This is a genomic window from Dorea longicatena (assembly GCF_025150085.1).
Lineage (GTDB): Bacteria > Bacillota > Clostridia > Lachnospirales > Lachnospiraceae > Dorea_A > Dorea_A longicatena.
In genome coordinates, this window is record NZ_CP102280.1 from 1,122,672 (window position 1) to 1,180,342 (window position 57,671).

The window sequence follows — 57,671 nt, forward strand, 5'->3', positions numbered from 1 at the left end:
GTGCGATGGGAAATATCGCGGCGGCATGTGTAGGGTGCTGTCCGGTGAACGGAAGTATATCCAGAACATCTATGAATGAGCAGTATGAAGGAAAGACACAGGCAGTGTCTGTTGTGGCAGCAATTACAATGGCCCTGGTTCTTCTTGGCGCAACCGGGTTTATCGGCTATCTGCCGGTTCCGGTCCTTACAGCCATTGTAATTTCTGCACTGATGAATGTAGTAGAACTGCATCTGGCAGTACGCCTGTTCAGAGTGAGCCGTAATGAATTTTATATCTTTGTGGCGGCATGTGTAAGCGTGCTGGTTTTTGGAACTATCTATGGTGTGGTAATCGGACTTTTGCTGTCCTTTGTGGCGGTAGTGCTTCGAGCGACAAATCCACCGAGATCATTACGGGGAATGATTCCTGGAAAAGAAGCCTATTATGATCTGAAGAGAAACCGCAATGCATATCCGATCCGGCATACAGTGATATACCGTTTCAGCGAGAATCTGTTCTTTGCAAATATAAAAGTCTTCCAGACAGATATTGAGAACAGTATTAAGGAAGATACTAAGGTTGTGATCGTAGATGCGGCAGCAATCAACAGCATTGATATTACGGCGGCAGATCGCCTGGAGATGATGGCAGAGAATTTTGAAAGGAAAGGAATAAAGTTCTACATTACAGAACATTCCGAAAATGTGAATGAACAGATGAGAAAACTTGGGATCGGGCATCTGATTGAAGAAGGAAAGGTTAGAAGAACGATTCTTGCAGCGCTACAGGATGCCGGCATTCCGTCAATGGGAACAACCGCCGGTGCAGATAAAGCGCGGGACCCTTTGGTCTGGATGCCTTGGCAGCTGGAGATACCGGCGGCTGTTCATGCGGTACATGAGGCGATGGTTCCGGCAGAAGAGGAAAATACGCTGGAAGAATTTGCCTGGGCATTTGGAGATGATGCGGTTGAAGAAATGGAGAAGAAAGTACACCAGGTCATGGAACAGATTCACAAACTTCCGGATCTGGAAAGACTTGCAGACGTAGGGTTCGAAGAGAAACTCAAAAACTGGCATTCGCTGGGCGTTTTGGATGAAGATGAGATTTTAAGACGAATGGAAATGCATTTGGATGAACTTCCGGAGAATTTAAGAGGAGACAGAAAAGTGATCCTTCAGTTGATTGAAAAGAGAAGACGAAAGATCGAACAACAGCTGTTATTACATCATCCGGAAATTGTAGAACATTTGAAGAAGAGCCGGGAAAGACTGGAAAAGCGCCTGGAAAAACAGAATCCGGAGGCAGCCAGAAAACTGCATGAGTGGGAAGTGCAGATCAGGGAGAAGGAAGAGGAGTAACGGTAGAAAAAGTAATCACTGATTGAAAAATGTGTTGACATAAATGATTTACAGTGGTACAGTGATAGTGTTGTAAAAGATAATTAAATAGATAGACATAGAGAATTTGCCAATGGCAACTTTTCTTGCATACTTTGGGATATAGAAAGCGAAGAGGCTTACAGGATAGTGAGTCACTTCGCTTTTTTGCTCCCATGCATTCGCAAGGAGCTGTCGATGGCAGGTTCTGGGTATGTTATAGATATGAAAAATGACAAAATGTGATCTTTTACAGGATAGTATCAGATATATGGAAGAAGGGATGAGACAATGTCACATTTGGTAATTACAATTGGATGCGAATATGGAGCAAAGGGAAATCAGATTGGAAGGAAAATAGCAGAAGACCTGGGATTTCAGTTTTATGACAGAAATATAGTAGATGCAATTATTCATGAAGTTGGAATCCCCGGAGAAATCATGGAAAAGGTCGAAGAAGGCGTAACAATTGTTGGAAAAGGTGCAGAAGGAGAGGAACGAGGAGAGTTTTCACAATACGCAGATCTTACAAAACGTGCGATTCATGTACAGAAAACGATTATCCGCAAGTTGTCGGACAGAGAATCCTGTGTGATTATCGGTCGTTCCGCAGATTATATTCTAAAAGAACATAAGCCGATTTTAAGAGTCTTTATCTATTCGCCGGATGAAGTAAGGATAAAAAATGTAATGGAAAGTCATAAGGTTTCAGAGAAAGAAGCAAAACAGATTATTCTTGAAACGGATAAAAGGTACCATAAGCGTCACATGGCATTAACCGGAAGTAACCGAGGAGACCGACATAACAGAGATATCTTAATTGACAGTAGTCTGCTGGGAGTAGATGGAACAGCCCGATTAATTGAGACACTTGCAAAACAAGTAGAAAAACAGTAAGGAGTTGATTATATGAATAAGAAAAAATCAGATTTTGACAAGGTATTCAGTGCCTGGGACATTCTTGTGATTGCATTTGGTGCAATGATCGGATGGGGCTGGGTTGTATCGACCGGAGGATGGATTGAAAAAGGTGGTGTCGTTGGCGCGGCACTTGGATTTGCAATCGGTGGTGTTATGATATTTTTCGTAGGTCTTACTTATGCAGAGCTTACGGCGGCTATGCCACAGTGTGGAGGGGAACATGTCTTCAGTCACAGGGCAATGGGTCCGGTTGGTTCATTCGTGTGTACATGGGCGATCATTCTTGGATATGTCGGTGTTACATGTTTTGAAGCATGTGCATTTCCAACGATCATTACATATCTGTGTCCTGGATTCTTAAAGGGATACCTTTATACAGTAGCAGGGTTTGATATCTATGCATCCTGGCTGATCGTTGCGATCGTAGTAGCATTTCTGATCATGGTCATTAATATTATGGGAGCGAAGACAGCTGCGATCTTACAGACAATCTTAACGGTAATTATAGGTGGCGCAGGAATCCTGCTGATCATTGCATCTGTACTCAACGGAACAGTTGATAATCTGGACGGTCAGATATTTGCCGGAACAACCGGAGTATCGAATGTAAAAGCTGTTCTTGGTGTAGCAGTGCTTTCGCCATTTTATTTCATCGGATTTGACGTAATTCCGCAGGCATCGGAAGAAATCAATGTTCCACCGAAAAAGATCGGAAAAATGCTGATTCTTTCGGTCATCCTCGCCGTTATATTTTATTCGTTCGTTATTCTGGCTGTAGGTATGGTTCTGGATTCCGGAGCAATTGCAGCATCACAGAAAGGAACCGGACTTGTAACAGCAGATGCGATGGCTGTGGCATTCCGTACATCTGTTATGGCAAAGGTAATTATTGTTGGAGGAATGTGTGGAATTATTACATCATGGAATTCGTTTATGATCGGAGGATCACGTGCAATGTATTCCATGGCAGAGTCTTATATGATACCAAAAATGTTTTCAAAACTGCATCCAAAACATAAGACACCGATCAATGCACTGATACTGATCGGAGTGCTTACGATGCTGGCTCCATTTGCAGGAAGAGTTATGATGGTTTGGATCTGTGATGCAGGAAACTTTGGCTGCTGTATGGCCTACTGCATGGTATCTTTATCATTTTTAATCCTGAGAAAAAAAGAACCGGATATGCCAAGACCGTATAAAGTAAAGCATTACAAATTTGTAGGAACTATGGCGGTTCTGATGTCTGGATTCATGGTGTGTATGTACTGCATTCCGGGATCCGGCGGTAACTTAATCCTCCCTGAATGGGGAATGGTTGTGGCATGGAGTCTGCTTGGAGTAGTATTCTATGCAATTTGTAAGAGTAAATATAAAGAGGACTTTGGAAGTCTTGTAGAGCTTATTTCCGATGAAGATTCTGCTACGCTTATGCCGGAGGCAGATGAGGAAAAATTGGATGAGGTAATTGATCATGCGATAGATGTAGTACTTGGTGTTTAATTCATCACTTTGGATACCCGAATCTACATAAAAAGCAATCAGATCTTTCTGTGCAACTCCAGCCATGACTGCGAATGCACAGAAAGACCTGGTTGCTTTTTATTCTGTGTGTATCGAATGCGTAAGATATGACGAATGAAACGGAGGACGTAACCGTGAGTACTTACCATAAACAGAATATAACAGTTGATAACAGTTCTGCACTGTTATATACTGTTAACAACGGAGGAATAACGTTATGAACATAATCATCAACCACTCATCCATGCAGCCCATCTATGAACAGATCATGGGACAGATTAAAGAAAGAATCATGCATGGGGAATTGAAGGAAGATACAGCACTTCCTTCTGTACGTACATTTGCATATGATAATCTCTATGCGGGTGATGGAGAAGAGAGAATTTTAACACGTGTGCGCTTTTGAGCATAATAGAAGGTAGAATTATAATGTAGAAAAAGTCTCGGAGAATCATAAGTAAATAATTCTCCGAGGCTTTTTTTGTATTTATATTTATATTGGAAAGGGTTACCCTTTATGGGAAATATTTTAAAGATAGTTTAATCTTTCAAGGGTATTTAATACCATGTGGCGTCCGGCATCTGTTCCGTCGATGATACGTCTTGCGCGGACAGAGTCACCGATGTTCAGAACTTCAACATCTTCGCCAACGAACGCTTCCTGAATGTCATTCCAGATTGGAGCGTTTGCTCTCATTCCGAGGCATACGAAACCATAGTCAAACGGAAGTTCTTCTTCTTTTCCGTCGTATTTTACGAGGAAGGAATGAGCATTTACCTTCTGAAGAGATGTGTTGGTCATCTGTCTGACATGATGTTTTTCCATGCATTCTTTCATGCTTGATGTAGAAGAGGCATCCAGGCCGTTTCCAATGATTGGCATCATTTCGATGATGGTTGTTTCAGCACCGCGTGGAGCAAAAAATTCAACAACGTCAAGTCCTACAGCACCACCACCGACAACTACGACTTTCTTGCCTGTCATGTCTTCCGGATAGTTCTTTAAGTTGGCAATCATATCCTTGATAGAATAAACGCTGGCATCTTTCTTTCCAAGGTTGTCATGCAGTCCTTCAATCGGTGGAAGAAGCGGTACAGAACCGGTTGAGTTTACAACAAGGTCAGGTTTGTATTTTTTGATCTCAGCAACAGTTGCATCGACTCCCGTTTTGATTGTCAGATTAGAAAGTTTTGATGCACGGTGTTTCAGGTAGGTTGGGAAATCAGCAAGTCTCTTCTTTGCAGGAATCTTTGAAATCTCAACAGACAGACCACCAACTTCTTTTCCTTTCTCTAATAATGTAACGTTGCATCCGACTTCTGCAGCAGTGCATGCGGCCTCAAGTCCTGCAGTTCCGGCACCGACAACTACAACGTTGCATGGTTTGTTTACTTTCTGTTTCTTATAAGCTTCTCCGTTGATCAGATCCGGGTTGATTGTACAACGAAGTGGTTTGTTACCGCCGATACGGTTACCAACACATCCTACATTACAAGAGATACATTTGCGGATATCACATACATCGCCATACTGTGCTTTATTACACCAGTCCGGGTCAGCAATCAGGCCACGTCCTATACCGATCAGGTCAGCGTCGCCTCTTGCAAGGATATCATCGGCAATCTTAGGATCTCGGATATTTCCGATAGCGATCGTTGGCTTTCCAAATTTATCGCGAACGGCCTTTGCCATGTATGAACGCCATCCGTCTTCCAGATAGTTGGCATCGATCTGATACTGGATAGAAGCATTCAGTCCTGCTGAAGTATCGTAGATATCAACTTCATCATTCAGATATTCGAGATATTCCAGACAATCTTCTACCGTATTACCGCCTTCGACAAGCTCATCTACACTAAGACGTAAAGAAATAGGAACTCTAGGTCCGACAGCTTTACGAACTTCGTCAATTATCATACGGCAGAAACGGGCACGGTTTTTGGCAGAGCCTCCAAATTCATCTGTACGGTCATTGGTGGTAGGAGATAAGAACTGGCTGATCAGGTAAGAGTGTCCGGCGTGGATCTCTACAACATCGAATCCGGCATTGACAGCTCTCTTTGCAGCTGTTCCATAATCTTTTGCAATACTTTCAATCTCTTCTTTAGAAAGTCCGCGAGGAATCTCTCCACCGGCTTTGGATGGAAAACGAGAAGCGGATACCGGCTGCATGCCGATTCTTGAACTCATTGCAGAAGCACCGGCATGGTTAATCTGAATTCCCATCAAAGCCCCCTGTCTGTGACAGGCTTCCGTTAATGTAAAAAGGCGTGGAATGTAGCAGTCCTTGTCAAGACGAAGCTGTGTAGTTCCGTTCGATCCTTCCGGATATTTTACACAGACGTTCTCAACCATGATAAGCCCTGTGCCGCCACGTGCACGCAGCTCATAATATTTGATATGTTCATCGCTCAGTTCCCCATCATGTCCGGCGAAGTCACTTCCCATAGGCATCATTACAACACGGTTTTTAAGTGTCATACCTCTGACTGTCAGAGGGCTGAATACGTGTGGAAAATTGTTTTTCATAGTTTATTATCCTCCATTAAAATCTGATTGTATTTGAGTTACTTCTCTCTATACCTCGATTATATGATTTTGTTAAATAAAAGACAAATTCATGTTTCTGCAAAAGTTGATAGATTTTGTCTATGGATTCTAACCATAAAAGTAAAAAATATACAAAAGTATTGAATGAATATGCAGGAATATGTAGGATAAACTTGCGTGAAAGAAAATTTATTGCTATAATACGTGAGTATATTAGACGAAAGTTTTATTTTTTCATAGGAGAGTACAGGACATGAATGATTTGGAGATGTACAGAGAGCAATTAGCTTTATGCGATGATAAGATTATTGACGCATTGGTAGAACGTAATTCTATTATTGAAAAGATCATGGCATATAAAGAAGAATATGGTATGCCAATCTTACAGCCACAGCAGGAAGAAAAGCAGAAGAAACGTCTGGAGGAAAAGCTGTCAGATAACAGATATAAAGAAGAAATCTTTGATGTATTTGGCTGCATTTTACGCAACAGTAAGAGAATCCAGGCAAGAAAACTCTTTGATTATAATATTGTACTGATCGGATTTATGGGAGCAGGTAAGACAACTATCTCTGATTACTTAAGCACGATGTTCGATATGGATATTGTAGAGATGGATCAGGTGATTGCAGAACGTGAAGAGATGAGTATTTCGGATATCTTTGCTACATATGGCGAAGAGTACTTCCGTGATCTGGAGACAAATCTTCTGATTGAGATGCAGTCACATAAGAATGCAGTTATCTCATGTGGTGGTGGCGCAGCCTTAAGAGAGAGAAATGTGGCAGAGATGAAGAAGAACGGAAGAGTGGTTCTTCTTACCGCTACACCGGAGACCATTTACGAACGTGTCAAAGACAGTAATGACAGACCGGTATTAAATGGAAGAAAGAATGTCAAAGGCATTTCAGAACTTATGGAACAGCGTCGTGAGAAATATGAAGCGGCAGCAGATATCGTAATCAATACAGATGATAAGACAGTCCTTCAGATTTGTGAGGAACTGGTTCAGCGTCTGCAGGAGTCAGAAGAATAGTATGTTTGATAAATTTTTCCCGGATCGCTATGTGGCATCTACATATGTGATTGATTTTGAAGGATTATATAAAGAAGGTGTACGTGGACTGATCTTTGATATTGATAATACATTAGTTCCGCACGGGGCACCGGCAGATGAAAGGGCCAGAGCTTTGTTCAAAAGACTGAAGTCGATTGGCTTTCGGTGTTGTCTGATCTCCAATAATCAGAAACCGAGAGTGGAGATGTTCAACAAAGATATCCAGGTGGATTATGTCTATAATGCGCATAAACCATCCATCAGAAATTATTTAAAGGCGATGGAGATCATGGGCACGGACAGAGACAGTACGGTATTTATCGGAGACCAGCTTTTTACCGATGTGTGGGGAGCAAAACGTGCCGGGATCCCGAATATTCTGGTAAAACCGATACATCCGAAGGAGGAAATCCAGATTGTTTTAAAACGCTATCTGGAAAAAATCGTGCTGCATTTTTATAAGAAAAGTTTACAGTGCGAAAAAAAGGTTGAAAAATAATATCATGTATTATAGAATAATATGAGATGAAATTACGTAAGCGTGTATACGCGATTTAAGGAGGATAAGGTAATGGCTAAAGTTTCAGCAGGAGACATCCGTAATGGTGTAACAATCGAAGTTGACGGAAAAGTATGTCAGGTTATCGATTTCATGCATGTAAAACCTGGTAAAGGTGCAGCATTCGTGCGTGTTAAAATGAAAAATATTATTGACGGTGGTGTGGTAGAGACAACATTCCGTCCAACAGAGACATTTGAACAGGCTCATATCGAGAGAAAGAAAATGCAGTATCTGTATAACGATGGTGAGTTCTACAACTACATGGACAATGAGACATTTGAACAGATCATGATCAGCGCAGAGGATGCAGCAGATTCTATGAAATTTGTAAAAGAGAATGAAGAAGTAACAATCAGCTTCTATCAGGGAAATGCGTTCGCGATCGATCCACCGCTCAGCGTAGAATTAGTTGTAACAGAGACAGAGCCAGGTGTAAAAGGTAACACAGCTACAGGTGCTACAAAACCGGCTATCGTTGAGACTGGCGCTAAGGTTAACGTTCCACTGTTCGTTGATCAGGGCGAGACAATCAAGATTGATACCCGTACAGGAGCATATCTTTCAAGAGCATAAAATTTGTTTTATGATTTTTATAAAAAGCCTTGCATTTTTTGCAGGGCTTTTTTATAATCTAAATACCATAATATTTCTTAAATAATTCTATTTATTTCGGGCGGTTGAATCACCGCATATTTCAGACAACAGTTTTTGAATATTGCTGGATAGGAAGGAGTTCTATGACATATTATCAGTTTATCCACGCAGTAGAAGAAAAAATAAAGAAAGAGGTGAAAGAAGAAAGAAAAATAAGCGTTCATACGAATATAAAAAATAATGGTGTGAAACGGACAGGAATTATGATTTCTGAGAATGGTATTAATATATCACCGACAATATATCTGGAAGAATATTTTCAACAATTCAAAAGAGGCTATCCACTGGAATTGATAGTGAAAGATATCTTATCGTTGTATGAAAAAATACGTTTCCAGAATTCCTGGAAAGAAGGTGAAAAAGTAAAAAGTTATGATTTCGTGAAAGGAAGAATCATATATCGTCTGGTTAACCGGGAACGGAATCGGAAGCTTCTTGAGGATGTCCCGTATAAGGAATATCTTGATCTTGCCATCGTGTATTATGTGCTGCTGGAGATGGATGAATATGGAATGGCCTCTATGCTGGTGAGAAGAGAACATCTTAAGATGTGGAAGGTATCGGAGGAGGATATTTATTATCGGGCATGCAAGAATACACAGAAATTATTACCATATGATTTTTCGACAATGCGTTCTGTGATCATGGAACTTCTGGAAATTGGAAGAGAAATAGAAGAACAGACGGGGAAAATGTATATTCTAAGTAATGTTATGAGAAGTTACGGAGCATGTGCGATGATGTATCCGGATCTGCTTAGAAAAATTGGCGAAGAATTGGAAGAAAACTATTATATACTTCCAAGCAGCGTACATGAGACGATCATCGTGGCAGAAAGCGAAGCTCCTGGGAAGGAAGAATTGTGTGAGATGATTGAAGAGATCAATGAGACGCAGGTAGAAGAGGAAGAAGTGCTTTCGAACAGAGCATATTATTATGAATGCGATACGGGAAAACTGCTCTTTTAAGTAAGAAAAGTAGAAAAAGTGAAGGAAATGCGAGAAAAGTCGAAAGCATTTCCTTTACTTTAGTTCAAAGATGTGTTAATATGACTAAGGCAATTTCATATGGTAATTGTATACGCACCCGTAGCTCAGGGGATAGAGCACCGCCCTCCGGAGGCGGGAGCGGCGGTTCGAATCCGCCCGGGTGTGTACTTTTTTTACTATTTTCTATCGCCATGTGTTCATAATGAACTGTCGGTGGCGGGTCTTGTATGGAGGGAGTCTTATGAAAGTAAAGATTCATGAGGTCCTGACAAGGAAGAACAGATATAAAAGACTGGTATTTATTCTGGTGTTGTTTTCGCTTGTTCTACTTGTAGGAATTCTCGGATTCGGACTCACTAAAGAGAAAGAAAAGAAAGTACAGAAGACAGAACAATTCGTCAGTTCACAGAAAGTAGTTCTGGTAAACGGTGGTTGCGAAAATATGCAGACGAATCCACTGAAAGAAGAGACGGATGAACAGATGATAAAGGCAGTAAAAGATTACTATACAGAAAAGAAGGCCGATACGGAATTTGTGGAGATGTATGATCATTTTAAAATCTATACAAAATCCGGAAAGTACAAAGATACATATGTGGCGTTCGTCAGATATGATATGAAGATCAAAGATATATATACAGAGGTTCCCGGACTTGGAACATTGTATGTCAAAAAGGATTCTCAGGGAAATTACCAGATAACTCAGCAAGTAAAGAAAAAAGAAATCCGGGAATATATTAACCGGATCGCAGAACATGAAGACGTACAGGCTCTGATGAATCAGACGCAGGAGTCTTATCAGAAAGCAGTTGGTTCAGACGCACTTTTGAAGGAGGCGCTGGATGAGCTGAAGGATGCATATGAGAATTCCATAGGAAATTAGAAAACTCTGGAAATATCAGATATCATAAAAGGATGAATGGAGGAGATACAAAGTGAAGAAAATCATTGATTATATTGCAGAAGAACTTGCGGATGCATTTGAAAAAGCAGGTTATGACAGAGCTTACGGAAAAGTAACATTATCAAATCGTCCGGATCTTTGTGAATACCAGTGTAACGGTGCAATGGCGGGAGCAAAAGCTTATAAAAAGGCACCGTTCATGATCGCAGAGGATGTAGTTGCCCTGTTAAAGGACAGCGCATGTATGGAAGAGGTAGAGGTTGTAAAGCCGGGATTTATCAATATCAGACTGAAAAAAGCATTTGTTGCAGATTATCTGAACCAGATGGAAGAAGCAGAAGATCTTGGTATTCAGAAGGCAGAGAACCCTGAGATGATCGTTGTGGATTACGGCGGACCGAATGTGGCAAAACCACTGCATGTAGGACATCTGCGTTCTGCAATTATCGGGGAAAGCGTTAAACGAATTGCGAGAAAAATGGGACATGAGGTTCTTGGAGATATCCATCTTGGCGACTGGGGATATCAGATGGGACTGATCATCACAGAGTTAAAAGAAAGAAAACCAGAGCTGCCATATTTTGATGAATCTTTTGAAGGAGAATATCCAAAAGAAGCACCGTTTACTATCAGCGAGTTGGAAGAGATCTATCCAACAGCAAGTGGTAAGGCGAAAGAAGATGATGCTTACAGAGAGAATGCATTACATGCAACATATCTGTTACAGAATGGACATAGAGGATATCGTGCAATCTGGAATCATATTATCAATGTATCTGTATCTGATCTGAAAAGAAATTATGCAAATCTAAATGTAAGTTTTGATCTCTGGAAGGGAGAGTCTGATGCACAGGCATATATTCCTGACATGATCGATAAGTTGAAAAAAGACGGATTTGCGCATGAAGATCAGGGGGCTCTGGTTATTGATGTGCAGGAGGAGACTGACACAAAAGAGATCCCTCCATGTATGATTCAGAAATCAGATGGAGCTTCACTGTATGGGACAACCGATCTTGCTACACTGGTACAGCGTGTCGAAGATTATCATCCGGATAAGGTTATCTATGTTGTTGATAAACGTCAGGAACTTCATTTTACACAGGTATTCCGTTCTGCGAAAAAGACAGGAATCGTTCCGGCAGAGACTGAATTGAAATTCCTTGGATTTGGCACTATGAATGGAAAAGATGGTAAGCCGTTTAAGACAAGAGAAGGCGGAGTTATGCGCCTGGAGACACTGATTTCGGAAACTGCGGAGAAGATGTATAAGAAAATTTCTGAAAATCATGCGATTGAAGAAGAAGAAGCAAGAAAGACAGCTAATATGATTGGAGTAGCTGCACTTAAATACGGAGATCTTTCAAATCAGGCATCAAAAGATTATGTTTTTGATGTGGACAGATTTATTTCATTTGAAGGTAATACAGGTCCGTATATTCTCTATACGATCGTTCGTATTAAATCAATCCTGCATAAATATCAGGCACAGGGAAACAGCCTGGATGGATTAAAGGTACAGGAAGCACATGCGGACTGCGAGAAAGCACTGATGCTTGAAGCAGCTAAATATAACGATGTGATCGCAAATGCGTTCCAGGACCTTGCACCGCATAAGATCTGTGCATATATTTATGATCTTGCAAATGCATTTAACCGTTTCTACCATGAGACAAAGATTCTGGGTGAAGAAAACGCTGAGAAACAGAAGAGTTATATTGCACTTCTGAAAGTAACAAAAGATGTACTGGAAGGATGTATTGACGTACTTGGATTTGAAGCACCGGAAAGGATGTAAGTAGGATGACAGAGAAATTATTTTATGAGGACAGTCACAGAACCGAATTTACAGCAAAAGTAATTTCCTGTGAAGAAGCAAAGGATGGCTACCGTGTGGTACTGGACCAGACGGTATTCTTCCCGGAAGGCGGCGGTCAGTATGCAGATACAGGAGTTCTGGGAACCGTGAACGTTACAGATGTGCATGAAAAAGACGATGTGATCTATCATTATACGACTGCACCATTGGAAGTGGGAAGTATTGTGACCGGAAAGATCAACTGGGAAGAACGTTTTGAAAAGATGCAGCAGCATACCGGAGAGCATATTGTATCCGGTATCGTGCATGAAAGATTTGGATATAACAATGTCGGTTTTCATCTGGGGGCCGATTACTGTACAATGGATTTTGATGGTACGATCAGTAAAGAACAGTTGAAAGAGATTGAGGCAGCGGCAAATGAGGCAGTATATCAGGATCTTGAAATCGAGATTCTTTATCCGTCGAAGGATGAGCTGAAAGATATGGATTATCGCAGCAAGATCGAGATTGAGGGTCAGGTACGTATTGTAAAGATCCCAGGTTATGATGTGTGTGCATGCTGTGCGCCACATGTGAAGACGACCGGTGAGATCGGAGCTGTCAAGCTGGTAAGCATGGCCAATTATAAAGGCGGTGAGCGTATCACAATGCTCTGCGGAAGACGTGCAATGCGGGATTATGAGAAAAAAGATGCCATGACAAAAGAAATCTCGGCACTGTTATGTGCAAAAGAATATGAAGTGGCAGATGCGGTTGGTAAGCTTAAAGATGAGCAGACACGTATGAAGAGCCAGATCGCAGAATTACAGCAGAAACTCCTGGAATTTCGTGTGGCAGAGATTCCGGTAGAAGAGAAGATTGTGACTGTATTCGACAGCGCATTGTCCGGTAATCTTCCAAGAGAAATGATGAACAGGCTGCTTGATAAAGGCGCAGTGATCTGTGCGGTATTTGCCGGAACAGATACGGACGGTTATCGATATGTAATCGGAAGCAGGAGTGAGGATGTACGCCCGATCAGCAAAGCATTAAACGTCGCGTTTGAAGGACGTGGTGGTGGAAAGCCGGAGATGGTTCAGGGATCTGTGAAGGGAACCGGTAAGGCTATGAAGGAATTGCTTATGCAGTATAAGTAATCGTGTGAATCATAAAGAAACTACCAGACAATAAAATCCGCAGTGTAGTATGTAACACAAATTTGTTTGCAGGAACATAAAAAGATATTTATGTTACATACTACACTGCGGATTCTGCTTTATAAATTGTCATGCACTCGTAAGAAACGGCTCAGACTATGCGCACTATTTTCTATGACTTTGAATGATCAGACGGACGGTTCGATAAAGAAATGGCTTGTACTTTTCGATAGATACAGGTTCTTCAAACAGTATAGAATTGTATCCGGTGGAACCAGCCAATTCCAGAATAGTGAATAGCATAATGTCAATATCCTGATATTCGTGTTCATCGGCTTCTACCAGCTCCAGGTATCGTTCATAGAAGATTTTGTCACCTTCGTCTTCGGCCCAGAAAGCAGATTTTAATGCACCCATTACAAGATTTTTTGAAATAAAGTTCAGCAAAGGCTTATTATTTACTAAAATATTAATGATGTCATCAATGATAAAAATCAGCTGGTCTTCAAGTCCGGTGATGCCGGAGTGCTCCAGAGCAATTGCCGCATGATCAAATAATTCTTTGGTTTTGTGAGCGATCAGCTTATTTTTGATATCATACTTATCTTTAAAATACAGATAGAAAGTTCCTTTCGCTACACCTGCTTTTTCAACAATGTCAGAAATGGCGGTTGAATTGATCCCTTTGGTGGTAAATAATTCATATGCAGTGCGAAAGAGTGCTTCCTTTTTCTTTTTTTTATTTTCCTCGACTCTTCCCATGAGTAATCAGACTTCCTTTTATAACTTTTTGTACAAATTGCTTAGAGTAGTTTTGTACAGATACTGAAATAAATATCTCAACATAATAAGTATAGCAAATCAGAAATAAGAAGTCAAATAAAATTGACTGTTGGTCATATTTTCTTCGTATTGCCTTTTTAATAGAATACCGATATAATAGAAATGTTAAATACGTATGAAAAAGGAGATTATACATGGAGGCATATACAAGTTTTGCCGAGGTTTATGATACATTTATGGATAATGTGCCGTATGAAGAATGGGCGGATTATCTGGAAGACAGATTAAAAGAATACGGAGTAAAAGACGGACTGGTTCTGGAACTGGGATGCGGGACCGGAAGTATGACAGAACTCCTGGCTGAAAAAGGGTATGATATGATCGGAGTAGATAATTCCGAAGATATGCTGGAGATTGCCATGGAGAAAAGGATTGAGAGTGGCCATGATATCCTTTATCTGTTGCAGAATATGCAGGAGTTTGAACTGTACGGAACTGTGAGAGCAATAGTCAGTGTCTGTGATTGTGTCAATTATGTGACAGAAAAGAATGAACTGCAGGAAGTATTCCGTCTGGTCAATAATTATCTGGATCCGCAAGGTATTTTTATTTTTGATTTTAATACAGAATATAAGTACAGAGAAGTGCTGGGAAATCAGGTAATCGCGGAAGACAGGGATGAATGCAGTTTTATCTGGGAAAATTATTACAATCATACATCAATGATCAATGAATATGAACTGACTTTATTTGTACGTGAGGATGAAGAGGCGTCTCTGTACAGAAAATATCAGGAGAGCCATTTCCAAAAGGCATATACATTGCGGGAAATGCGCGGATTGTTAGAAAAAGCAGGACTGAAATTCGTTGCAGCATATGATGCGTATACGAAGAAAGCACCGATGTATACAAGCGAACGGATTACAGTGATCGCAAGAGAATATGGAAAATAGACAGAAATAATAAAGAAGGGAATACACACATGAAAGATTATATTGTAAGAGCAACAGCAGCGGAAGGGCAGGTAAGAGCCTTTGCTGCGACAACAAAAGAACTGGTAGAAACGGCCAGAGAACATCATAATACCAGCCCGGTTGCGACAGCGGCACTGGGAAGATTACTGACAGCAGGAGCGATGATGGGAAGCATGATGAAAAATGAGACAGATATGCTGACACTGCAGGTAAGAGGAGACGGACCGCTCGGTGGTATCACCGTTACCGCAGACAGTAAAGGTGATGTTAAAGGATATGTTAATAATCCGGATGTTATGCTGCCGCCAAAGAATGGAAAGCTTGATGTGGGAGGTGCTGTTGGAATCGGTCTTTTACAGGTTATAAAAGATATGGGATTAAAGGAACCATATTCCGGACAGACAATTCTTGTATCCAGTGAGATAGCAGAAGATCTGACGTATTATTTTGCCAATTCAGAACAGGTACCATCTTCGGTAGGCCTTGGTGTACTGATGGAAAAAGATAATACGGTAGAATGTGCCGGTGGCTTTATCATTCAGATGATGCCATTTGCCAAAGAAGAGACGATCAGTCAGATTGAAGAAAATTTAAAAAACATAACATCAGTAACAGATCATCTGAAAAAAGGAGAAACACCGGAGCAGATCCTGGAGATTCTGCTGGGAAATCTGGGCCTGGAAATTACAGACACTATGCCGACAAAATTCTATTGTAACTGTTCAAAAGAACGTGTAGAAAAAGCCGTGATCAGTGTTGGAAAGAAAGAAATCCAGGATATGATCGATGAAGGGAAGGATATCGAAGTAAAATGTCATTTCTGTAATACCGCATACAAATATACGGTAGATGAACTGAAAGATATCTTAAAACGTTGTAAACGATAAGGAGAAAGAGTCATGAAAGACGGATTTGTAAAAGCAGCGGCTGCGACTCCGGATATCAGAGTGGCAGATGTTGCTTATAATACAGAAAATATCTGTAAAATGATCGACGAGACAGTTGCAAACGGAGCAAAAGTCATTGTATTTCCGGAGTTGTGTGTGACGGGATATACCTGTAGTGATCTTTTTATGCAGGATATATTACTGAAAGAGGCAAAAGAAGCTTTATTTAAGATTGCAGATTATACAAAAGAAAAGGATGCACTCATATTTATAGGTGTCCCGCTTGCTGTAGACGGAGAACTTTATAATGTTGCGGCTGCGTTAAATCGTGGAAATATTCTGGGACTTACGACAAAGACATTTCTTCCGAATTATGGGGAATTTTATGAGATGCGTCAATTCCGTCCGGGACCGGATATGGCAAGGTGGATTACATTAGATGGAAAGAAAATTCCATTCGGGCCACAGCTCCTATTTGTGGCAGAACAGATGGAGGAACTGGTCGTTTCGGCAGAGATCTGTGAAGATGTGTGGTCTCCGATCCCGCCAAGTACACTTGCAGCAAGAGAAGGTGCTACAGTAATCGTTAACTGTTCGGCAAGCGATGAGACAATCGGTAAGGCGGCTTATCGCGAGAGCCTGATCGAAGGGCAGTCGGCAAGATTGATCTGTGGATACATTTATGCCAATGCCGGAGAAGGAGAGTCTACGACAGATCTGGTATTTGGAGGACATAATATTATTGCAGAGAATGGAACGACACTTGCATCCAGCAATCGTTTCTCAAATGAAGTGATCTATACAGAGATAGATGTAAAACGTTTATTAAGTGAGCGCCGCAAGAATACAACATTCCAGACGGAAAAAGAGAGGACACTGATCCGTATTCCGTTTGAGATCCATGTAGAGGAAACAGAGCTTACAAGAAGATTTGCATCCAGACCATTTGTGCCAAGTGTGATGGCAGAGAGAAACTTGCGTTGTGAAGAAATTCTGACGATTCAGGCTATGGGGCTGAAAAAACGTCTGGCACATGCACATGCCAAAAGTGCAGTCGTTGGTATTTCGGGAGGTCTGGATTCTACGCTGGCACTGTTGGTGTCAGCAAAAGCATTTGACGCATTAGGAATGGATCGTAGTGGAATTGTAGCTGTGACGATGCCTTGTTTTGGAACTACGGACAGAACTTATCAGAATGCATGCAAGATGTCAGTAAAGCTCGGAGCAACACTGCGGGAAATCCCGGTAGGGGCAGCGGTCGAACAGCATTTTAAAGATATCGGGCATGATCCGGAGGATCATAGTGTAACCTATGAAAATTCTCAGGCAAGAGAGAGAACTCAGGTATTGATGGATGTAGCAAATCAGACAGGAGGAATCGTGATCGGAACAGGAGATATGTCCGAACTTGCACTTGGATGGGCAACTTATAACGGAGACCATATGTCTATGTATGGAGTGAATGCATCTGTTCCGAAGACGCTGGTACGTCACCTTGTACATTATTATGCAGATACCTGTGAAGATCAGGAGTTGAAAGAAGTACTGTACGATGTGCTGGATACACCGGTCAGCCCGGAACTCCTTCCGCCAAAAGACGGTGAGATTGCGCAGAAGACAGAAGATCTGGTCGGCCCTTATGAATTACATGATTTCTTCTTATATTATCTGTTGAGATTCAGCTATGAACCAAGTAAGATCTACCGTATCGCACGTTATGCATTTGAGGGTGAATATGATGATGCAACCATCTACAAATGGTTATACACATTCTGCAGAAGATTCTTTATCCAGCAGTTCAAACGCTCCTGTCTGCCGGATGGCCCGAAGGTTGGAACCGTGGCATTATCTCCTAGAGGAGACTGGAGAATGCCGAGTGATGCTTGCTCGGAAGTGTGGCTGCGGGATTTGGAGAAGGTGAATCCGGAAGTGTATAGAAGCACCGGAAAATCAAGGCTTATATTATAATTTTCCGATTATACGTAAAGGTTATAAAAAATAGCCGTTCTAGTGAACGTGGAGTGTGTTTAGAAACAGTTAGAGCGTCAAAATAACCGTTAAAGGAATGTAGTGAACTTGTTTGAGTCCCCAAGGGACGAGTTGTGAACGTAATTCCTTTGTTTTTAGGTTATTTTGGCGCTCTTACTGTTTCTTAGTGTACGGAACCTGAACAAGAACAACTATATACTGTGTTCTTCAAGGACCGAGAGGCCAACTCTGTTAATCGATTAAATAGAAACTAATCTAATTTCAACCCTTTGAATAAATCCCCAAGACTTGTACCGATCTCTTCAGCCTTCGGGATCTCTACATGGATTTCTTCTTCCTCTTTTTTCTCTTCTTCGAGAGCTTTCATACTCAGGCTGATCTTGCCATCTTTTATTCCGATGATCTTTACAGTTACTTCGTCTCCGACATTTAATACATCAGCAGGTGATTTGATTCGTTTTAAGCTGATCTGGGAAATGTGTACCAGACCGGAGAGACCGTCGCCGAGATCTACAAATGCTCCGTAATTCTGAAGGCTTTCTACAGTGCCTGTTACGATGCTTCCAACTTTGACAGCGGCAATCTTAGCTTCTCTTTCCTTTCTTGCTTTTTCCTGGAGAATCTCGCGTGCAGAGAGTACGAGACGGTTATTTGCTTCATCTACATCGATGACTTTGACTTCAATATCTTTTAACAGGTAAGTTTCAAGATCTTCGATATAGGAGAGAGATAATCTGGATGCCGGGATGAATCCACGCAAACCTTCAACCATGGCAATGGCGCCGCCATTTACAATCCCTTCTACTTTTACAGGAAGGACAGTACCTTTTTCCATGTAAGATTTTACTACATTCCATGGATTTGCATCGTCAAAATGTTCCTCAAGATCAGCCATTGTAACAGGTGTTCCTTCGTTCTGTGTTTCTTCGTGTAATAATTCTTCGCTCATAGTATTAAGTTCCCTTCTTATTATTAAGAACATAATTGAAAATGTTCTTTTATACTGTCTTAAGTATAGCATAGAAGTATAATATTGTTCAAAGAAAAATACGAAATACATAGAAATAAAGGTTGACGAATTCTTAAAAAGATGGCAAGCTTAATACTTAAGAGATGATATAAAAAGGGATGTGAAAGAGAAAATATGGCTAAGAAAGCAGGAAAAATATACGTTGTAGGACATAAGAATCCCGATACGGATTCCATCTGTTCAGCAATTGCCTATGCAAATTTAAAAAGAGAAATAACCGGTAATGATTATATTGCAAAAAGAGCCGGTCAGATAAATGAAGAGACACACTATGTATTACAGAAATTTGGAGTGAAGGTTCCAAATCTTCTGGAGAATGTCAAATTACAGGTAAAAGATATGGATATCCACCAGATAGATGGTGTAGGACCGAATGTATCTTTGAAAGATACATGGACAAAGATGAAGGAGAATAACATCAAGACACTTCCGATTTTAAGAGATGAAGAGCTCCTGGGTGTTATTTCAACCGGAGACATTGCGACATCTTATATGGATGTATATGATAATATGATCCTTTCCAAAGCAAGAACGCAGTATCGTAACATCATGAATACACTGGATGGAGAGATGGTAACCGGTAACGAACATGGATATTTTACAAAAGGAAAAGTAGCAATCGGTGCATCAAGTCCGGAGCTTATGCAGGAATTTATAGAAAAAGATGATCTGGTGATCCTTGGAAATCGTGTAGAATCACAGATGTGTGCACTTGATATTGATGTAAGCTGTATGGTAGTCTGCCAGAATGCGGAAGTATCCGAAGAAGTGATCAAACGTGCAGATGAGCAGAGTACGGTAATTATCAGTACACCGCACGATACATTTACGGCAGCCAGACTGATCAACCAGAGCGTTCCGGTCAAGCGCTTTATGACGAAGACACCACTTACTTGTTTCCATATGAGTGATTATGTGGAAGATATTAAGGAAGTTATGGCAAAGAAGAAATACCGTGATTTCCCGATTATCGACCGGCATGGGAAGTTTAAGGGATTCGTATCAAGACGTCGTTTCTTAAATGTAAGTAAAAAGAAAGTGATCTTGGTGGATCATAACGAGAAGAATCAGGCAGTAGACGGTATCGAGGAAGCTGAGATCGTGGAGATCATTGATCATCACAGACTGGGAAATATCGAGACGATGGGACCTGTATTTTTCAGAAACCAGCCGGTAGGATGTACGGCAACGATCGTATATCAGATGTATAAAGAAAACGACGTAGAGATCACACCAACGATTGCAGGACTTCTGTGTTCGGCAATCATTTCCGATACACTGTTGTTCCGCTCGCCGACCTGCACATCGCTGGATGAAAAAGTTGCAAAGAAACTTGGAAAGATTGCAGGAATCAATCTGGAAGAACAGGCACAGGCAATGTTCAAGGCAGGAAGCAGTCTTGCAGGAAAGACGGCAGAAGATATCTGTTTCCAGGATTTCAAGCAGTTTACAGTAAATGATATGGTATTTGGCGTGGGACAGCTGAATTCGATGAGTAAAGAAGAACTGCAGGAAGTGAAAGAGATGCTGACTCCATATCTGCCGGAAGTACTGGAGAAAAATGGAGTACAGATGGTATTCTTTATGCTGACGGATATTCTGGATGAATCGACAGAACTATTGTGCTGCGGCGCAAAAGCGAAAGAGTATATCATTGATGCATTCGATCTGAAAGAAGACAGCGAAAAGATGATCTTAAAGGGAGTTGTATCCAGAAAGAAACAGCTGATACCGACTCTGGTAAGTGAATTACAGCAGTAGAAAAAAGCGGGGGAAAAAGACATGGCAAAGCAGATCTGGAAACCGGGAAATATGCTGTATCCGCTCCCGGCCGTGATGGTAAGTACCGCAGATAAATCCGGTAAATCGAACATCATAACGGTTGCGTGGACCGGAACGGTATGTACGAATCCGGCAATGCTGTACATATCCGTAAGACCGGAGCGATATTCGTACGATCTTCTGAAAGACAGCGGAGAGTTCGTAGTAAATTTGACAACTGAAAAGTTAAAAAAGGCAACAGACTGGTGCGGAGTACGCTCCGGTCGTGATGTTGATAAATGGAAAGAGATGCATCTGACAGCCGGCAGAGCATCAAAGCTTGACTATGCACCGATCATAGAAGAATGTCCGGTGAACATTGAGTGTAAAGTAACCGAGATCAAAGAACTCGGCTCACATCATATGTTTCTGGCTAAAGTAGAGGCTGTTCAGGTAGGAGAAGAATATCTGGATGAAAAGGGAAGATTACAGCTTGGAAAAGCCGGACTTCTGGCGTATTCTCATGGAGAATATCTGACATTGGGAGATTCACTTGGAACATTTGGATGGAGCGTCAGAAAAGCTTCTGTATCGAGAAAGAATAAGAAGAATGCAGAAAAGAAGCCTGTATCGAAAAAGAATAAGAAGAGTACAGGAAAGAAAGCGGTACCGGGAAAACGTAAGAAATAATATAGAAAAATATAAGGTAAAGCAAGGCGTCAGAATTCTGGCGCCTTTTGTATACCAAAGTATGCAAGAGGAAAATGTCAATGGCAGCTTTTTCGTATTGCAGTAAGGCAGAAAAAGAACCCGGGTATGGAATTCCCTGCCCCTGCATATAGTAAAATGAAATAATGCTATGCGGGTGTGACATGAAATCAAATATCGATTGCAAATCAGATATAACATACAAACGACGGACCAGGATGAAAATGGCGGGAATTTTGCTGATTTATATATTAGGCATCTATTTCCTTCTGACAAAGATGGTGCAGTTGGAAGATGAGGCTGTTGTGGGAGTGAAAAAAACTCATAAGGAATTGTCAGAAAATACCCATTCAAGTAATGAAAAGGCCATTCAGTATGTAGCATCGAATATGATAAAAGAGGCCCCTAAGATTGCAATCACATTTGACGACGGACCAAGCCCGGCATGGACACCGAAACTACTGGATGGATTAAAAGAGCGGAATGTAAAAGCAACATTTTTCCTGATCGGGGAAAATGCAGAAAATACGCCGGAACTTGTAAAGAGAGAATCGGAAGAAGGGCATCTGGTCGGCAATCATACGTATCACCATGTAGAAATCACACGTGTACCGGATGAGACGGCAAAAGAAGAAATTCTGATGACAAATGAAGTGATTACCGGGATCACAGGAGAAGAAGTCTCTTATATGCGACCACCGTTCGGAGCCTGGCAGAAGAAGCTGGAGTGGGAACTGGATGTTATGCCTGTGATGTGGACGATAGATCCTCTGGACTGGACAACGAATAATGAAGATGAAATTGTCAATAAAGTAGTGACGCAGGCAAAGGAAAATGATATCATTTTATTGCACGACTGTTATGAGTCCAGTGTGAATGCGGCACTGCGTATTGTAGATATCCTGCAGAAGGAAGGATTTGAATTTGTAACGGTTGATGAACTCATTATGAATTAGATTCAAAACGCAGAATTTAAGAATCAGATCTGATGAATGAAAATTTACATAGATAAATGGAGATGAAAGAATGGATTTATTTGATTATATGCGGGAGCAGAACATGGAAAAAGAGGCACCGCTTGCATCCAGACTGCGCCCGACCACATTAGAGGAAGTAGTCGGACAGCAGCACATTATCGGAAAGGACAAATTACTTTACAGGGCGATCAAGGCTGACAAATTAAGTTCGGTTATTTTCTACGGTCCTCCGGGAACAGGAAAGACCACACTCGCCAAAGTCATTGCCAATACGACCAGTGCGGAATTTACCCAGATCAACGCAACGACTGCGGGTAAAAAGGACATGGAAGAAGTGATAAACAAAGCAAAAGAGATGCAGGGAATGTACCGGAAGAAGACAATCCTGTTCGTGGATGAGATCCATAGATTCAATAAGGGACAGCAGGATTATCTGCTGCCGTTTGTAGAAGACGGTACGATCATTCTGATCGGCGCAACGACAGAGAATCCGTATTTTGAAGTGAATGGGGCGTTGCTTTCCAGATCGAGCATCTTTGAATTACAGCCGCTTGCCAAAGAAGACATCAAGACACTGATCACAAGGGCAGTCTATGATACGGTAAAAGGTATGGGAAGTTACCAGGCAGTGATCGATGAAGATGCACTGGAATTTCTTGCAGACATTTCCGGAGGAGATGCCAGAAGTGCATTGAATGCAGTCGAACTTGGAATCCTGACAACAGAACGAAGTGCAGACGGAAAGATTCGCATCACACTGGATGTTGCATCCGAATGCATTCAGAAACGTGTAGTCAAATACGATAAGACCGGGGATAATCATTATGATACGATCTCTGCATTTATCAAAAGTATGCGTGGCTCCGATCCAGATGCGGCAGTGTATTATCTTGCGAAAATGTTATACGCAGGAGAAGATATCAAGTTCATAGCCAGACGTATCATGATCTGCGCATCGGAAGATGTCGGAAATGCAGATCCGATGGCACTTACGGTTGCCGTATCTGCTTCCCAGGCAGTCGAACGAATCGGTATGCCGGAAGCACAGATCATTCTTTCTCAGGCAGTCACGTATGTAGCAACTGCACCAAAGAGTAATGCCGCATGCAATGCAATCTTTGATGCAATGGCAAGCGTGAAACGCACAAAGACAACGGTTCCGTCACACCTGCAGGATGCCCACTATAAAGGAGCCCAGAAACTGGGACACGGCATCGGATATAAATATGCACATAATTATCCGCACCATTATGTAGAACAACAGTATCTCCCGGACGAGATCGTCGGAGAAAAATTCTATGTACCAAGCGAGAATGGGCATGAGAAGGAGATTAAAGAGTGGATGAGGTATATCCGGGAAGATCAGTGAGTTGCTGTTTAATGCAGTATCGTGGTTTACCCCCGGTCCATGAGAAAGACTTGGTATTCTGCTACGGGCTAAGATTCTACGATGAAGAAGTTATAAGGGCGTCAGAATTTTCTAAAAGCACCCGGAATAGGAGTCAAACTCGCCATACGGCTCAAACAGTGACTCCTATTCCGGGTAACGACCGCTTCATGCATTAAATATCCTTTATAGTTCCATCAATCCCAATCGTCACCACCTGCCAAGGAATAAACTTCCCGCTTGCTTTTAACGCTTCTGTAGCGGCATGCTCCAGTCCTCCGCAGCAAGGAACTTCCATACGGACGATAGTAAGACTTTTGAAATCATTATGCTTGATGATCTCGGTTAATTTCTCCGTATAATCAACTGCATCCAGTTTCGGACATCCAATCAGTACAACGTGATTCTTAATGAATTGGTTGTGGAAGTTGCCATATGCATATGCCGTACAGTCGGCTGCAATCAGCAGATTTGCGTTCTGGAAATATGGTGCGCTCAGCGGAGCAAGCTTGATCTGGACCGGCCACTGACGAAGCTGACTTTCCATGGAGTAAGCGGTCGGTGTACTTCCTGACATATTATTAGAAGCACTTGCATCATTATTATGAGTGTGTTCAACCGAACGAGCCATAGAACCCGGACATCCACCATGAGGAGCAGTGTGTTGAATTTCACGAGCCATAGAACCCGGACATCCACCATGATGTGGAGCTGGTGCATCATTATCGTGAGCATGTGCTTTTTTTGCATCAAGGTGTTTCTTAAGTGCTTCCGGTCCTTTGGCGGCAAGATGTGCTTTTACTGCATCATCATCATAAGCATCCGCTTCACGTTCTTCAAATGTGATTGCATTTGTCGGACAGGCCGGCAGACAGTCACCAAGGCCATCGCAAAAATCATCGCGCATTAATCGGGCTTTTCCATCAACCATCTGAATGGCACCTTCGTGACAGGCGTTGGCACATGCACCGCATCCGTTACATTTTTCTTCATTTATATGGATTATTTTTCTGATCATAATGATTCTCCTTTTCTTAAAAATAGAAATATGTTTAAAATGGTATCAGTTGTTTTGCAGGTATTAGTGTACTATAAAGAAGAAAAAGAATGTTGTTGGAATAACAACAAAAATAAAAATAATTACAATACCGCAATTAAGATGTCCGTAATGTATCTGAAATAATGGATGTTAAGTATGGAAAAATGACAGAAGAATGTGTTAAAATTTTTCACAGAGCTGATATTTCTGCAAGCAAAATACAAAAATCAGAAACAGAAGCATTATAATTTGAAAAATATAATATAGGAAAAGAGGAAGATATATGGCACAGATTTATGCATCGAAAACAAATGAAATTCAGAAGTATGAGACAGAGCATGAGAATGAAGTACGTCATCTGGCCGGGGAATGTATGGTCCTTTTGGAGAATGACGGTGTATTACCATTTTCAGATAAGATAAAAAAGATTGCATTATATGGAACGGGAGCCAGACATACGGTGAAAGGAGGAACAGGATCCGGAGATGTCAATGTAAGAAAAACAGTTTCAATCGCACGGGGATTAGAAGAAGCCGGATTTGAGATCGTGACAGAAGACTGGCTTGACAGATACGACCGGGATCTGGAAGAGGCGCAGAAAACATATTTGAAAAAGTTAAAAGATATGTCAGATGAGACGGGAGAGCCATCGGTAATCCTTGGGTTCAAACATCCGTTTCAGGAACCGGAGCAGCCAATTGTCGAAGAGACAGATATCAAAGAGGCAGATGCGGCCATTTATGTGCTTGCAAGAAATTCCGGAGAGGGAAAAGACCGGCGGGCAGAAAAAGGAGATTATTATCTGAGTGACAGAGAATTGCAGAACATCCGGTTTATGACGGAAAATTATTCGAATTGTGTTGTATTATTGAATACAGGAGGCGTGATAGATCTGACAGAATTGCGGAAGATTTCCGGAGTGCAGGCAATCCTTCTGACCGGACAGACTGGAAATATGGGTGGCCATGCAGTGGCGGATGTCTTGATGGCTAAAACAGTTCCGTCAGGAAAATTAACAGATACATGGGCAAGATCTTATGATGACTATCCGTCATCGAGAACTTTCAGTTACCGCGATGACAATCTGGATGATGAATACTATAGTGACGGGATTTATGTCGGATATCGTTATTTTGATACATTTGGAATCATGCCGTTGTATTGCTTTGGGTATGGAAAAGGATACACGGATTTCTCATTGGTGACCAAAGAAGTGACCGCAGATGAAAAGCTGGTAAAGGTAGAAGTGGAAGTGACGAATATCGGTAAGGTATATCCGGGAAGAGAAGTCGTACAAGTTTATTATTCGGCACCGGATGGAGTTATGGAAAAACCAACACAGGAGCTTGCAGGATTTGCCAAGACAAAGCTTCTCATGCCGGGAGAAAAAGAAGTGGTAACAGTTACATTTGCGACAGAAGATATGGCATCTTATGACAGTTATGATGCAGCATGGGTTATGGAGGAAGGCGAGTATACGATTCGTGTGGGGAACAGTTCACGTACAACGGAAGTAGCCGCGATCATAGATCTGGATGAAACAGTTCAGACGGTTCTTTTAAAGAATGTGATGAAGGATAAGGAATTTGTAAAAGAGATTCACCATATGGTCCCAATCTTTGACCTGGAACTGGATGACACACCATTTATGCGCCCGATATTGATCTATGCGGAAAACTTTAAGAAAAAGATCATGGAATATGAAGTGATACGTACTACGCTGGAAGATAAAAGACCAGACGAGATATTAACACTGGAGGATGTGAAGAAGGGGGCAGCATCACTCGAAGAATTGGTTGCACAGCTTACGGTAGAAGAGATGGCTGATCTTTGTGTCGGAACCGAACGACTGGAAGAAGGCGGCAATGTAATCGGGTCATCTTCTGCATGTGTGCCGGGAGCAGCAGGGGATACGACGTCGGCACTGATCGAGAAGCGGAAAATCCCGAATCTGATCCTTGCAGATGGACCGGCAGGATTACGGTTACAGACACATTTTAAAACGGATAAAGAAGGCAATAAATTACCGGGTGGGGAACAGTTCGGAATGGAAATTGCACCGTTTGCGAAAGAGCAGCCGGAAGGAGCGCAGGATTATTACCAGTACTGTACGGCAATCCCGATTGCGACGACACTTGCGCAGTCATGGGATGTGGATCTTATCAAGAGAATGGGTGAGATTGTCGGAGAAGAGATGGAACAGTTTCATATTCACCTGTGGCTGGCACCGGGCATGAATATTCACAGAAATCCATTGTGTGGAAGAAACTTTGAATATTATTCGGAAGATCCACTGCTTACCGGACTGTGTGCGGCAGCCGATACAAAGGGTGTACAGTCTTACAAAGGACATGGAACGACGATCAAGCATTTTGCGGCAAATAATCAGGAAGACAACCGTATGTTCACGAACGCACATATCAGCGAACGTGCATTAAGAGAAATCTATCTGAAAGGATTCGAAATTGTGGTGAAGACAGCACAGCCATATGCGATCATGACATCGTATAATCTGATCAATGGAACGCATGCCGCCAATCATTATGACATGCTTCAGAATGTAGCGCGTGATGAATGGGGATTTGAAGGCTTTATTATGACAGACTGGTATACGTCTCAGGATACGACGGCACTTGGAATGGTATCAGAAAGCGGGAAATACAGCTATTCCGATGGTGTACAGTGCATTAAGGCAGGAAATGATCTTCAGATGCCAGGGTGCAGGAAAAATGTAGAGGATATTGTAGACGGCGTAAAAAATGGAAGGATTACCAAAGCGGATCTTCAGAGATGTGCAAAACATATCCTTGGAATTGCGTTAAAAACAATATAAACGAAAAAGAATAAAGTGATTAACAGGCAGACAATATATTATAAGTAGTCTGCCTGTTTGCGTTGATGTGCATTCGAAAGAAGTGGTAATCAGAAGGTTTTTTACATTTTCTAAAAAATATCTAAACAGTGTTGACAAAAATATGTGAGAGTGCTATCTTAATAGTCGAAAGGTGTTAGCACTCAGATAAAAAGAGTGCTAATAACCAGAAACCGAAAGGAGGAGGTACCGGTGATAAATCATGAAGAGATGAGTGAAAGAAAACTGAAAATACTTCATGCAATCATCCAGAATTATCTGGAGACAGGTGAACCGGTTGGTTCCAGAACGATTTCCAAGTACACGGATCTGAATCTTAGTTCAGCAACGATCCGTAATGAGATGGCAGATCTGGAAGAGATGGGATATATCATCCAGCCTCATACGTCGGCAGGACGTATTCCTTCGGATAAAGGATACAGGCTCTATGTAGATATGCTGATGGAGGAGAAAGAGCAGGAGCTGAATGAGATGCAGGATCAGATGCTTGACAAAGCAGATAAGATGGATCAGCTTTTGAAACAGGCAGCAAAGGTTCTTGCAACGAATACCAACTATGCAACGATGGTTTCGACTCCGATGAACAATTCAAACAAGATTAAGTTCATCCAGTTATCTATGGTAGATGAGGAACAGGTGATCGCAGTCATCGTACTGGGAGGCAATGTGATCAAGAATAAGATCATTAACATTGATGAGCCGATCAGCAATGAGAATCTGTTAAAGCTGAATATGCTGCTGAATACAACACTCAACGGCATGTCGATTGAAGAAATCAACCTGGGATTGATCGCCAGATTAAAGGAGCAGGCAGGAATCCACAGTCAGGTAGTCGGATATGTACTGGATGCAGTTGCAGATGCGATTCATGTAGATGATGATATGCAGATCTACACAAGCGGTGCGACGAACATTTTTAAATATCCGGAGCTGAGTGATAACCAGAGCGCACAGGAAATCATCAGTGCATTTGAAGAAAAACAGCAGTTATCCGAACTGGTTACACAGACCCTGGCACAGGATGAGAATACCGGCATTCAGGTATATATCGGAGATGAGACTCCGGTACAGACTATGAGAGACTGCAGTGTCGTAACTGCAACCTACGAACTGGGTGATGGTATGAAGGGAACGATAGGAATTATCGGACCGAAACGTATGGATTATGAACATGTTTTAAAATCTATGAAACGTCTCCAGACAGAACTGGATCAGATGTTCCATAAGAATGATAGAAAGGTGGAATAACCCTTGGAAAATAAGCAGGAAAAAAGCCAGGAAGATATGGTAAAAGAAGCTGTAGAAGAGGCAAAAAAATCCGCTGCTGAAGCAAAAGAAGCAGAGACAGATACAGACGAGACAACAGAAACTTCTGAAAAAGTGGAAAACGAAGAAGCCGAAGAGACAGCGAAAGATACAGAAAAGAAATCTGGCAAAAAATTATTTGGCAAGAAAAAAGATAAAAAAGACGAGAAGATCGAAGAGCTTACAGATAAGCTTACCCGTCAGATGGCAGAGTTTGATAACTTCCGCAAACGTACAGAAAAGGAAAAATCCCAGATGTACGAAGTTGGAGCGAAAGATATCATAGAGAAGATTCTTCCAGTTGTAGACAACTTTGAAAGAGGTCTGGATGCAGTGAAGGAAGAAGACAAAGAAGATCCGTTCGTTCAGGGAATGGAGAAGGTGTATAAACATCTGCTTACCACTCTGGAAGGAATCGAGGTTAAGCCTATTGAAGCAGTAGGCCAGCCGTTTGATCCGAATTTCCACAACGCAGTGATGCATGTGGAAGATGAAAACTTCGGTGAGAATATTGTTGCCGAGGAATTTCAGAAGGGCTACACATACCGTGATTCAGTTGTAAGACACAGCATGGTAAAAGTAGCAAATTAGAAACAAGAACATTCACAATTATCAGAATAAAAAATCATACAGGAGGAAATTTATCATGGGTAAAATTATAGGTATTGATTTAGGAACAACAAACAGCTGTGTAGCCGTAATGGAAGGTGGACAGCCAACAGTTATCGCCAACACAGAAGGCGCAAGAACAACACCATCTGTAGTAGCATTTACAAAGACAGGTGAGCGTCTTGTCGGAGAACCTGCAAAACGTCAGGCAGTAACAAACGCAGAGAGAACAATCTCTTCTATCAAGAGAGAGATGGGAACCGACTACAAGGTAACAATTGAAGATAAGAAATATTCTCCACAGGAGATCTCAGCAATGATCCTTCAGAAACTGAAAGCAGATGCAGAAGGATATCTTGGAGAAAAAGTAACAGAGGCTGTTATCACAGTACCTGCTTACTTCAACGATGCTCAGCGTCAGGCAACAAAAGATGCAGGTAAGATTGCAGGACTTGATGTAAAACGTATCATCAACGAGCCAACAGCAGCAGCTCTTGCATATGGTCTTGACAATGAAAAAGAACAGAAGATCATGGTATATGACCTTGGTGGTGGTACATTCGACGTATCTGTTATCGAGATCGGTGACGGAGTTATCGAAGTATTATCTACAGCCGGTAACAACAGACTTGGTGGAGATGACTTCGACCAGAAGATTACAGACTACATGATCGCTGAATTTAAGAAACAGGAAGGTGTTGACTTATCTGCAGATAAGATGGCACTTCAGAGATTAAAAGAAGCAGCTGAGAAAGCTAAAAAAGAACTTTCTTCAGCAACAACAACAAACATCAACCTTCCATTCATCACAGCTACAGCAGAAGGTCCAAAACATTTCGATATGAACCTTACAAGAGCTAAATTTGATGAACTGACACATGATCTTGTACTGAAGACATCTGAGCCGGTACAGAGAGCATTATCAGATGCTGGTATCACAGCTTCTGAACTTGGTCAGGTACTGTTAGTTGGTGGATCTACACGTATCCCTGCAGTACAGGAAGAAGTAAAACGTCTGACAGGTAAAGAGCCAAGCAAATCTCTGAACCCGGATGAGTGTGTAGCACTTGGAGCATCTGTTCAGGGTGGTAAACTTGCAGGAGATACAGGCGCCGGCGACATCCTTCTTCTGGATGTAACTCCGCTGTCACTGTCTATCGAGACAATGGGTGGTGTAGCTACTCGTCTGATCGAGAGAAATACAACAATTCCTACAAAGAAGAGCCAGATCTTCTCTACAGCTGCTGATAACCAGACAGCCGTTGATATCAACGTAGTACAGGGAGAAAGACAGTTCGCAAGAGATAACAAATCCCTCGGACAGTTCAGACTGGACGGAATCGCACCAGCTCCACGTGGAATCCCACAGATCGAAGTTACATTCGATATCGATGCAAATGGTATCGTAAATGTATCTGCAAAAGACCTTGGAACTGGAAAAGAACAGCACATCACAATTACAGCAGGATCTAACATGTCTGATGAAGATATCGACAAAGCTGTAAAAGAAGCTGCTGAATTCGAAGCTCAGGACAAGAAACGTAAAGAAGGAATCGATGCTAAGAACGAAGCTGACGCTATGGTATTCCAGACAGAGAAAGCTCTGCAGGAAGTTGGCGACAAGCTTGACGGTGCAGACAAAGCAGCAGTAGAAGCTGACTGCAAAGCTCTGAAAGAATTACTTGAAAAAGCAAATACAGATACTCTTACAGATGAGCAGGTTGCAGAGATCAAAGCAGGTAAAGAAAAACTGACAGAGAGTGCTCAGAAGCTCTTCACAAAGATGTATGAGCAGGCTGGCGCAGCAGCAGGAGCTCAGGGAGCTGGTCCTCAGCCAGGAGCTAATGCAGGAGCAGGCCCGGCACCAGAAGGATTCCAGGGCGACGATGTCGTAGACGGAGATTACAAAGAAGTCTAAGAACATTAAGTGAGGAATAGGAAATGGCAGAGTCAAAAAGAGATTACTATGAGGTGCTTGGGGTCAGTAAAGATGCTGACGAAGCAACTTTGAAAAAAGCATACAGACAGGTTGCCAAGAAGTATCACCCGGATATGAATCCGGGTGATGCTGAAGCTGAAAAGAAGTTCAAAGAAGCTTCTGAGGCGTATGCAGTCTTGAGTGATCCGGAAAAACGCCGTCAGTATGATCAGTTTGGTCATGCTGCTTTTGACGGAAGTGCGGGAGCAGGCGGCGGATATGGCGGATTCGACTTTAACGGTGCTGATTTTGGCGACATTTTCGGAGATATCTTCGGAGATCTGTTCGGCGGCGGGCGCAGAGGCGGTCGTGCGAACCAGGGACCGATGAAAGGTATGAATATCCGTAAGAGTGTCAGAATCACATTCGAAGAGGCTGTATTCGGATGCGAGAAAGAATTGGACGTTGTATTAAAAGACCCATGTCCGAAATGTAACGGAACAGGTGCCAAACCGGGAACATCTCCGGAGACTTGTCCGAAATGTGGCGGTAAAGGTCAGGTAGTATATACACAGCAGTCATTCTTTGGAACGGTACAGAATGTACAGACCTGTCCGGATTGCCAGGGAACTGGTAAGATTATTAAGGAAAAATGTCCGGATTGCGGCGGAACAGGCTATGTAGCCAGCAAGAAGAAGATATCCGTATCGATTCCTGCAGGTATTGATAATGGCCAGAGTGTCAGAATCCGTGAAAAAGGTGAGCCGGGTGTAAACGGCGGACCAAGAGGAGATCTTCTGGTGGAGGTTGTGGTATCAAGACATCCAATCTTCCAGCGTCAGGATATGCACATCTTCTCAACGGTACCGATTACATTTGCACAGGCAGCACTTGGTGCGGATATCCGTATCAAGACGGTAGATGGAGAAGTGATCTACACGGTAAAACCGGGAACCAAGACAGATACAAAAGTACGTCTGAAAGGTAAAGGAGTTCCATCTCTTCGAAATGCACAGGTTCGCGGCGATCATTATGTAACACTTGTGGTCCAGACACCGGAACACTTAAGTGCCGAAGCAAAAGAAGCACTGCGTAAATTCGATGAGCTGACCGGCAATTCCCTCGGAGCAGAGAAATCTGAAAAAGCGGAAGAGCACGAACATAAAGGCAAAAAGAAAAAAGGATTTATGGATAAATTAAAGGAGACCTTTGATGATTAATTTCATCAGAGGTTTCCTCTTTTTTACAAAAAACACTGGCATTCACCGTGGTAAAGTGATATCATATTAAATAAATTAAATTTTTAACAAACCAGGAGGACTCAAATATGTATGCATTTGATGAAATTAAAAAAGCAGACAGTGAAATTGCAGACGCCATTCAGGCCGAGATGGAGAGACAGAATTCGCATCTGGAGCTGATCGCATCGGAGAACTGGGTAAGCAAAGCAGTCATGGCAGCAATGGGAAGTCCGCTTACAAATAAATACGCAGAAGGCTATCCGGGCAAACGTTACTATGGTGGATGTCAGTGTGTGGATGTAGTGGAAGATCTTGCAAGAGAAAGAGCAAAGAAGTTATTTGGCTGTGATTATGCCAATGTACAGCCACATTCCGGAGCACAGGCAAATCTGGCAGTATTCTTTGCAATGCTGGAGCCTGGAGACAAAGTCATGGGTATGAACCTGGATCATGGCGGACATCTGACACATGGTTCTCCGGTTAATATTTCCGGTAAATATTTCAACGTCGTATCATACGGAGTGAACGACGAGGGTGTGATCGATTATGATAAGGTACGTGAGATCGCAGTAAAAGAAAAACCAAAGATGATCATTGCGGGAGCAAGTGCTTATGCAAGAATCATTGATTTCAAAAAATTCCGTGAGATCGCGGATGAAGTAGGAGCATACCTGATGGTTGATATGGCCCATATCGCAGGACTTGTTGCAGCAGGACTTCATCCAAGCCCGATCCCGTACGCAGATGTCACAACAACGACAACACATAAGACACTGCGCGGACCAAGAGGCGGTCTGATCCTCTGTAATCAGGAAGCAGCAGATAAATTCAACTTTAATAAAGCTGTATTCCCTGGAATCCAGGGAGGACCACTGGAACACGTGATCGCAGGAAAAGCGGTATGCTTCAAAGAAGCCCTGGAGCCTGAATTCGCAGAATATCAGAAACAGATCATCAAAAATGCACAGGCACTCAGTAAGGGACTGATGGACCGTGGAGTGAAGATTGTATCCGGAGGAACAGATAATCACCTGATGCTGATTGATTTAAGAGGAGAAGATGTGACCGGTAAAGAACTGGAAAAACGTCTGGATGCCGCACACATCACATGTAACAAAAATACGGTACCGAACGATCCAAGATCACCGTTCGTGACAAGCGGTGTCAGACTTGGAACACCGGCGGTTACAACAAGAGGATTAAAAGAAGACGACATGGATATGATCGCAGAGTGTATCGCACTCGTACTTCAGAGTGAAGATAACATTGAAAAAGTCAAAGGAATGGTTGCAGAGCTGACTGCAAAATATCCTCTGGATATGTAAGGAACAACGAAAGAAAATAAGACAAAACAGGAAATCCGTCTGGGAAAAGGATTTAAGCTTACCCAGGCGGATTTTATTGTTGCTTGAACAAAATGTCCAACAGTGAAAAGATTGAGCAAAATATTTGAGTAGTTGATAGAAATAGGATAATAACAAGGGTGGAATTTTTAAAATGAAGGGCGTATAATAAAAATCAGTGTATACGAATCTATACCAGAATAAAAAAGGAAGAATCTTGTTTATACCATACAGATGTATGAATGCAAATATATATGGAAGGAGCCAGATTTTTGAAACTGAGAAACGTAAAAGTCGCAAAAAGATTAGGAACAAAAACGCTTGCAGGGTTGCTTGCATTTGGACTTGTCGTAGGTACGCCGTCGGTTGTTCTGGCAGATGTACAGAGCACGATGTCACAGTCAGAGGCTGTACAGACAGAAAAGTTACAGGCCAAATCCGTAGATGGGAGAGATACACTTACAGATGTATCCGATAAAGTCATGGATATGATTCAAAAAGGTGAAGTGAAGCTGGATGAAGAATCAAACTATCTGATTGATACCGTGACAGGAAAGAAAGTAGATCCGGTGACAGGAGAACGAGTAGAGCAGATACCGGCTAATCCGGATATACCGGGTACACCGGATACACCGGACACTCCGAGCACACCGGATACACCGGACACTCCGAGCACACCGGATACGCCGGACACTCCAGATACGCCGGATACACCGAATACGCCGAATACACCGAGTAAGTCAGAGGCGTCAGGTACTTCGAATGTTTCCGGTACATCGAATGCTGCAGGAAAACACACGACAGCAAATAATAAACAGGCGACAGATACAACTAAGAAAAAAGATGAGACAAAGAGTGCAAAAAGCAATAAAGAACTTATTGCAAAGCAGAAGATTGTAAAACTGCCACAAATCAAGGAAGATTTCCGCTTCTTTACAGTTGCAAGAAACTATGCATTTGCAAAGACAAAAATCAATATCCGTGAAGCGGTGCCGGAAAATATTGACGGAAGTAATACACAGACAGCAGGGACAGATGTTGCGAATGCAAAGAAAGATGCTGAGAAATTGCAGAAAAAAATAAAGACAGTGAAGAAAGATAAGAAGATTAAGAACAAAACCGTCAGAAAAGCAAAGAGTAAAGCTGTCAGGAATCTGCAAAAAGCAGTGGAAAAGCAAAAAAAACAGAAGCAGAAAGGCATGGATGCGGCTCTTGTAAGCCAGCAGTTGGAAGAAAAGGTCCGTACTGTGGGAACGCTGCCACAGGATGGTTTGCTTTATATTTTGAAAGAAGAAGAAAACGGATGGCTTTATGTAGAATCCGGAGATGTCAGGGGATTTGTAAAGGCCTCAGAAGTATATACAGATGATGCGGCACAAGAACTTTTAACTGTTTACCAGAAAAAGGCTCAGAAAAAAGCCAAAAAGGATGAAACAGAATATAATGGAATTGAAGGAATTGCAAAAACGGCAAAAGCTTCAGTTGATGCAAAGGACAATCAGGCATATACGTATCTGCGCGTGACAGCCGGCCAGACAGTGGCAGCTAAAGATACAGCACTTATAAATGATCAGATTGGTTCTGCTGCATTGGAAATAAAAGAAGAAAAAAATACTACAGCCAGAACAATAGGAACAATGGCACAGGGACAGTTGTGCTATATTCTGGCAGATAAAGATTCGGATTGGGTATATATAGAATCCGGAGATGTCAGAGGCTTTGTGGAACAGAAGTATCTGGACTTCAGTGATGAAACAAAAAAGCAGATTGAAGCGAATGGTGAGGATAAATATCAGACAGCAAAAGAAACGGTAAAACCAGAAGAAAATCAGGCATTATATTATACACTGACTTCTGTAAAAGAGGGATCGCCAAGTGGAGAAATCCGGGAATCCATGCTGGAATTTGCGTCACAGTTTATCGGTAATCCATATGTGTGGGGTGGTACAAGCCTGACGGACGGTGCAGACTGCTCTGGATTCGTACAGCAGATTTATAAACAATATGGATACAGCCTTCCAAGAGTAGCAGAAGATCAAAGCCAGTATGGAACGAAGATTCCTGTAGAAGATGCCCAGCCGGGAGATCTGATCTTCTATGCTAAAGAAGGGTATGTATATCATGTGGTCATGTATGCAGGAGATGGCAGGACGATAGAGGCTGCAAGTACGAAACTCGGAATTATCGAAGGAAAAGTCAATACCAAAAATGCAGTATGGGCAACACGTATCCTGAAAGATGATTATTCTCTTACAGGCGGCGGAATTGAAAAGGCCAATGCAACAGAGGACATGTATGGACAGAAACTTGAAAATTTCCAGATTACATATTATTGTCCTTGCGAGATCTGCTGCGATAAAGCATCTAAAGTTACGGCATCGGGAACACCTGTTGCAGAAGGAAAGACAATCGCAACTGATCCGAATGTAATTCCATATGGAACCAAGGTGATTATCGGAGGACATGTATTTACAGCGGAAGATACAGGAAGAAAAGTCCAGGGAAATCAGATCAGTATTTATGTAAATAACCATGCAGAGGTATCTGCTTCTGACACAGAGAATACAGACGTATACCTGGCAAAATAATATAATAAAGAATGATAAAAAGGTGGTTTTTCAGAACTTACATGTTGAAAAACTGCCTTTTTCAAAGAAGGAACAGAAACTATGAATCAAGAAAATTTATTGAATAAGATCAGACAGAAAGATGCAAAAGCATTTACTCACGGGGGAAAATTTCATGCAGATGATATATTTTCATCGGCCTTGTTATTATATCTGAACCCGGAAATTCAGATTACAAGGGGAAATCAGGTGCCGGAAGAGTATGACGGTATTGTATTTGACATCGGACGGGGAGCATATGACCATCATCAGAAGGACAGCCGTGTCAGGGAAAACGGGATTCCATATGCGGCATTCGGACTTTTGTGGGAAGAGTTAGGAACGGAGATCCTTGGAGAAGAACTGGCAGAAAAATTTGATGAATCCTTTGTCCAGCCTCTCGATCAGAATGATAATACCGGTGAGAAGAATGAACTGGCTTCGCTGATCGGAAGTTTTAATCCGGCATGGGATGCAAAAGGAAATCATGATGATGCATTCTTTCATGCAGTCAGTATGGCTGGAATGATACTGGAAAGCAAGTTCGAGAGATTCCGTGGAAATGAAAGGGCGGACAGGAAGATAGAAGAGATTTTGGAGGCACATGATGATGCAGTAGAAGAGGGAAAATGTGATGAAAGAATCCTGATTCTTCCGGAATTTGTTCCATGCCAGAAACGGCTGTCAGAGACGGAGATTGCATTTGTGATTTTCCCGTCAAATCGCGGAGGATATTGCATTCAGCCACAGAAAAAAGAATTTTCCATGAATTATAAATGTGCGTTCCCAGAAGCCTGGCTTGGGCTGGAGGGAGAAGCATTACAGAAAGCAACCGGACTTTCAGGAGCAGGATTCTGTCATAAAGGCGGCTTCCTGATGTCGACAGAGAATCTGGAGGATGCGGTAAAAGCGTGTGAAATCAGCCTCAAAGAGTATGTAGAAGCGCCGTGTATTGTCTGTTACGGAACATGTGATGAAGAAGTGAAAGAACTTCTGCATATGCTTCCGGAAATGAAGAATGTAACGGTACATGAGATGCCGCTGTCAGAGCCGCCGGAGATGGAGACAGATGGAATCTATGGAGAAGTTTTGATGGAAAAGCAGGAATGGAAGAAGCGGATAAAAGTACAGGTAAAAGAAATTCTGAAATACAAACCGGAGGCGGTATGTGTGAATGGAAATGTCTTTTCGACTTATCCGGTAGTACATGCGCTTCGTAAAAAGCATGTGCCGGTGCTGACAATAATGGAAAATGATGAGGAGAAGTTGATTGTGAGAATTCCGTCTGGTTCTTAGAATGTCAGATATAATGAAGTAGAAGAAGTAATAGAACATAACAAAAACGCAGAGACTTTTAAAAGGATTGAAGTAATCCCTCAAAAGTCTCTGCATTTTTATGCTTATTTACATGCTTTTAAAAGTTCTTTCAGGTAGTTCCACATACGCTGTGTAGATGCGATATGTACACGTTCATTATATGTATGCACACCTGTAAGATCCGGACCGAAAGAAATGATATCAAGATCATTCTTCTTGCCGTATAAGATTCCACATTCCAGTCCGCCGTGAGTTGTCTCAACAGTAGGTTCTTTTCCGAACATTTCTTTATAAAGTTCGATTGCCTTAGGACGGATCACAGAATCTGCATTGTAGCTCCATGCCGGATATTCACCGGAAATCTCACGGGATGCGCTTGCAAGATCCGTTGCAAGATCCAGTTTGTTCTGCATATCATCTAACTTGGTAGCGACAGAGCTTCGAACCTGGAATTTAATCTTTACAGTGTCTTCAGTAGTCTCAACAATACCTGTGTTCAGGGAAGATTCTACAGCGGTAGGGAATGCACGGTCATAGCACTGTACACCGTCGATCGCTCCATAAAGGAATCCGATTACATGTGAAGTAGTATCTGCATCAAAGGCCTTTAAGGTCGTCTCGCCATCGGAAACTGCTTTCAGAGATAAAGTAGGTTCCTGTCCGGCAAATTCAGCGTAGATAGTCTGTTCCAGTCCGGCAACAGCATCTATGATATCCTGAGCCTGTGCAGGATCTGCGATGATCTCAGTCGTATTGTACTGTGCGATTACGTTTGCCGCATTTCCGCCGTTTGTACTTACGATGTTAAAGTCGTAATCTTTTGCAAGTGCATACAGAACACGTCCCATGATCTTATGTGCATTTCCGAGCTGCTTCTGAATCTCGGCACCGGAATGTCCTCCCTGCAGATTGGAAAGGGAGATTGTCATCTTGGTTCCGCTTTCTTCACTCCATTCGATCGGGATAAAAGTATCATAAATGTATCCGCCGGCACATCCGACTGTCATAACGCCTTCAATCTCAGAGTCGATGTTCAGGCAGATCTTTCCTTTTAATACAGATGTATCGAGGTGATGTGCACCGCCCATACCGATCTCTTCATCAACTGTAAATACAGCCTCGATCGGTGGATGCGGGATATCTGTGCTGGCAAGAATTGCCATAGCATAAGCGACTGCGATACCGTCGTCACCGCCGAGAGTGGTGTTCTTTGCCCCGATCAGATCACCATCTACAAAAAGGTCTAACGGATCATTTTCAAAATCGTGATCGCTGTCGGTTGTCTTTGTAGCAACCATGTCCAGATGTCCCTGGATGATGACCGGATCACTGTCTTCATATCCGGCAGTACCAGGTTTTTTGATGATAACGTTGTTCATTTCATCCTGGATATATTCCAGATTGTGTGCTTTCGCAAATTCTACACAAAAATCACTGATCTTTTTTGTGTGGAAGGTACTTCTTGGTACCATACTTAATTCTTCGAAGTACTGAAATACTTCTTTTGGTTCAATATTAGACAAAATTCCCATTGTTCATTCCTCCGTTTGTCTTTAATCTCTATCTGTCATTGTATCATGAATTTTAGCACTTTATCATGATAAAATGTAATGCATGTATAACGAAATGTAATAGCTCTGATAACCACAGCTTATAAGGTTTCATTAAAACATTCAATAACTACAGGTCTACCCAAAAAAAGCAGAAAAATATATAATATTTAAGGTTGAAAATATGAGAGCAGAATGTACACGGGAGGATATGTATGAGTACAAAAGAAGCAAAACAGATGGATCAGGCATTATTTGATTTTTATGGGAAACCTTCTATCGGACAGGCACTGCCGCTTGCAATCCAGCATGTGCTTGCGATGATCGTCGGATGTGTAACACCATCGATCATTGTTGCGGGTGTGGCAGGACTTTCGCAGGAAGATTCCGTTATTTTAATACAGGCTGCACTGGTGATGTCGGCACTGACTACATTATTGCAGTTATTTCCTTTTATAAAGACAAAAAGTTTCCGCATCGGATCGGCACTTCCGGTGATGATGGGAATCAGTTTCGCATATGTTCCGAGTATGCAGGCAATCGCAGCAGATTTTGACATTGCAACGATTCTGGGAGCACAGATCGTTGGTGGTGTGATCGCATTGTTAGTCGGACTGAATATTAAGAGAATCCGTAAATTTTTCCCGCCGCTGATTACCGGAACGGTTGTATTTTCTATTGGACTGTCTCTGTATCCGACGGCAATCAACTATATGGCAGGCGGTGCAAGCAGTAAATCATACGGTGCATGGCAGAACTGGCTGGTAGCACTGATTACCCTTGTGATCGTTACGGTATTGAACCATTATGGAAAAGGTGTGTGGAAACTGGCATCGATTCTGATCGGAATCATTGGAGGATATATTGTGGCATTATTCTTTGGAATGATAGATTTTTCATCGGTTGCACAGGCATCATTCTTCCAACTTCCAAAGCCAATGCATTTTGGTATCAAATTCGAGCCTTCTGCATGTGTGGCAATTGGAATCCTGTTCGCAATCAATGCGGTACAGGCAATCGGAGACTTCTCTGCAACGACAACAGGTTCTATGGACCGTATGCCGACAGACGAAGAACTGACAGGTGGAATCGTGGGCTATGGTATCAGTAATATTATCTGTGCATTCTTCGGTGGACTTCCGACGGCAACATACAGCCAGAATGTAGGTATTGTATCTACAACGAAGGTAGTCAGCCGTGTGGTAATGGGAATGGCCGCCGTGATCTTACTGGCAGCAGGACTGATTCCGAAGTTTTCTTCTTTACTGACAACGATTCCTTACTGTGTACTCGGCGGTGCGACAATCTCGGTATTTGCATCGATCACAATGACAGGTATCAAACTGATCACAACGGAGCCGATGGATTTCCGCAATACAACAGTAGTAGGACTTGCGGTTGCAGTCGGAATGGGTGTGACACAAGCAAATGCGTCTCTGGCACAGTTCCCGGAATGGGTAACGACGATCTTTGGAAAATCACCGGTGGTACTAGCAACGATCGTAGCAATTGTGTTAAACTTAACACTTCCGAGAACACAAAAGAAAGCTGAGAAATAATTCATATATGATAAAAAGTTATACGAATGGTGAATGGAAAGAGCCTGGCAGTTTATGCCAGGCTGTTGGAATTTATAAAGAAGATTTTCATAAAATAGTATCGGTCGTAGGGGGCGGCGGAAAGACAACGGTGATCCGTGCAATGCTCCGGGAATGTATGGAAAATTCGGATGGAAGGATTCCATGCGCGGTCTCAACAACGACGCATATACAAAAAACAAATGCGGAATATTTTCTGGGAGAGCCATCGATGAAAATGTTCTGGAAGAAGCTGTCGGATTACGAAGCTGTGTGGATGGGGCGTGAGATACGGAAAGGAAAGCTTGCATCATTTCAGAAGGAGTTTCTGGAAGAAGTAAGCCGGGAACCTGTACTTTTGCTTCTGGAAGCGGACGGGGCAAAGCATTTTCCAGTGAAAGCTCCTGCAGAACATGAGCCGGTGATCTGTGAGAAAACGGGCATAGTTCTGAATGTCTATGGGATGCGTGCGATTGGAAAAAAGATAAAGGATGTATGTTTTCGTATCGGAGAAGTGGAGAAAATTCTTGGAAAGACAGGGGAAGATATTTTGCGTCCAGAAGATATCATGACACTTGCGGTAAGTCGGAGTGCAGGACGCAAATGTGTGACGGATGAGATGGAATATCAGGTTATACTGAATCAGGCTGATACAGAGGAAGAAAAACAGATGGCAATGCAGCTTGCGGAAGATATTGAAAAGAAGCTGTCAGAGAAGTATATATCAGAGAAGAATACAAAAGATACAGAGTTTTCAAGACAGATCAGCAAAGTCCACGTAACATCGGACCTGATTCCGCTGGAAGAAAGATGGTAGATATGTCAGAAATTTATAAAAATAAGAAAAAGGCATTGGTCCGGGGATCCGGAGACCTGGCTACCGGCGTGGGTGTAGCGCTTTATCGGGCGGGCTTTCAGGTGATCATGACGGATATTGCAGTGCCGCTTACCGTAAGAAGGGAAGTGGCGATGTCCAGAGCCGTTTATGAAGGCAGGGCAAAAGTGGAAGGGATAGAAGGAATCCTTGTCCGGAATTATCAGGAAGCGTTGGCTGTACTGGAAGAAAATAAGATTGCCGTGATCGTAGATCCGAAAGCCGAGATCCGCAAGGAATTTCACCCGGATCTACTTGTGGATGCCATCCTTGCAAAGAAAAATATGGGGACCAGACGGACGGATGCACCGTATGTGATCGGTCTCGGTCCGGGATTTACTGCGGGAAAAGATGTTCATGCTGTGATAGAAACGATGCGTGGTGAGACGCTTGCGGATATCATCTATGACGGACAGCCGATTCCGAATACCGGCGTTCCTGGATATGTGGGCGGTTATGCGCTGGAGCGCCTGATCCGTGCGTCTGGCAATGGCCGAATGGAGCCAAAGGCACAGATCGGAGATATTGTAAAGAAGGGACAGCTTCTTGCCGTAACAGGAGGAAAACCTGTATATTCCCAGCTGGACGGTGTGATCCGAGGCATGCTGCAGGAAGGTGTGCAGGTGAAAAAAGGTCTGAAGATCGGAGATGTAGATCCAAGAAAAGACAGGAAATTGTGTTACCTGATTTCGGATAAGGCGAATAAGATCGGCAGTTCTGTAGTGCGGGCGACAGAAGCACGTCTGGCGGATAAGGATTATGCAATGATCCTTCTGGCAGCAGGAAAGTCAAGCAGATATGGCAGTAATAAGCTGTTAGAAGAACTGGACGGGGGAAGAATGTTCGAACATACCCTTCGTAAGATGCGGGCATTTCCGTTATGTACACAGGTAGCGGTGACGAGATTCGAAGAGATAGAACGTGCAGCAGAAGCACAGGGTATGTTGGTAGTGGAGAACTGGGAACCGGATCTTGGAATCTCACATTCCCTGAGATTAGGACTACAGAAAGCACTGGAAGAAAATCCGGAATTAAAAGGTGCAATGTTCATTGTATGTGACCAGCCGGGATTGACAGCTGCAACATTTGCCCGTATGCTTGATATAGGTAAGAAATATCCTGGAAAAATCGTATGTGCCGGGCGAAAGGGCAAAATGGGAAATCCTGTATTGTGGGATCGATGCTTTTTTGATGAACTTAGCAGGCTTTCCGGGGACAAAGGCGGGAAACAGATCATCGGAGCACATATGGATGATGTGCTGCTCTGCGAAACAGAAGAAACAGAACTTCGGGATGTAGATATACCGGAACAACTGACAAAATGGGAGAGAGATTATGGAGAATCAGGAAAATCAGGAGAAGAAACATAAACGGAGAGTCCGGTATTCCGGAACACATCCGAGAAATTATAAAGAAAAATACAAAGAGCTGAATCCGGAAAAGTATGCAGATACCATTTCCAAAGTCATCAAGAAAGGCGGAACACCGGCGGGGATGCATATTTCTATCTGTGTGAATGAGATTCTGGACTTTTTTGACATTCAGCCGGGACAGCAGGGATTGGATGCAACATTGGGATACGGCGGTCATACGTCGAAGATGCTGGAAAAACTGCAGGGAGAAGGGCATATCTATGGTCTGGATGTAGACCCGATCGAATCGGCGAAGACAAAGAAACGACTGGAAGAAAAGGGATTCGGGCCGAATATCCTGACGGTAAAGCTTGAGAATTTCGCAAATATCGATAAAGTGGCAGAAGAGGCCGGAAAGTTTGATTTCGTACTGGCAGATCTGGGTGTGTCATCTATGCAGATTGACAATCCGGACCGTGGTTTTACATTCAAGGCAGAGGGACCTTTAGATCTGCGTATGAATCCGGAAAAGGGAATCAGCGCAGCAGAAAGACTGCGGGATATTTCCAAAGAAGAGCTTACCGGCATGTTGATTGAAAATTCGGATGAGCCATATGCAGAAGAAATCGCAGAAGCAATCACAGAGAAGATCCGCAAAGGCGGCAAGATCGAGACAACAACGGGACTTCATCAGGTGATCGAAGAGACACTTGCATTTATCCCGGAAAAAGAAAGAAAAGAAGCAGTACGGAAATCCAGCCAGCGAGTATTCCAGGCACTTCGTATTGATGTGAATAATGAGTTTGAAGTATTGTATGATTTCCTGGATAAGCTGCCGGGTGTATTAAAGCCGGGCGGAAAAGTTGCAATCCTCACATTCCATTCCGGAGAGGACCGTCTTGTAAAGAAATCATTCAAGCAATGGAAAAAGGAGGGACTGTACAGTGAGATCGCAAAAGACGTCATCCGACCGTCCAAAGAAGAATGCTTCCGCAACAGCCGTGCGAAATGCACGAAAATGCGCTGGGCAATCCGGGCAGAAGAGTAAGATACAAAATAAGAAACAGAAAGACGGAAAGCAGACAAAGAATGAATCTGCATGTAAGATTGATAAAAAATGTGGCGGTTGCCAGTTCCAGAAGATGCCGTATAAAGAACAGCTGAAAAGAAAGCAGAAGCAGGAAGAACAGCTGTTAGGCGGATTCTGCAAAGTCAGCCCGATCATTGGCATGGAACATCCATATTTTTACAGAAATAAAGTACATGCGGTATTTGACCGTGACAAGAAGGGCAATGTCATATCCGGCATTTATGCAGAAGGAACGCACCGTGTGATCGCAGTGGAAGAGTGTCTGATCGAAGATAAGAAGAGTCAGGAGATCATCCGCACGATCCGTGAACTTCTGCCGTCTTTTAAGATTAAGACATACAACGAAGATACCGGATATGGGCTTTTAAGACATGTGCTGGTCCGCAGAGGATTTGAAACTGGTGAGATCATGGTGGTGCTGGTACTGGGCTCACCGATCCTGCCATCAAAGAATAACTTTGTGAAGGCTTTGAGAAAAGTGCATCCGGAGATCACAACCGTAGTACTGAATGTGAATAACAAGCAGACCAGTATGGTACTGGGAGAAAAGGAAAAGCCGATCTACGGACCGGGATTTATCAAAGACAAGTTATGCGGATGTACATTCCGCATTTCTCCAAAATCGTTCTATCAGGTAAATCCGGTGCAGACAGAAGTTCTCTATAATACAGCCATGGACTATGCGGAACTGACCGGAAAAGAGACAGTGATCGATGCATACTGCGGAACCGGTACAATTGGTCTGATCGCGGCTAAGAATGCGAAGAAAGTGATCGGAGTAGAACTGAACAAAGATGCGGTAAAAGACGCAAGAATCAATGCAAAAGAAAATGGCATCACAAATGCCGAGATCTATGCAGGTGATGCGGGAAGATTCATGGTAGATATGGCTTCGAAGAACCAAAAAGCAGACGTCGTATTCATGGATCCGCCGAGAGCCGGAAGTGATGAGAAATTCCTTTCTTCTGTGATAAAGCTTGGCCCAAAGAGAGTGGTCTATGTGTCCTGCAATCCGGAGACACTGGCGAGAGATTTAAAATATCTGACCAGACATGGATACCAGGCTGTGAAGATCCAGCCGGTGGATAATTTTCCGTTTTGTGATCATATTGAGACGGTTGTGAAGCTTGTGAGAAAAAAATAGAAAATATGCAGATCGGGCAAAGAAGATTTTGATAATAGACATTTCCTTCAGATTGTTGGTTTAAAAATACAGTGAAAAGAGCTATATTTAAGATAAACGAGAGAATCGGTACTTACAAAGGAGGAAAAGCTTATGATTATATGTATCGGAAGAGAATTTGGAAGCGGTGGCCACGAAATCGGAAGAAAAGTTGCAGAAAAGCTTGGACTGGAATTATATGACAGAGATTTAATAGACAGGGCAGCAGAGAAGATCATAGCGATGCCAAAAGATGTGCTGGAAAAAGCAGATGAGAAAAAGCGTAATCCGTGGCTGCATGAGGTATGGTATGATGTGCCGAACCAGGAACTGAATGGAATGACGGCGAATGATGCTTTGCATCTGGCATATAATTCGATCATACGAGAACTTGCAGAAAAAGGAGATTGTGTATTTGTCGGACGCTGTGCGGACTATATATTGGAACAAGCAAAGATTGATCATATTAGTCTGTTTATTGCAGCCCCGTTTGAATGGCGTGTGAAGAGAAAGATGGAACAGTTGTCTATAGATGAAAAGTCTGCAACAGCCATGGTAAGAAAAAAGGACAAAGACAGAAAAGCTTATTACGACTATTATACCGGCAGAAACTGGGGAAGGCCATATGAGTACGATCTGTGTATTAACAGTTCCAGGCTTGGAATTGAAGCAACTGCAGAGAAGCTTGTAGAAATGATCCGGGAATTGGAAAAATAAAACTTATAAGAGCCGGGAAAGATTACTAGATTGGTTCAGGAATAGAAAATGATGAAAAGAATAGAAGGTCTGGATAGCGTATCAACTATCCAGGCCTTCTGCGCGTATGATCATAATATCATTTAACCGTAGAATGTATTTTCTTTTATATCCATATCTTTGAGATCGGAAATATTGCTTTTTCGCTGATATTGTTCAACGAAACCGGCGTTGATAATACCGGTAGGAATAGCAACGACACCAACCCCCAGATAAGCGATGCAGATTGCCATTATACGTCCCAGAGTTGTGATTGGGTAAATGTCACCATAGCCTACGGTAAGAAGTGTAGACATGCTACACGCAGCATCCGAAAGATAACAAATCCGGAAAGGAAGAAAGCGGGAATGATCGTCAGAAGATCCACGATTCCGTCAAGCCTTTATTTACAGTTCTTTCCGTGCAGATAGAAGAATAATCCGCCGATGATAAATCCGCCACCGATAATGTTACCGATTGTAACAGGAAGAAGATTGACGGTGAAGAAGTTTCCCCAGTTTAAAGCAGCAATCTGACTGCCGGTGATACCATATAATTCTTTCGCTTTTGCAACATAATCCGGATTCATAGAAGCAAAGATTCCGGCCGGAATATAATACATATTTGCAACGCAGTGTTCGAAGCCGGATACAACGAATGCCATGATCGGGAAAAAGATAGCAAGTGATTTTCCTGCTATATCTTTCGCGGTAGAAGCCATCAATACTGCAGCGCATACCAGAATGTTACATAAGATTCCGGAAATCAGAGCAGGAAGGAAAGATAAGCTGACCTTTCCAAGAGCAACTTTGATCGTAAATGCCCCAAGAGCGCCGCTGGTATAATTATATTGTCCGGACAGATATACCAGATATGCCAGAGCAACAGCACCAACCATATTACCGATATAAACGATAACCAGTGTCCGTATGAGTGCAGCTACACTAATTTTTTTCTTAATACAGGCCATTGTCATCATACAGTCACCGGTGAACAATTCGCCTCCGATAAAGACGATCATCATCAGACCGACCGGGAAGACGCAGCCGGCAACCAGACGTGCAAGACCGACATTTGCAATATCATGCATGGCAACATTACTGGACTGTGCGCCAAGCGCGATGCAGACACCAGCCATGATTCCCATGAAAAAAACTTTCTTTTTAGAAGTTGTAGCTTTTTTTACAGCGCCATTCATGTTGGCCTGTACAACTTCCTGTGGAGTGTTAAACATTGAATCCATAATAACCCTTTCCTTTAGTACTTTTTCTTTGTGTGATTACTTTGATAAAAATATCACATAAAATATAGCATGGATAACAAATCTTGGGCAACCCGTAATCGCAATGTTTATGCTCTTTTTTTCGTACAGTACCAAGAAATATGCTATAATCGATGGGAAACAGATCATAATGAAAAAAATTATGCAATAATGTAAAAACTCAATTATCAAATTAAGAAAAGGGGAATTATAATGGCTCAGAATAGTTGCGAAAGCTGCACTTATTATACATACGACGAAGATTACGAAAGTTATATGTGCGATATCAATATGGATGAAGATGAATATATGCGTCTTATTTCAGACCAGCATTATCAGTGCCCTTATTATCGGAATGGGGATGAGTATATGGTGGTGAGGAAGCAGATGTAGTTTCTAATTAATTCACTAAGCTAGCTACCCGGACCGGAATAAAAGTTGGAAAAGCATTCCTGTCCAACTTTTATTCCATGTGTATCTAACGCGGTAGTGAATTAATAGAATCCCCGTAACTATTGTGAGACCGGAAGTGTATCTATTAACCTGAGAATAACAATTTATGCAGACTCTATCTCATAAGTGAATCCCGCATCTGTTATCGTCTGAATAGTATCTTTAATACCCTGACCACCTGCGGTAAGATATCCGGAGGCAAAGATGGAATCTACAACACTTAACAATTCCTTTTCATGTCCTTTGAAATACACTTCACGTCCTGCCGCACAGCGGATGTCTGACTGCGGAACCAGAAGTCTTGCGAGACAGAGCACCTTTATGCCATATTCATAAGTCAGTCCCGAGATATCCTGATCGCCAAGAGGAGTACCCGGAATCGGCAGCAGGAAGTTGATCGGGAGAGCTTCCGGATTAATTTCTTTCAGTTCCAAAAGCATATCTACAACGTCTTCTTTGCTTTCGCCCATACCGATGATTCCACCGCTGCAGATCTCGAAACCGAGTCTCTGAAGCATATGTATATTTTCCACACGCTGGTCAAAAGTGTGTGTGGTGCAGATGTGACTGTAATAATTACGGCTGCTGTTCAGATTATGATTGATACGGTCAAGTCCGGCGTCTTTTAACATTTTTGCCTGTTTTTCGGTTAAGAATCCGATGGAGCAGCAGAGATGGGTTCCGGTTTCTTTCATCTTGCGGATACGTCCGGCAAGCTGTTCGATCTCTGCATCTGTGAATCCCATGCCGCTTAATCCGATACAGTGGCGGGAAAGATGATGTTCATTTACAAAATCATTATCATTGTATAATTTTTCGTCTTCTACCCATTTATAAGTGTCGATGTCTGCATTAGAGCGACAGGATTGCGCACAGTAAGCGCAGTCCTGAGAGCAGTTACCACTGCGGACATTGGTCAGAATATGAATGCTGACGTGGTTTCCTTTATATTTTTTACGGAGGATTCCGGCACGTTCGATGAGAGCATCTAACTGGTCGTCCGGAGTGTTTAAAATCTCGATGGCCTCTTCGCGTGTCAATATAGGATCTTCGTGTGTATGAACTTCTGAAATCATGGTGTTACCTTCCTTTGTGTGTAATATAAATCACTTGTTAACTGATATAGACAAAAGGTTAACATGACGGGAAATAAAAGTCAACTGTATTTGGTGGAAAGGTTAACATCTGCGATGCTATATACAGATAAAAATCAGACTGTGATTAGCGGATATATTTCTAAATAAAAAGCAAAGATTAAAAAAGTATAAAAATACGGATTTTATAAAATATTTCTGTATAATAATAACAGATGTCTGTAAAAAAAAAACAGATGGAAGAAGGAGAAAAAGAATACATGCTTCAGATACAGCATATTTGTAAAGAATATAGGACCGGTAATCTGGTACAGAAGGCGCTGGATGACGTGAGCCTGAACTTAAGAGATAATGAATTCGTGGCAATTCTAGGACCCAGTGGATCGGGAAAGACTACGCTTCTGAATATTATCGGAGGACTGGACCGTTATGACAGCGGCGACCTGATCATCAACGGAATATCTACGAAGAAATATAAGGACAGAGACTGGGATTCATACCGGAATCATACGATCGGATTCGTATTTCAGAGTTATAATCTGATCCCGCATCAGACGGTGTTGTCTAACGTAGAACTTGCACTTACAATTTCTGGAATCGGAAAAGAAGAGAGAAGAAAACGTGCCATCGATGCGCTGAAAAAAGTAGGACTTGGAGAACAACTTCACAAAAGACCAAGCCAGATGTCCGGCGGCCAGATGCAGAGAGTGGCGATAGCAAGGGCACTGGTGAATGATCCGGATATCCTGCTGGCGGATGAACCGACGGGAGCACTGGACAGTGATACCAGTATCCAGGTCATGGATCTTCTGAAAGAAGTAGCCAAAGACCGGCTGGTTGTTATGGTTACACACAATCCGGAACTGGCAGAAGAATATGCGACCAGGATCGTGAATTTGCGGGATGGGGAGATACGTTCAGATACGGACGAATACATTGTGGATGAGCAGACATTAAAAGAACCGGAACATAAGAATATGGGAAAATCTTCCATGTCTTTTCTGACGGCGCTGGCTCTTAGCTTTAATAATCTAAAGACGAAGAAAGCAAGGACATTACTGACATCCTTTGCGGGTTCTATCGGTATCATAGGAATTGCGCTGATTCTGGCACTTTCTAATGGAGTGAACGGCTATATCCAGTCAATCGAGGAAGAGACGTTGTCGGAATATCCACTACAGATCCAAAGTACGGGATTTGACATTACCTCCATGATGGTTGGGAATACCGGAACGGATGATAAGAGCAAAGACTCGTCCGGTAAGAAGAACAAAGATGGTCAGGTAAAAGTCATGGAGATGGTTACAAATATGTTCTCCAAGATGAATACCAATGACCTTAAATCATTGAAAAAACATCTGGAAAAGGATAATGATGCGTTAAAATCCTATACAAATGCCGTGGAGTATGATTATGATGTGGATCCGCAGATATACAGAGAGGATTCGGATGGTGTCAGACAGGTACACCCGGACAAATCATTTTCATCCATTGGAATCGGAGCAGATTCCGGTGCCAACAGTATGATGTCATCCATGATGAGTACAAATGTGTTCTACCGCATGCCAAAGAACACAAGTCTGTACGAGAAGCAGTATGATGTCAAGGCGGGAAGATGGCCGAAAAAATATAATGAATGCGTACTGGTATTAAGTCAGGACGGCGGGATGAGTGATTTCCTTCTATATACACTTGGCCTCAGAGATCAGATGGAACTGGATGATATGATCAAAGCTTTTGCAAGTGAAGAAGAGATCAAGACACCGTCTTCACTGGGAACATACACCTATAAAGATATTCTGAACAAGAAGTTTAAGCTTGTGAATCAGGCAGACTATTATGAATATGACAGCCAGTATAAAGTCTGGAAAGATAAAAGTGATAATGCAGAATATATGAAAAAACTGGTGGCAGACGGAGAGGATATTAAGATTGTCGGAATCGTGCAGCCGGCAGAAGGTTCGAAGGCAACTGCACTGAATATGGGAATCGGTTATCCATATTCGCTTATGACGCATGTCGCAGAAGAAGCAAAAAACAGTGAGATCGTAAAACAACAAAAAGCCAGTCCGGATATCAATGTATTTACCGGAGAGAAATTCGGTGAAGATTCCGGAGATAATGGTCTGGATATGAACTCGTTATTCAACGTAGATGAAGACGCACTTCAGAAAGCATTCGGCATGGGAGATACAGACCTTGCAGGAAGTCTCGGAAATTCACTGGACTTTTCGAAAGCAGTGAATCTGCAGGATGCATTTAAGCTGGATGGCAATACGTTGAATTTATCCGGACTTGTGAATCTGGATCAGGTGGATCTGAATCTGTCGGGGCTTCCGCCGGCAGGTCTGGGAGATATGCTGTCGGGGCTGGATGTCAAGGTGAAACCGGGCGGAATGCAGAAGATGGCTGTTTCATTGATGGAAGGGTATCAGGCATATGCGAAGACGCATCCGGAAGCAGATTATTCGCATCTGGGAGATAACTTCTCGGAATATCTGAAAACAGATGGTGCAAAGCAGATCATGAAAAAGTATTTTTCAAAGATTCTAAAGGAGAGTGGAAAAGTAACCATTACAGAAGAAAAGGTACAGAAGCTTCTGACAGATATCATGCAGGGGTTTGAAAAATACGTAAAGGATCAGGGGATCGGAGATATCAGTGCGGACCAGTACGGAACATATTTCCGCCAGTATTTACAGACGGCAGAAGCAAAGCAGATCATAACAGACTGGGTGAATGACCTGTATAAAGATGTGGATATTGAGATATCGGAAGCGGATCTGCAGGCAATGGCGCAGGAACTTGCGGCTGGATATTTAAGCTATGCACAGGAAAAAGGATATGCAGATGTGACAAAGATGGGTGAGAACTTTGCAGCTTATCTCGGAACGGCAGATGGAAAACAGCGGCTGAGTAACGGTCTTTCAGAGACACTGGACATGAAGAGTCTGGAAAGCCAGCTTTCATCCGGGATGAATGCTTACATGAAGCAGGCAATGAGAGCGTATGCGAAATCTTTTGGAAATGCACTTGAGACACAGATTTCGTCGGCCATGGAGCAGATCGTCGGACAGATGTCTTCCGGTATGGGTAAAGTAATGGAATCTGCCATGACACAGATCGGACAGAATCTCCAGAGTGTCATGACAGATGCGATGAAGATCGATACAGATGCATTTGCAAAGGCATTTCAGTTCAATATGACGGAGGATGATCTGACAGAACTTATGATGTCTATGAGCGGAACGGCGAGTGCAACGTATGACAGCAATCTGCAGAAATTAGGATATGCTGACTTCGCAAAACCAAGCGAGATTGACATTTATCCTAAAGACTTTGAAAGTAAGGAACAGGTAGTGGATTATCTGGATCGTTATAACAAGAAGATGGAGAAAGCCGGCAAGGATGAACAGGTGATTTCCTACACGGATGTAGTGGGAACTCTGATGTCATCGGTGACAGATATCGTCAATACTATCAGTTATGTGCTAATTGCATTTGTGGCGATTTCACTGGTCGTATCTTCAATTATGATCGGAGTCATTACGTATATCAGTGTGCTGGAGCGGAAGAAAGAGATCGGAATCTTAAGGGCGATCGGCGCATCGAAGAGGAATGTATCTCAGGTGTTTAATGCGGAGACCTTCATTATTGGACTGTGTGCGGGACTGATCGGAATCGGACTGACGCTGTTGCTTCTGCTCCCTGGCAATATGATCATTCATGCGGTGGCAGATAATTCCAATGTAAATGCAGTGCTTCCGGTTATTCCGGCACTGGTGCTGATCGCACTGAGTGTGGTACTGACATTGCTTGGTGGACTGATCCCGTCAAAGAAAGCATCGAAGAGCGATCCGGTTACGGCTCTTCGGACGGAATAAATTATTATCAATGAGCTGCATAAAACGGTAAAACGTCTGTTGAAAAAATCATAGAGAAAGATTAAAATATGCTATGGAGAAATCTATAGCATATTTTTTATACCAAAAAGAAGGAGACCTTATGTATAATTTTAATTATTACACACCAACCAAAGTTGTATTTGGAAAAAATACAGAAGACAAATGTGGAGAACTGGTAAAAGAACAGGGATGTAAGAAAGTAATGATCCATTACGGAAGCGGAAGCGTCAAACGTACCGGATTATTGGATAAAGTAAAGGCTTCCCTGGATGAAGCAAAGATTGACTATATAGAACTTGGTGGTGCAGTACCGAACCCAAGACTTTCACTGGTATATGAAGGAATCGAGCTCGCGAAAAAAGAAGGAGTAGATTTCATCCTTGCTGTAGGCGGCGGAAGTGCGATCGATTCTGCAAAAGCAATCGGATATGGAGTTGCCAATGAAGGGGACGTATGGGATTTTTATGACAAAAAGCGCCAGGCAACAGGATGTCTTCCGATTGGTGTTGTACTGACTATTGCAGCGACAGGAAGTGAGATGAGTAATTCTTCTGTTATTACAAAAGAAGACGGCTGGATCAAGAGAGGATACCGCAATGACTATGGAAGACCGCGCTTTGCAATCATGAATCCGGAACTGACCATGACACTGCCGGATTATCAGACAGCATGCGGATGCACAGACATTCTGATGCATACGATGGAACGCTATTTTACAAATGGTGGAAATATGGAGATCACAGACAGTATTGCAGAGGGTCTGATGCGTACGGTAATTGAGAATGCAAGAATTCTGATCAATGATCCGAAGAACTATGATGCACGTGCGGAAGTAATGTGGGCAGGAAGTCTGTCTCATAACGGGCTGACAGGCTGTGGCGCGGTTGTCGGAGGAGATTTCGCTTCCCATGCACTGGAACATGAGATCGGAGGACTGTTTGACGTGGCACACGGTGCAGGCCTTGCGGCAATCTGGGGTTCCTGGGCAAGATATGTATACAAAGACTGCCTTTCTAGGTTCGAAAAATTTGCAATGAACGTCATGCGGGTAGACCCGGAAGGAACCGCAGACGATGTGGCATTACGTGGAATCGAAGCCATAGAAGACTTCTTCCGTGAACTCAAGATGCCAACTTCTATCCATGAACTTGGCATTAATCCTACAGATGAAGAACTGAAACTGATGGCACATAAATGCAGCATCGGATGCAAGGGAAGCAAAGGATCTGCGAAGGTACTTCATGAGGAAGATATGTACAAGATATATAAAGCGGCACTGTAAGAAGGCTTCCGCGATTTCATCTTCATAGCATGTGAAAACGTAACTGAATAAAAGTATAGCAGTGGTTGCTGTGCATATGCACAGTAACCACTGCTATACTTTTATTCAGGCCATTATGAAGCAGAAAATCAAACGAAATCAAACCTTCCGAACAACGACTTCCTCCGTCCTGTGAATTCCTTCTTTTAATGTTGCTTCAACATCCTTTACAACCTGCTCCTCACCAACCGGAATCACCAGCCCTACAGCGGTAACAAGTGGAACAAACGCAACCCATATTCCGTGAGCTCCGAGGTATTCTACCGCAAAATATCCAACCAGAACCCCCAGATGGAAGAGAATCAGCGTGTTCGTAAAAAGCAATGCCCGTTTCTTCTGAGCCAGATCATGTATCATATGATATCTGGTCCATGCAAGAAGTGTCTGCTTGTAATTATTCGTTGAAAAGATCGTGGAACTGTTATAACATTCCGGAGTGGTAAAAGCCTGCCACTGGTATGCATTCAGGATGAATACAGGGAACAGTGCGATCAGGGGATTGACCGATGTCGGAATGATCCCTGCGATCCATATGCAGACGGCCTCTACCGCCAGTGCGATATAAGATTTTACAGAGGTAAAATGTTCGCCGATTAAAAATGCGGCAATGATCGCAAGGCCATATAAAATAAAAATAGCCAGACGAAGGAAGGCATCCGTCAGGTTCATTTCCGTAAAGTTTAGGACCATTTCAATCAGATTCATGGTCTGTGCGGCACCAAAATTGCCGCCACGGACTAAGATGGCATAAGCACCGGTCAGTCCGCCGATAAATGCAAGATTGACATGCAGTAATGCACGTTTATGATTATATATCCAATTCATTTTTCTATCACCCGGTGCCTATTATAGGACGGAGAGATGGAAAAATCAAACAAAAGTGTGGAAAAAAGAGATTGGATGGAAAATAATACAAATATGGATTGACATTTTACAAAAAATTGAGTATCATAGACTTTAATGAATAAAAGCGTTAAAGCGCGAAAGCTGTTACGCAAAAAATTCATAAAAAAGAATTATGAATGAACACGAAAGGGGAATTTTCCAATGCCGATTACAGATATATTGGAGAAAAACTGCCGCCTGTACGGAGACGACGTTGCGCTGGTAGAGATTAATCCGGAGATGCCGGAGACAAAAAGAACTACATGGAAGGAGTTTGATCTGATTGAACCTTCACGCGCGGCTTATTATAGAAGAGAGATCACATGGAATGTATTTAACGAAAAGGCAAACAGATTTGCCAATCTTCTGATTGAAAGAGGAATCAAAAAAGGAGAAAAAGTGGGGATTCTCCTGATGAACTGTCTGGAATGGTTGCCAATTTATTTCGGAATTCTGAAGACCGGAGCATTGGCTGTACCACTGAACTTCCGTTATTCTGCGGATGAGATCAAATATTGCGTGGAACTTGCGGAGATTGATATTCTGGTGTTCGGACCGGAGTTCATCGGACGAGTAGAAGAGATTGCAGATGAGATCAGCAAAGGACGTCTGTTATATTTTGTAGGAGACGGATGTCCGGGATTTGCCGAGGATTATAATGCACATACGGCGAACTGTTCCAGTCAGTCTCCGAAGATTGATGTCAATGATGACGATGAGGCAGCAATTTATTTCTCATCAGGAACAACAGGATTCCCGAAGGCAATCTTACATAACCATGAATCCCTGATGCATGCAGCAAAAGCAGAGCAGAATCATCACGGACAGACGAAGGATGATGTATTCTTATGTATTCCACCGTTATATCATACCGGGGCCAAGATGCACTGGTTCGGAAGTCTTCTGACGGGAGGAAAAGCAGTATTGTTAAAAGGAACAAGTCCGAAGACAATCTTACAGGCAGTATCGGAAGAACACTGTACTATTGTATGGCTGTTGGTTCCGTGGGCGCAGGATCTTCTGCTTGCACTGGACAATAAGGAACTGGATATTGCAGATTATGATCTGGACCAGTGGAGACTGATGCATATCGGTGCACAGCCGGTACCACCAAGCCTGATCAAACACTGGAAAGAATACTTCCCGCATCACCAATACGACACGAACTATGGTCTGAGCGAATCCATCGGGCCTGGATGTGTACATCTTGGCGTGGATAATATCGATAAAGTCGGTGCGATCGGTAAAGCCGGATATGGATGGGAAGCTAAGATTATCGATGAACAGGGCGAGACGGTAAAACAGGGCGAGACCGGAGAACTTGCGGTCAAAGGACCAGGCGTCATGACCTGTTACTACAGAGATCCGAAGGCAACAGCAGAAGTTCTGCATGACGGATGGCTGTATACCGGAGACATGGCGATGGAAGACGAAGACGGATTTATCTTCCTTGTTGACCGTAAGAAAGATGTCATCATCAGTGGTGGTGAGAATATCTATCCGGTACAGATTGAAGACTTCTTACGTACCAATGAAGCTATTTTGGATGTGGCGGTTATTGGACTTGCAGATCACAGACTGGGAGAAATTTCAGCAGCAATCATTGAACTGAAACCGGGAGTTGAATGTACAGAAGAAGATATTCAGGAATTCTGTAAGAAACTTCCGAGATATAAGAGACCTCGTAAGATCATCTTTGCAGATGTTCCGCGTAATCCTACCGGAAAGATTGAAAAACCAAAGCTTCGCGAAAAATACGGAGCAACACATCTGGTTGCGGCACAGAACCAGGGATAATAAAATATGTAAAAATGTCATCTCTTTTGCAGGAAAAATCTGCAGAGAGATGGCATTTTTTTACGGACGTGTTTATAATAGTGGAGAAATAAATAATAAGAGCAGACTGGAGCTGAATATAGAATGAACACCAATGAGAAAAAAGAGATTACAATCCGGATTGCAAAAGAAGAGGATGCGGAAGAACTGCTTGCAATCTATGCGCCTTATATAGAACATACAGTGATTACATATGAATATGATGTGCCGACGGTGGAAGAATTCCGAGGACGGATCCGGCATGTATTGGAGAGATATCCATATCTTGTGGCGGAGGTGAATGGAGAAATATGTGGATATGCATATGCAAGTGCTTTTCACGAGAGACCGGCAGGAGGATGGAATGTAG

45 protein-coding genes, 1 tRNA gene and 1 pseudogene (2 of these 47 cut by a window edge) are annotated in these 57,671 nt (G+C 42.5%); 38 read left to right on the forward strand and 9 right to left on the reverse strand.

What is annotated here, in order from left to right:
- The 4 genes and pseudogenes from NQ508_RS05280 to NQ508_RS05295 form a co-directional block, all read left to right on the forward strand.
- Positions 1 to 1,343: the 3' portion of a SulP family inorganic anion transporter gene (locus NQ508_RS05280; RefSeq protein ID WP_006427061.1), read on the forward strand. Its footprint begins 865 nt before the window's first position; the window shows 1,343 of its 2,208 coding nt (coding positions 866–2,208); the start codon falls outside the window, past its left edge; the stop codon is at positions 1,341 to 1,343.
- A gap of 309 nt (positions 1,344 to 1,652) precedes the next feature.
- Entirely contained in the window at positions 1,653 to 2,258 is a 606-nt protein-coding gene (locus NQ508_RS05285) for a cytidylate kinase-like family protein (protein WP_006427060.1), read from the forward strand.
- A gap of 12 nt (positions 2,259 to 2,270) precedes the next feature.
- Positions 2,271 to 3,785: an APC family permease gene (locus tag NQ508_RS05290; RefSeq protein ID WP_006427059.1), complete on the forward strand. Its 1,515-nt coding sequence runs from the start codon at positions 2,271 to 2,273 to the stop codon at positions 3,783 to 3,785.
- A gap of 238 nt (positions 3,786 to 4,023) precedes the next feature.
- Positions 4,024 to 4,152: pseudogene (locus NQ508_RS05295) on the forward strand (GntR family transcriptional regulator); the annotation flags it as partial.
- Between the two features lie 183 nt (positions 4,153 to 4,335).
- On the opposite strand, the gene NQ508_RS05300 reads toward NQ508_RS05295, so the two are convergent.
- Positions 4,336 to 6,336: an oxidoreductase gene (locus NQ508_RS05300; RefSeq protein ID WP_006427057.1), complete on the reverse strand. Its 2,001-nt coding sequence runs from the start codon at positions 6,334 to 6,336 to the stop codon at positions 4,336 to 4,338.
- 274 nt (positions 6,337 to 6,610) lie between these two features.
- On the opposite strand from NQ508_RS05300, the gene NQ508_RS05305 reads away from it, so the two are divergent.
- From NQ508_RS05305 to NQ508_RS05340, 8 genes are all read left to right on the forward strand, one after another.
- A complete protein-coding gene (locus NQ508_RS05305; protein WP_006427056.1) occupies positions 6,611 to 7,393 on the forward strand; it encodes a shikimate kinase in 783 nt (260 codons plus the stop codon).
- Position 7,394: 1 nt separating this feature from the next.
- Entirely contained in the window at positions 7,395 to 7,913 is a 519-nt protein-coding gene (locus NQ508_RS05310; RefSeq protein WP_006427055.1) for a YqeG family HAD IIIA-type phosphatase, read from the forward strand.
- Between the two features lie 72 nt (positions 7,914 to 7,985).
- Positions 7,986 to 8,549 carry an elongation factor P gene (efp, locus tag NQ508_RS05315; protein ID WP_006427054.1) on the forward strand — a complete coding sequence of 188 codons (564 nt, stop codon included), beginning with the start codon at positions 7,986 to 7,988 and terminating at the stop codon, positions 8,547 to 8,549.
- Between the two features lie 164 nt (positions 8,550 to 8,713).
- Entirely contained in the window at positions 8,714 to 9,598 is an 885-nt protein-coding gene (locus NQ508_RS05320) for a DUF5688 family protein (RefSeq protein ID WP_006427053.1), read from the forward strand.
- A 114-nt stretch (positions 9,599 to 9,712) separates the two neighbouring features.
- Positions 9,713 to 9,784, forward strand: a tRNA-Arg gene (locus tag NQ508_RS05325).
- Positions 9,785 to 9,860: 76 nt separating this feature from the next.
- Positions 9,861 to 10,502, forward strand: coding sequence for a hypothetical protein (locus NQ508_RS05330; protein ID WP_006427051.1), 642 nt, complete (start codon positions 9,861 to 9,863; stop codon positions 10,500 to 10,502).
- 52 nt (positions 10,503 to 10,554) lie between these two features.
- The gene (gene argS / locus NQ508_RS05335) at positions 10,555 to 12,321 is read left to right on the forward strand and encodes an arginine--tRNA ligase (RefSeq protein ID WP_044919791.1); all 1,767 of its coding nucleotides are present in this window, start codon (positions 10,555 to 10,557) and stop codon (positions 12,319 to 12,321) included.
- Between the two features lie 5 nt (positions 12,322 to 12,326).
- Positions 12,327 to 13,481, forward strand: a complete 1,155-nt coding sequence (locus tag NQ508_RS05340) for an alanyl-tRNA editing protein (protein ID WP_006427049.1) — start codon at positions 12,327 to 12,329, stop codon at positions 13,479 to 13,481.
- Between the two features lie 165 nt (positions 13,482 to 13,646).
- On the opposite strand, the gene NQ508_RS05345 is transcribed toward NQ508_RS05340, so the two are convergent.
- Positions 13,647 to 14,243, reverse strand: coding sequence for a TetR/AcrR family transcriptional regulator (locus NQ508_RS05345; RefSeq protein ID WP_006427048.1), 597 nt, complete (start codon positions 14,241 to 14,243; stop codon positions 13,647 to 13,649).
- Between the two features lie 215 nt (positions 14,244 to 14,458).
- On the opposite strand from NQ508_RS05345, the gene NQ508_RS05350 reads away from it, so the two are divergent.
- The 3 genes from NQ508_RS05350 to NQ508_RS05360 are packed head-to-tail and all read left to right on the forward strand — an operon-like array spanning position 14,459 to position 18,093.
- A complete protein-coding gene (locus NQ508_RS05350; RefSeq protein WP_006427047.1) occupies positions 14,459 to 15,217 on the forward strand; it encodes a class I SAM-dependent DNA methyltransferase in 759 nt (252 codons plus the stop codon).
- 29 nt (positions 15,218 to 15,246) lie between these two features.
- Entirely contained in the window at positions 15,247 to 16,125 is an 879-nt protein-coding gene (hslO, locus tag NQ508_RS05355) for an Hsp33 family molecular chaperone HslO (RefSeq protein ID WP_006427046.1), read from the forward strand.
- Between the two features lie 12 nt (positions 16,126 to 16,137).
- On the forward strand, positions 16,138 to 18,093 hold the full coding sequence (locus tag NQ508_RS05360) for an NAD(+) synthase (RefSeq protein WP_006427045.1): 1,956 nt from the start codon (positions 16,138 to 16,140) through the stop codon (positions 18,091 to 18,093).
- Positions 18,094 to 18,364: 271 nt separating this feature from the next.
- On the opposite strand, the gene NQ508_RS05365 is transcribed toward NQ508_RS05360, so the two are convergent.
- Positions 18,365 to 19,063 carry a S1 RNA-binding domain-containing protein gene (locus tag NQ508_RS05365; protein WP_044919788.1) on the reverse strand — a complete coding sequence of 233 codons (699 nt, stop codon included), beginning with the start codon at positions 19,061 to 19,063 and terminating at the stop codon, positions 18,365 to 18,367.
- Positions 19,064 to 19,258: 195 nt separating this feature from the next.
- Between NQ508_RS05365 and NQ508_RS05370 the strand changes: the two genes are divergently transcribed.
- The 4 genes from NQ508_RS05370 to NQ508_RS05385 all read left to right on the forward strand — a co-directional run bounded on the left by NQ508_RS05370 (position 19,259) and on the right by NQ508_RS05385 (position 23,959).
- Complete coding sequence (locus tag NQ508_RS05370) at positions 19,259 to 20,905, forward strand: putative manganese-dependent inorganic diphosphatase (RefSeq protein ID WP_006427043.1); 1,647 nt, start codon at positions 19,259 to 19,261, stop codon at positions 20,903 to 20,905.
- 21 nt (positions 20,906 to 20,926) lie between these two features.
- Complete coding sequence (locus NQ508_RS05375) at positions 20,927 to 21,595, forward strand: flavin reductase family protein (protein ID WP_006427042.1); 669 nt, start codon at positions 20,927 to 20,929, stop codon at positions 21,593 to 21,595.
- Between the two features lie 182 nt (positions 21,596 to 21,777).
- The gene (locus NQ508_RS05380; protein WP_242654713.1) at positions 21,778 to 22,569 is read left to right on the forward strand and encodes a polysaccharide deacetylase family protein; all 792 of its coding nucleotides are present in this window, start codon (positions 21,778 to 21,780) and stop codon (positions 22,567 to 22,569) included.
- A gap of 70 nt (positions 22,570 to 22,639) precedes the next feature.
- Entirely contained in the window at positions 22,640 to 23,959 is a 1,320-nt protein-coding gene (locus NQ508_RS05385; RefSeq protein WP_006427040.1) for a replication-associated recombination protein A, read from the forward strand.
- A 193-nt stretch (positions 23,960 to 24,152) separates the two neighbouring features.
- Here NQ508_RS05385 and NQ508_RS05390 read toward each other — a convergent pair whose 3' ends face one another.
- The gene (locus NQ508_RS05390; RefSeq protein WP_006427039.1) at positions 24,153 to 24,995 is read right to left on the reverse strand and encodes an ATP-binding protein; all 843 of its coding nucleotides are present in this window, start codon (positions 24,993 to 24,995) and stop codon (positions 24,153 to 24,155) included.
- 304 nt (positions 24,996 to 25,299) lie between these two features.
- Between NQ508_RS05390 and NQ508_RS05395 the strand changes: the two genes are divergently transcribed.
- The 8 genes from NQ508_RS05395 to NQ508_RS05430 all read left to right on the forward strand — a co-directional run bounded on the left by NQ508_RS05395 (position 25,300) and on the right by NQ508_RS05430 (position 38,206).
- The gene (locus NQ508_RS05395) at positions 25,300 to 27,849 is read left to right on the forward strand and encodes a glycoside hydrolase family 3 protein (RefSeq protein WP_006427036.1); all 2,550 of its coding nucleotides are present in this window, start codon (positions 25,300 to 25,302) and stop codon (positions 27,847 to 27,849) included.
- 249 nt (positions 27,850 to 28,098) lie between these two features.
- Positions 28,099 to 29,136, forward strand: coding sequence for a heat-inducible transcriptional repressor HrcA (gene hrcA, locus NQ508_RS05400; protein WP_006427035.1), 1,038 nt, complete (start codon positions 28,099 to 28,101; stop codon positions 29,134 to 29,136).
- Positions 29,137 to 29,172: 36 nt separating this feature from the next.
- Complete coding sequence (gene grpE / locus NQ508_RS05405) at positions 29,173 to 29,784, forward strand: nucleotide exchange factor GrpE (RefSeq protein ID WP_006427034.1); 612 nt, start codon at positions 29,173 to 29,175, stop codon at positions 29,782 to 29,784.
- Positions 29,785 to 29,839: 55 nt separating this feature from the next.
- On the forward strand, positions 29,840 to 31,720 hold the full coding sequence (gene dnaK, locus NQ508_RS05410; RefSeq protein WP_006427033.1) for a molecular chaperone DnaK: 1,881 nt from the start codon (positions 29,840 to 29,842) through the stop codon (positions 31,718 to 31,720).
- Positions 31,721 to 31,743: 23 nt separating this feature from the next.
- A complete protein-coding gene (gene dnaJ, locus NQ508_RS05415) occupies positions 31,744 to 32,940 on the forward strand; it encodes a molecular chaperone DnaJ (RefSeq protein WP_006427032.1) in 1,197 nt (398 codons plus the stop codon).
- 107 nt (positions 32,941 to 33,047) lie between these two features.
- The gene (gene glyA, locus NQ508_RS05420) at positions 33,048 to 34,286 is read left to right on the forward strand and encodes a serine hydroxymethyltransferase (protein ID WP_006427031.1); all 1,239 of its coding nucleotides are present in this window, start codon (positions 33,048 to 33,050) and stop codon (positions 34,284 to 34,286) included.
- A gap of 290 nt (positions 34,287 to 34,576) precedes the next feature.
- Positions 34,577 to 36,892: a C40 family peptidase gene (locus NQ508_RS05425; protein ID WP_242654705.1), complete on the forward strand. Its 2,316-nt coding sequence runs from the start codon at positions 34,577 to 34,579 to the stop codon at positions 36,890 to 36,892.
- A gap of 81 nt (positions 36,893 to 36,973) precedes the next feature.
- Positions 36,974 to 38,206, forward strand: coding sequence for an MYG1 family protein (locus NQ508_RS05430; RefSeq protein WP_006427029.1), 1,233 nt, complete (start codon positions 36,974 to 36,976; stop codon positions 38,204 to 38,206).
- Between the two features lie 104 nt (positions 38,207 to 38,310).
- On the opposite strand, the gene NQ508_RS05435 is transcribed toward NQ508_RS05430, so the two are convergent.
- Entirely contained in the window at positions 38,311 to 39,759 is a 1,449-nt protein-coding gene (locus NQ508_RS05435; RefSeq protein WP_006427028.1) for an aminoacyl-histidine dipeptidase, read from the reverse strand.
- A 233-nt stretch (positions 39,760 to 39,992) separates the two neighbouring features.
- On the opposite strand from NQ508_RS05435, the gene NQ508_RS05440 reads away from it, so the two are divergent.
- The 6 genes from NQ508_RS05440 to NQ508_RS05465 all read left to right on the forward strand — a co-directional run bounded on the left by NQ508_RS05440 (position 39,993) and on the right by NQ508_RS05465 (position 46,549).
- Positions 39,993 to 41,336: a uracil-xanthine permease family protein gene (locus NQ508_RS05440; RefSeq protein ID WP_022415402.1), complete on the forward strand. Its 1,344-nt coding sequence runs from the start codon at positions 39,993 to 39,995 to the stop codon at positions 41,334 to 41,336.
- Positions 41,337 to 41,343: 7 nt separating this feature from the next.
- Complete coding sequence (yqeC, locus tag NQ508_RS05445; protein ID WP_006426057.1) at positions 41,344 to 42,171, forward strand: selenium cofactor biosynthesis protein YqeC; 828 nt, start codon at positions 41,344 to 41,346, stop codon at positions 42,169 to 42,171.
- A gap of 2 nt (positions 42,172 to 42,173) precedes the next feature.
- Positions 42,174 to 43,598 (forward strand): selenium-dependent molybdenum cofactor biosynthesis protein YqeB, encoded by a 1,425-nt coding sequence (gene yqeB, locus NQ508_RS05450; protein WP_044919272.1) that lies wholly within the window; start codon positions 42,174 to 42,176, stop codon positions 43,596 to 43,598.
- Complete coding sequence (gene rsmH, locus NQ508_RS05455; RefSeq protein ID WP_006426055.1) at positions 43,564 to 44,628, forward strand: 16S rRNA (cytosine(1402)-N(4))-methyltransferase RsmH; 1,065 nt, start codon at positions 43,564 to 43,566, stop codon at positions 44,626 to 44,628. The genes yqeB and rsmH overlap by 35 nt, the downstream gene beginning before the upstream one ends.
- Position 44,629: 1 nt before the next feature.
- Positions 44,630 to 45,814 (forward strand): 23S rRNA (uracil(1939)-C(5))-methyltransferase RlmD, encoded by a 1,185-nt coding sequence (rlmD, locus tag NQ508_RS05460; RefSeq protein WP_044919269.1) that lies wholly within the window; start codon positions 44,630 to 44,632, stop codon positions 45,812 to 45,814.
- Positions 45,815 to 45,946: 132 nt separating this feature from the next.
- Entirely contained in the window at positions 45,947 to 46,549 is a 603-nt protein-coding gene (locus tag NQ508_RS05465; RefSeq protein WP_006426053.1) for a cytidylate kinase-like family protein, read from the forward strand.
- Positions 46,550 to 46,671: 122 nt separating this feature from the next.
- On the opposite strand, the gene NQ508_RS05470 is transcribed toward NQ508_RS05465, so the two are convergent.
- Positions 46,672 to 46,884: a potassium channel family protein gene (locus NQ508_RS05470; RefSeq protein ID WP_006426052.1), complete on the reverse strand. Its 213-nt coding sequence runs from the start codon at positions 46,882 to 46,884 to the stop codon at positions 46,672 to 46,674.
- Positions 46,885 to 46,970: 86 nt separating this feature from the next.
- The gene (locus NQ508_RS05475) at positions 46,971 to 47,810 is read right to left on the reverse strand and encodes a formate/nitrite transporter family protein (protein ID WP_006426051.1); all 840 of its coding nucleotides are present in this window, start codon (positions 47,808 to 47,810) and stop codon (positions 46,971 to 46,973) included.
- A gap of 231 nt (positions 47,811 to 48,041) precedes the next feature.
- On the opposite strand from NQ508_RS05475, the gene NQ508_RS05480 reads away from it, so the two are divergent.
- Positions 48,042 to 48,221: a DUF6472 family protein gene (locus NQ508_RS05480; protein WP_006426050.1), complete on the forward strand. Its 180-nt coding sequence runs from the start codon at positions 48,042 to 48,044 to the stop codon at positions 48,219 to 48,221.
- 164 nt (positions 48,222 to 48,385) lie between these two features.
- Here NQ508_RS05480 and bioB read toward each other — a convergent pair whose 3' ends face one another.
- On the reverse strand, positions 48,386 to 49,357 hold the full coding sequence (gene bioB, locus NQ508_RS05485) for a biotin synthase BioB (RefSeq protein WP_006426049.1): 972 nt from the start codon (positions 49,355 to 49,357) through the stop codon (positions 48,386 to 48,388).
- Between the two features lie 278 nt (positions 49,358 to 49,635).
- Here bioB and NQ508_RS05490 point away from each other — a divergent pair, with 278 nt between their 5' ends.
- On the forward strand, positions 49,636 to 53,259 hold the full coding sequence (locus NQ508_RS05490; protein WP_006426048.1) for an ABC transporter ATP-binding protein/permease: 3,624 nt from the start codon (positions 49,636 to 49,638) through the stop codon (positions 53,257 to 53,259).
- A gap of 121 nt (positions 53,260 to 53,380) precedes the next feature.
- Complete coding sequence (locus tag NQ508_RS05495; RefSeq protein WP_044919257.1) at positions 53,381 to 54,562, forward strand: iron-containing alcohol dehydrogenase; 1,182 nt, start codon at positions 53,381 to 53,383, stop codon at positions 54,560 to 54,562.
- A 138-nt stretch (positions 54,563 to 54,700) separates the two neighbouring features.
- On the opposite strand, the gene NQ508_RS05500 is transcribed toward NQ508_RS05495, so the two are convergent.
- Positions 54,701 to 55,426, reverse strand: a complete 726-nt coding sequence (locus tag NQ508_RS05500) for a YoaK family protein (RefSeq protein ID WP_006426046.1) — start codon at positions 55,424 to 55,426, stop codon at positions 54,701 to 54,703.
- 222 nt (positions 55,427 to 55,648) lie between these two features.
- On the opposite strand from NQ508_RS05500, the gene NQ508_RS05505 reads away from it, so the two are divergent.
- Together NQ508_RS05505 and NQ508_RS05510 are read left to right on the forward strand one after the other, a co-directional pair.
- Positions 55,649 to 57,283: a class I adenylate-forming enzyme family protein gene (locus tag NQ508_RS05505; protein WP_006426045.1), complete on the forward strand. Its 1,635-nt coding sequence runs from the start codon at positions 55,649 to 55,651 to the stop codon at positions 57,281 to 57,283.
- 123 nt (positions 57,284 to 57,406) lie between these two features.
- A protein-coding gene (locus NQ508_RS05510) for a GNAT family N-acetyltransferase (RefSeq protein WP_006426044.1) crosses the window boundary here: on the forward strand, positions 57,407 to 57,671 show its 5' portion. It continues 353 nt past the right edge of the window; the window shows 265 of its 618 coding nt (coding positions 1–265); the start codon lies at positions 57,407 to 57,409; the stop codon falls past the right edge of the window.

Excerpts from the sequence above, each read along its gene's own strand:
- dnaK (WP_006427033.1), top strand. The coding sequence starts at position 29,840 with ATGGGTAAAATTATAGGTATTGATTTAGGAACAACAAACAGCTGTGTA.
- yqeB (WP_044919272.1), top strand. The coding sequence starts at position 42,174 with ATGTCAGAAATTTATAAAAATAAGAAAAAGGCATTGGTCCGGGGATCC.
- bioB (WP_006426049.1), bottom strand. The coding sequence starts at position 49,357 with ATGATTTCAGAAGTTCATACACACGAAGATCCTATATTGACACGCGAA.
- NQ508_RS05390 (WP_006427039.1), bottom strand. The coding sequence starts at position 24,995 with ATGATCAGAAAAATAATCCATATAAATGAAGAAAAATGTAACGGATGC.
- yqeC (WP_006426057.1), top strand. The coding sequence starts at position 41,344 with ATGATAAAAAGTTATACGAATGGTGAATGGAAAGAGCCTGGCAGTTTA.
- glyA (WP_006427031.1), top strand. The coding sequence starts at position 33,048 with ATGTATGCATTTGATGAAATTAAAAAAGCAGACAGTGAAATTGCAGAC.
- hrcA (WP_006427035.1), top strand. The coding sequence starts at position 28,099 with ATGAGTGAAAGAAAACTGAAAATACTTCATGCAATCATCCAGAATTAT.
- NQ508_RS05505 (WP_006426045.1), top strand. The coding sequence starts at position 55,649 with ATGCCGATTACAGATATATTGGAGAAAAACTGCCGCCTGTACGGAGAC.
- NQ508_RS05500 (WP_006426046.1), bottom strand. The coding sequence starts at position 55,426 with ATGAATTGGATATATAATCATAAACGTGCATTACTGCATGTCAATCTT.
- NQ508_RS05320 (WP_006427053.1), top strand. The coding sequence starts at position 8,714 with ATGACATATTATCAGTTTATCCACGCAGTAGAAGAAAAAATAAAGAAA.
- grpE (WP_006427034.1), top strand. The coding sequence starts at position 29,173 with ATGGTAAAAGAAGCTGTAGAAGAGGCAAAAAAATCCGCTGCTGAAGCA.
- hslO (WP_006427046.1), top strand. The coding sequence starts at position 15,247 with ATGAAAGATTATATTGTAAGAGCAACAGCAGCGGAAGGGCAGGTAAGA.
- NQ508_RS05345 (WP_006427048.1), bottom strand. The coding sequence starts at position 14,243 with ATGGGAAGAGTCGAGGAAAATAAAAAAAAGAAAAAGGAAGCACTCTTT.
- NQ508_RS05300 (WP_006427057.1), bottom strand. The coding sequence starts at position 6,336 with ATGAAAAACAATTTTCCACACGTATTCAGCCCTCTGACAGTCAGAGGT.
- NQ508_RS05470 (WP_006426052.1), bottom strand. The coding sequence starts at position 46,884 with ATGTCTACACTTCTTACCGTAGGCTATGGTGACATTTACCCAATCACA.
- NQ508_RS05465 (WP_006426053.1), top strand. The coding sequence starts at position 45,947 with ATGATTATATGTATCGGAAGAGAATTTGGAAGCGGTGGCCACGAAATC.
- NQ508_RS05430 (WP_006427029.1), top strand. The coding sequence starts at position 36,974 with ATGAATCAAGAAAATTTATTGAATAAGATCAGACAGAAAGATGCAAAA.
- NQ508_RS05385 (WP_006427040.1), top strand. The coding sequence starts at position 22,640 with ATGGATTTATTTGATTATATGCGGGAGCAGAACATGGAAAAAGAGGCA.
- NQ508_RS05490 (WP_006426048.1), top strand. The coding sequence starts at position 49,636 with ATGCTTCAGATACAGCATATTTGTAAAGAATATAGGACCGGTAATCTG.
- NQ508_RS05375 (WP_006427042.1), top strand. The coding sequence starts at position 20,927 with ATGGCAAAGCAGATCTGGAAACCGGGAAATATGCTGTATCCGCTCCCG.
- NQ508_RS05340 (WP_006427049.1), top strand. The coding sequence starts at position 12,327 with ATGACAGAGAAATTATTTTATGAGGACAGTCACAGAACCGAATTTACA.
- efp (WP_006427054.1), top strand. The coding sequence starts at position 7,986 with ATGGCTAAAGTTTCAGCAGGAGACATCCGTAATGGTGTAACAATCGAA.
- NQ508_RS05435 (WP_006427028.1), bottom strand. The coding sequence starts at position 39,759 with ATGGGAATTTTGTCTAATATTGAACCAAAAGAAGTATTTCAGTACTTC.
- NQ508_RS05365 (WP_044919788.1), bottom strand. The coding sequence starts at position 19,063 with ATGAGCGAAGAATTATTACACGAAGAAACACAGAACGAAGGAACACCT.
- NQ508_RS05310 (WP_006427055.1), top strand. The coding sequence starts at position 7,395 with ATGTTTGATAAATTTTTCCCGGATCGCTATGTGGCATCTACATATGTG.
- NQ508_RS05440 (WP_022415402.1), top strand. The coding sequence starts at position 39,993 with ATGAGTACAAAAGAAGCAAAACAGATGGATCAGGCATTATTTGATTTT.
- NQ508_RS05475 (WP_006426051.1), bottom strand. The coding sequence starts at position 47,810 with ATGGATTCAATGTTTAACACTCCACAGGAAGTTGTACAGGCCAACATG.
- NQ508_RS05305 (WP_006427056.1), top strand. The coding sequence starts at position 6,611 with ATGAATGATTTGGAGATGTACAGAGAGCAATTAGCTTTATGCGATGAT.
- NQ508_RS05380 (WP_242654713.1), top strand. The coding sequence starts at position 21,778 with ATGAAATCAAATATCGATTGCAAATCAGATATAACATACAAACGACGG.
- NQ508_RS05330 (WP_006427051.1), top strand. The coding sequence starts at position 9,861 with ATGAAAGTAAAGATTCATGAGGTCCTGACAAGGAAGAACAGATATAAA.
- NQ508_RS05285 (WP_006427060.1), top strand. The coding sequence starts at position 1,653 with ATGTCACATTTGGTAATTACAATTGGATGCGAATATGGAGCAAAGGGA.
- NQ508_RS05360 (WP_006427045.1), top strand. The coding sequence starts at position 16,138 with ATGAAAGACGGATTTGTAAAAGCAGCGGCTGCGACTCCGGATATCAGA.
- NQ508_RS05350 (WP_006427047.1), top strand. The coding sequence starts at position 14,459 with ATGGAGGCATATACAAGTTTTGCCGAGGTTTATGATACATTTATGGAT.
- NQ508_RS05395 (WP_006427036.1), top strand. The coding sequence starts at position 25,300 with ATGGCACAGATTTATGCATCGAAAACAAATGAAATTCAGAAGTATGAG.
- NQ508_RS05495 (WP_044919257.1), top strand. The coding sequence starts at position 53,381 with ATGTATAATTTTAATTATTACACACCAACCAAAGTTGTATTTGGAAAA.
- NQ508_RS05370 (WP_006427043.1), top strand. The coding sequence starts at position 19,259 with ATGGCTAAGAAAGCAGGAAAAATATACGTTGTAGGACATAAGAATCCC.
- NQ508_RS05290 (WP_006427059.1), top strand. The coding sequence starts at position 2,271 with ATGAATAAGAAAAAATCAGATTTTGACAAGGTATTCAGTGCCTGGGAC.
- rsmH (WP_006426055.1), top strand. The coding sequence starts at position 43,564 with ATGGAGAATCAGGAAAATCAGGAGAAGAAACATAAACGGAGAGTCCGG.
- NQ508_RS05480 (WP_006426050.1), top strand. The coding sequence starts at position 48,042 with ATGGCTCAGAATAGTTGCGAAAGCTGCACTTATTATACATACGACGAA.
- dnaJ (WP_006427032.1), top strand. The coding sequence starts at position 31,744 with ATGGCAGAGTCAAAAAGAGATTACTATGAGGTGCTTGGGGTCAGTAAA.